At 44.0% G+C, this 57,671-nt stretch carries 46 protein-coding genes (2 of these 46 running past the window's edge); 14 read left to right on the top strand and 32 right to left on the bottom strand.

Annotated features, from left to right (window positions below):
- The 15 genes from DVG78_RS12500 to DVG78_RS12430 form a co-directional block, all read right to left on the bottom strand.
- On the bottom strand, positions 1 to 1,017 hold the 5' portion of the coding sequence (locus tag DVG78_RS12500) for a GH35 family beta-galactosidase (RefSeq protein WP_114461405.1). It extends 711 nt beyond the left edge of the window; the window shows 1,017 of its 1,728 coding nt (coding positions 1–1,017); the start codon lies at positions 1,015 to 1,017; the stop codon falls past the left edge of the window.
- 15 nt (positions 1,018 to 1,032) lie between these two features.
- Complete coding sequence (locus DVG78_RS12495; RefSeq protein ID WP_114461404.1) at positions 1,033 to 2,172, bottom strand: esterase; 1,140 nt, start codon at positions 2,170 to 2,172, stop codon at positions 1,033 to 1,035.
- Between the two features lie 204 nt (positions 2,173 to 2,376).
- A complete protein-coding gene (locus DVG78_RS12490; protein ID WP_114461403.1) occupies positions 2,377 to 5,223 on the bottom strand; it encodes a TonB-dependent receptor in 2,847 nt (948 codons plus the stop codon).
- A 206-nt stretch (positions 5,224 to 5,429) separates the two neighbouring features.
- Positions 5,430 to 6,332 carry a helix-turn-helix domain-containing protein gene (locus DVG78_RS12485; protein WP_114461402.1) on the bottom strand — a complete coding sequence of 301 codons (903 nt, stop codon included), beginning with the start codon at positions 6,330 to 6,332 and terminating at the stop codon, positions 5,430 to 5,432.
- 275 nt (positions 6,333 to 6,607) lie between these two features.
- A complete protein-coding gene (locus DVG78_RS12480; protein WP_199563242.1) occupies positions 6,608 to 8,905 on the bottom strand; it encodes a glycoside hydrolase family 3 protein in 2,298 nt (765 codons plus the stop codon).
- A 41-nt stretch (positions 8,906 to 8,946) separates the two neighbouring features.
- Positions 8,947 to 9,333, bottom strand: coding sequence for a hypothetical protein (locus DVG78_RS12475; RefSeq protein ID WP_114461400.1), 387 nt, complete (start codon positions 9,331 to 9,333; stop codon positions 8,947 to 8,949).
- Between the two features lie 51 nt (positions 9,334 to 9,384).
- Entirely contained in the window at positions 9,385 to 10,143 is a 759-nt protein-coding gene (locus tag DVG78_RS12470) for a cyclase family protein (RefSeq protein ID WP_114069185.1), read from the bottom strand.
- A gap of 99 nt (positions 10,144 to 10,242) precedes the next feature.
- Positions 10,243 to 10,548, bottom strand: coding sequence for an antibiotic biosynthesis monooxygenase family protein (locus tag DVG78_RS12465; protein WP_114461399.1), 306 nt, complete (start codon positions 10,546 to 10,548; stop codon positions 10,243 to 10,245).
- Positions 10,545 to 11,498 (bottom strand): fumarylacetoacetate hydrolase family protein, encoded by a 954-nt coding sequence (locus tag DVG78_RS12460; protein WP_114461398.1) that lies wholly within the window; start codon positions 11,496 to 11,498, stop codon positions 10,545 to 10,547. The genes DVG78_RS12465 and DVG78_RS12460 overlap by 4 nt, the downstream gene beginning before the upstream one ends.
- A 6-nt stretch (positions 11,499 to 11,504) precedes the next feature.
- The gene (locus DVG78_RS12455; protein WP_114461397.1) at positions 11,505 to 12,245 is read right to left on the bottom strand and encodes an SDR family NAD(P)-dependent oxidoreductase; all 741 of its coding nucleotides are present in this window, start codon (positions 12,243 to 12,245) and stop codon (positions 11,505 to 11,507) included.
- 37 nt (positions 12,246 to 12,282) lie between these two features.
- Positions 12,283 to 13,572, bottom strand: a complete 1,290-nt coding sequence (gene hisD, locus DVG78_RS12450; protein WP_114461396.1) for a histidinol dehydrogenase — start codon at positions 13,570 to 13,572, stop codon at positions 12,283 to 12,285.
- 34 nt (positions 13,573 to 13,606) lie between these two features.
- The gene (locus tag DVG78_RS12445; protein WP_199563240.1) at positions 13,607 to 14,374 is read right to left on the bottom strand and encodes an SDR family NAD(P)-dependent oxidoreductase; all 768 of its coding nucleotides are present in this window, start codon (positions 14,372 to 14,374) and stop codon (positions 13,607 to 13,609) included.
- An 8-nt stretch (positions 14,375 to 14,382) separates the two neighbouring features.
- Positions 14,383 to 15,420, bottom strand: coding sequence for an SMP-30/gluconolactonase/LRE family protein (locus DVG78_RS12440; RefSeq protein ID WP_114461394.1), 1,038 nt, complete (start codon positions 15,418 to 15,420; stop codon positions 14,383 to 14,385).
- Positions 15,421 to 15,422: 2 nt separating this feature from the next.
- Positions 15,423 to 16,559, bottom strand: a complete 1,137-nt coding sequence (locus DVG78_RS12435; RefSeq protein WP_114461393.1) for an FAD-dependent monooxygenase — start codon at positions 16,557 to 16,559, stop codon at positions 15,423 to 15,425.
- Positions 16,560 to 16,586: 27 nt separating this feature from the next.
- Positions 16,587 to 17,687 (bottom strand): alpha/beta hydrolase family protein, encoded by a 1,101-nt coding sequence (locus DVG78_RS12430; RefSeq protein ID WP_229598210.1) that lies wholly within the window; start codon positions 17,685 to 17,687, stop codon positions 16,587 to 16,589.
- 188 nt (positions 17,688 to 17,875) lie between these two features.
- Between DVG78_RS12430 and DVG78_RS12425 the strand changes: the two genes are divergently transcribed.
- Entirely contained in the window at positions 17,876 to 18,262 is a 387-nt protein-coding gene (locus DVG78_RS12425) for a four helix bundle protein (protein ID WP_114461391.1), read from the top strand.
- Between the two features lie 75 nt (positions 18,263 to 18,337).
- On the opposite strand, the gene DVG78_RS12420 is transcribed toward DVG78_RS12425, so the two are convergent.
- A complete protein-coding gene (locus tag DVG78_RS12420; protein WP_114070436.1) occupies positions 18,338 to 19,330 on the bottom strand; it encodes a VOC family protein in 993 nt (330 codons plus the stop codon).
- 268 nt (positions 19,331 to 19,598) lie between these two features.
- Positions 19,599 to 20,606 (bottom strand): LacI family DNA-binding transcriptional regulator, encoded by a 1,008-nt coding sequence (locus tag DVG78_RS12415; protein WP_114461390.1) that lies wholly within the window; start codon positions 20,604 to 20,606, stop codon positions 19,599 to 19,601.
- A gap of 174 nt (positions 20,607 to 20,780) precedes the next feature.
- Here DVG78_RS12415 and DVG78_RS12410 point away from each other — a divergent pair, with 174 nt between their 5' ends.
- The 4 genes from DVG78_RS12410 (at position 20,781) to DVG78_RS12395 (ending at position 24,439) form a co-directional block, all read left to right on the top strand.
- A complete protein-coding gene (locus tag DVG78_RS12410) occupies positions 20,781 to 21,248 on the top strand; it encodes a GlcG/HbpS family heme-binding protein (protein ID WP_114461389.1) in 468 nt (155 codons plus the stop codon).
- 74 nt (positions 21,249 to 21,322) lie between these two features.
- Positions 21,323 to 22,318 carry an L-glyceraldehyde 3-phosphate reductase gene (mgrA, locus tag DVG78_RS12405; RefSeq protein ID WP_114461388.1) on the top strand — a complete coding sequence of 332 codons (996 nt, stop codon included), beginning with the start codon at positions 21,323 to 21,325 and terminating at the stop codon, positions 22,316 to 22,318.
- Positions 22,319 to 22,371: 53 nt separating this feature from the next.
- Positions 22,372 to 23,232: a carbohydrate-binding protein gene (locus tag DVG78_RS12400; protein WP_114461387.1), complete on the top strand. Its 861-nt coding sequence runs from the start codon at positions 22,372 to 22,374 to the stop codon at positions 23,230 to 23,232.
- A 259-nt stretch (positions 23,233 to 23,491) separates the two neighbouring features.
- Complete coding sequence (locus DVG78_RS12395) at positions 23,492 to 24,439, top strand: RraA family protein (protein WP_114461386.1); 948 nt, start codon at positions 23,492 to 23,494, stop codon at positions 24,437 to 24,439.
- Positions 24,440 to 24,512: 73 nt separating this feature from the next.
- Here the strand turns inward: DVG78_RS12395 and DVG78_RS12390 are convergent, their stop codons facing one another.
- The 3 genes from DVG78_RS12390 to DVG78_RS12380 all read right to left on the bottom strand — a co-directional run bounded on the left by DVG78_RS12390 (position 24,513) and on the right by DVG78_RS12380 (position 28,163).
- A complete protein-coding gene (locus tag DVG78_RS12390) occupies positions 24,513 to 25,421 on the bottom strand; it encodes a helix-turn-helix domain-containing protein (protein ID WP_114461385.1) in 909 nt (302 codons plus the stop codon).
- 28 nt (positions 25,422 to 25,449) lie between these two features.
- Complete coding sequence (locus tag DVG78_RS12385; protein WP_114461430.1) at positions 25,450 to 27,015, bottom strand: GDSL-type esterase/lipase family protein; 1,566 nt, start codon at positions 27,013 to 27,015, stop codon at positions 25,450 to 25,452.
- 128 nt (positions 27,016 to 27,143) lie between these two features.
- Complete coding sequence (locus tag DVG78_RS12380; protein ID WP_114461384.1) at positions 27,144 to 28,163, bottom strand: LacI family DNA-binding transcriptional regulator; 1,020 nt, start codon at positions 28,161 to 28,163, stop codon at positions 27,144 to 27,146.
- Positions 28,164 to 28,451: 288 nt separating this feature from the next.
- Here DVG78_RS12380 and DVG78_RS12375 point away from each other — a divergent pair, with 288 nt between their 5' ends.
- The gene (locus tag DVG78_RS12375; protein ID WP_114461383.1) at positions 28,452 to 30,491 is read left to right on the top strand and encodes a glycoside hydrolase family 3 protein; all 2,040 of its coding nucleotides are present in this window, start codon (positions 28,452 to 28,454) and stop codon (positions 30,489 to 30,491) included.
- 23 nt (positions 30,492 to 30,514) lie between these two features.
- Here the strand turns inward: DVG78_RS12375 and DVG78_RS12370 are convergent, their stop codons facing one another.
- The gene (locus DVG78_RS12370; protein ID WP_114461429.1) at positions 30,515 to 31,192 is read right to left on the bottom strand and encodes a potassium channel family protein; all 678 of its coding nucleotides are present in this window, start codon (positions 31,190 to 31,192) and stop codon (positions 30,515 to 30,517) included.
- 195 nt (positions 31,193 to 31,387) lie between these two features.
- Here DVG78_RS12370 and DVG78_RS12365 point away from each other — a divergent pair, with 195 nt between their 5' ends.
- On the top strand, positions 31,388 to 31,954 hold the full coding sequence (locus DVG78_RS12365; RefSeq protein WP_114461382.1) for a Crp/Fnr family transcriptional regulator: 567 nt from the start codon (positions 31,388 to 31,390) through the stop codon (positions 31,952 to 31,954).
- Between the two features lie 86 nt (positions 31,955 to 32,040).
- Positions 32,041 to 33,237, top strand: a complete 1,197-nt coding sequence (locus tag DVG78_RS12360) for an MFS transporter (RefSeq protein ID WP_114461381.1) — start codon at positions 32,041 to 32,043, stop codon at positions 33,235 to 33,237.
- A gap of 1 nt (position 33,238) precedes the next feature.
- Here DVG78_RS12360 and DVG78_RS12355 read toward each other — a convergent pair whose 3' ends face one another.
- The 10 genes from DVG78_RS12355 to DVG78_RS12310 form a co-directional block, all read right to left on the bottom strand.
- Positions 33,239 to 33,544, bottom strand: a complete 306-nt coding sequence (locus DVG78_RS12355; RefSeq protein ID WP_114461380.1) for an AtuA-related protein — start codon at positions 33,542 to 33,544, stop codon at positions 33,239 to 33,241.
- A gap of 2 nt (positions 33,545 to 33,546) precedes the next feature.
- Positions 33,547 to 34,905 (bottom strand): acyclic terpene utilization AtuA family protein, encoded by a 1,359-nt coding sequence (locus DVG78_RS12350; RefSeq protein ID WP_114461379.1) that lies wholly within the window; start codon positions 34,903 to 34,905, stop codon positions 33,547 to 33,549.
- Between the two features lie 6 nt (positions 34,906 to 34,911).
- On the bottom strand, positions 34,912 to 35,235 hold the full coding sequence (locus DVG78_RS12345; RefSeq protein ID WP_229598209.1) for a transposase: 324 nt from the start codon (positions 35,233 to 35,235) through the stop codon (positions 34,912 to 34,914).
- 13 nt (positions 35,236 to 35,248) lie between these two features.
- Positions 35,249 to 36,544 (bottom strand): CitMHS family transporter, encoded by a 1,296-nt coding sequence (locus tag DVG78_RS12340; RefSeq protein WP_114461378.1) that lies wholly within the window; start codon positions 36,542 to 36,544, stop codon positions 35,249 to 35,251.
- Between the two features lie 18 nt (positions 36,545 to 36,562).
- Positions 36,563 to 38,209, bottom strand: coding sequence for a sulfatase family protein (locus DVG78_RS12335; protein ID WP_114461377.1), 1,647 nt, complete (start codon positions 38,207 to 38,209; stop codon positions 36,563 to 36,565).
- 12 nt (positions 38,210 to 38,221) lie between these two features.
- The gene (locus DVG78_RS12330) at positions 38,222 to 39,250 is read right to left on the bottom strand and encodes an alpha/beta hydrolase (protein WP_114461376.1); all 1,029 of its coding nucleotides are present in this window, start codon (positions 39,248 to 39,250) and stop codon (positions 38,222 to 38,224) included.
- Between the two features lie 81 nt (positions 39,251 to 39,331).
- Positions 39,332 to 40,330: a sugar phosphate isomerase/epimerase family protein gene (locus DVG78_RS12325; RefSeq protein WP_114461375.1), complete on the bottom strand. Its 999-nt coding sequence runs from the start codon at positions 40,328 to 40,330 to the stop codon at positions 39,332 to 39,334.
- Positions 40,331 to 40,417: 87 nt separating this feature from the next.
- Positions 40,418 to 41,611 carry an esterase gene (locus DVG78_RS12320; RefSeq protein ID WP_114461374.1) on the bottom strand — a complete coding sequence of 398 codons (1,194 nt, stop codon included), beginning with the start codon at positions 41,609 to 41,611 and terminating at the stop codon, positions 40,418 to 40,420.
- Between the two features lie 146 nt (positions 41,612 to 41,757).
- Positions 41,758 to 43,365, bottom strand: a complete 1,608-nt coding sequence (locus DVG78_RS12315) for a carboxylesterase/lipase family protein (protein WP_114461373.1) — start codon at positions 43,363 to 43,365, stop codon at positions 41,758 to 41,760.
- 41 nt (positions 43,366 to 43,406) lie between these two features.
- Complete coding sequence (locus tag DVG78_RS12310) at positions 43,407 to 45,041, bottom strand: carboxylesterase/lipase family protein (RefSeq protein ID WP_114461372.1); 1,635 nt, start codon at positions 45,039 to 45,041, stop codon at positions 43,407 to 43,409.
- A 128-nt stretch (positions 45,042 to 45,169) separates the two neighbouring features.
- On the opposite strand from DVG78_RS12310, the gene DVG78_RS12305 reads away from it, so the two are divergent.
- Complete coding sequence (locus tag DVG78_RS12305) at positions 45,170 to 45,862, top strand: NUDIX hydrolase (protein WP_114461428.1); 693 nt, start codon at positions 45,170 to 45,172, stop codon at positions 45,860 to 45,862.
- A gap of 81 nt (positions 45,863 to 45,943) precedes the next feature.
- On the opposite strand, the gene DVG78_RS12300 is transcribed toward DVG78_RS12305, so the two are convergent.
- Positions 45,944 to 47,452 carry a hypothetical protein gene (locus DVG78_RS12300; RefSeq protein WP_147277067.1) on the bottom strand — a complete coding sequence of 503 codons (1,509 nt, stop codon included), beginning with the start codon at positions 47,450 to 47,452 and terminating at the stop codon, positions 45,944 to 45,946.
- Between the two features lie 268 nt (positions 47,453 to 47,720).
- Between DVG78_RS12300 and DVG78_RS12295 the strand changes: the two genes are divergently transcribed.
- The 5 genes from DVG78_RS12295 to DVG78_RS12275 form a co-directional block, all read left to right on the top strand.
- A complete protein-coding gene (locus DVG78_RS12295; protein WP_114461370.1) occupies positions 47,721 to 49,601 on the top strand; it encodes an RICIN domain-containing protein in 1,881 nt (626 codons plus the stop codon).
- A 95-nt stretch (positions 49,602 to 49,696) separates the two neighbouring features.
- A complete protein-coding gene (locus tag DVG78_RS12290; RefSeq protein ID WP_114461369.1) occupies positions 49,697 to 51,157 on the top strand; it encodes a thioredoxin-like domain-containing protein in 1,461 nt (486 codons plus the stop codon).
- An 81-nt stretch (positions 51,158 to 51,238) separates the two neighbouring features.
- Positions 51,239 to 52,168: a hypothetical protein gene (locus DVG78_RS12285; RefSeq protein WP_114461368.1), complete on the top strand. Its 930-nt coding sequence runs from the start codon at positions 51,239 to 51,241 to the stop codon at positions 52,166 to 52,168.
- A 113-nt stretch (positions 52,169 to 52,281) separates the two neighbouring features.
- Entirely contained in the window at positions 52,282 to 55,233 is a 2,952-nt protein-coding gene (locus DVG78_RS12280; RefSeq protein ID WP_114461367.1) for a LamG-like jellyroll fold domain-containing protein, read from the top strand.
- A 328-nt stretch (positions 55,234 to 55,561) separates the two neighbouring features.
- A protein-coding gene (locus DVG78_RS12275; protein WP_158550017.1) for a LamG-like jellyroll fold domain-containing protein crosses the window boundary here: on the top strand, positions 55,562 to 57,671 show its 5' portion. Its footprint extends 254 nt past the window's final position; only the first 2,110 of its 2,364 coding nucleotides appear in the window; the start codon lies at positions 55,562 to 55,564; its stop codon lies beyond the right edge, outside the window.

Genomic DNA, 57,671 nt, shown 5'->3' with positions numbered 1-57,671 from the left:
AAGTTCGTCGTACTCAATAGTGTATACATTGGGTGAATAAAAATCCAGCGCCCTCCCTCCTGCCCGATACGCATCCAATACGTGAGGATTGATGGTGCCATGTGGATAAAAGCCTCTTTTGTTGTACAGCCAACCATTACAAAAAGCGGGTAAATCGTGTTGTTTTCTACCTTCGGCAGTGATATAATTGATGTATTTTGAATAGTGGTAAGCCATAAACAATTCTTCGGTGTAGTGCTTGTATTCACCCTGTTCGGTACTTTTTCCTAAGATTTCTTCCCACGTTCCTTTGGTTTTGTAACCGTTGTCGGCCCATGCTTTTTCCAGTGCTGGAAACAATTTCCCCTTGTTGGTTTTGAGGTAGTTTATCATATCATCAGGAATGGCGCTTTGCCATGCTTTTAAAGCCAGCGGAGACAAATCACGGTAGTTTTCAAAACAGCCCGGCTCATTTTCCACCTGCGTCATGATAACCGTGTGTTGCTTATCCACTTCTTTGAGGTGTTGCATTAAAGCGGTATATGCCTTTGCATCGGCATTCCTATTTTCTTCGCTAAATGGCGACAAGATTTCGAGGGTCTTGCCATTTTCGAGGGTGTATCTTTGAAAACGTTGGGGATTGGTTTTTACCCATTCTGGCGCGTAAGTGGATGCAGTACTTTTCCAACTTCCAAACCATACCAACACGATTTTTAAATTCTCTTTTTTAGCTCCTTCAATCGCCGCATCTACCAATTCAAAATTGTATTTGCCTTCCACAGGCTCCAGCAATTCCCAATACGCATAAGCCAAAACCGTATTGAGGTGCAAGTCTTTCATTTCTTTCCACACCCTTTGTAAAGCGGCATTGTCGGAGCCAGTAGAATTATGGAGTTCTCCCCCCAAAATGATGAAGGGTTTACCGTCCACCATCAGCTTGACAGCCCCATTTTCCTTTTTCAAATAGGGTAATTGCGCGGTAGAGGTGAATGAAATTACAGCAAATAGAAGTGTGAGGAAGCGAATCGTGATTTTCATAAAGTATCAGTTCTTTTATTTAAAAAGCAAGGGAGCAAATTCGGACAGATTCCTACGCCAAGCCAAAAAAGTATGGGCACCAGTGCCGTTTTGGTAGGTATATTTTATACCAAATCCATCAAACATTTTCATCATATTCAGGTTGTTTTTGTAGGCAATGTCCTGTTCACCTCCCATATAAATCGTAAAGTTTTTGAATTGATTGATTTCAGGATTGGTCATCACAGTCGCGTGCTTTTCCGTAATTTCTTTGATGGCATCAGGAAAATACCCCGTACTCATGGGAAACACATGACTGAAAAGCGTAGGGTTCCACAAAGCCAAGTTGATGGTTTGGATACCACCCATGGAAAGGCCCGCCACTGCCCGGTGCTCTCTTTTGGCAGAAACAGGGTAGTTTTTCTCAATAAACGGCACAATGTCTTGCACAAAATCACGGCAAAAAGGGTCCTGTTTGTCGCCGGCCCCCATGAAAAAGCCCTGAACGGGCGTATGACCTGCGGGCATCACCACAATCATCGGTTTGAGTTTACCTTCGGCATAGAGATTATCCAGAATCAAATTGGCACGACCAGCGGTTGTCCAAGAGGCATCGTTGTCGCCACCGCCGTGAAGTAGATACAATACAGGAAGTTTTTCTTTTTTGCTGATTTCGTCATAATGCGGTGGTAAATAAACGTGCAAACGACGGGTAATTCCACCTAAAGCCGAAGAAGTGTATAGTACTTTTTCCAATTTGCCGTGTGGCACATCTTTCAGACTTTGAAAATCATTTTCGGCTCCTTTCACTTCAAAAAGGTTGGAAAAACCCGAGTTTGATTCTTTGTATTGTGCATTTTTCGGGTCAAAAACCTTTAACCCATCCACCATAAAATCGTAGGTATAGACATTTGGTTTTACGACATAATCCGTGGTAAATGTCCATACCCCTACGGCATCTTTGGTGAGTTTATCCGCACCAAATTGAGGCGCATAATCGCCCATCACAGTCACTTCCGAAGCTTTGGGCGCATAAATACTGAATTTCACCTTACCGCCAGCTACGATTTGCATTGATTTCAGGGTATCGTTGGGCGTGGGGGTGCGTTGAGGAAATTGCGCAAATGCCGCATTGAAAAGAGCGAATGTCAACAGGACGAATAGGATGTTTTTCATTGTTTTGCCAGTCAATATTTTAGTATAGTTTCAATAAAAAATTGCACAAATTTAACCATAACAATGTCAAAAAGATGGGCATAAATCGCCAAAAAATAGGCAAAATCAATCAGATAAGACCATAATACTGCAACTCATGAACAACAAACATTAAAAACGGGACAGAGTAACCTCCATCCCGTTTTTAGGCTTTTCAACCTACCATTAAAACTTATAACTCAGCGTCAGAAAATAGGCTCTTGGCATGATAGGTAAAGTGGCATAAATGGCCTGTTTGTTGGATTCTAACATCTGTTTCGTAAAACCTTGGGTATCCAAAGCGGCAGGAAAACCTCCAGGCGCGGCCCAACCCATGATACCATACGTATTGAGAATGTTATTTACCGATGCATTGGCCTGAATATTTTTCGTGATTTTGTACGAGGCATTCAAATCAAAAGCGTTGAAAGACGGCAATTGGAAGGCATTTCCGACGTTTGCCCAGCGCTTGCCCATGTATTGCCAGTTGAGAGATGCCGTCAGCTTATCATTGCTGTAAGTGGGCGTCACGGTAAACATATTGGCGATATTATCGTTTTTACCACCATCATAAGTTACTTTCACATCATCAGCAGGGCCATTGGCATTGGCCAACCATACACCAAATTCTTTTGCCACCGAAGTTTGGATTGTTCCAACGGCACGAATACTAAGGTTTTTGCTGAAAACATAATTACCTTCTAATTCCAACCCTTTGGTTTCGATTTTTTGATATACACGAGCGGGGGCATAGTAGGTAGCATCTGCATTTTGGAAAATCTGGAAATTAGGAATATTGCTTGCCAAGGTATAGAATGGCGTAACGAAAAGGTTCAGGTTTTTGCTTTTATACTTCAACCCAAACTCCGCCATTTTGATGTCTTGTGCTTCAACAGAAATGCCCGAAGTAAGTTGTTGATTAGCAATGTCCATGAAATAACTCAAATCTGGGGTTTTACGTCCTTGTGAATAGCGACCATAGATGGCAAGTCCATCATTCACCCTATAATTGGCCCCAAATGAGTAGGAGATTACATCACTGAAAGAAAGGCTTTTATCAAAACTTTGCGTAGGATTGGCGGTAAATATACGATTATCGTAAAGCGTTGCGGCGTTGCCATCAGCGCCCGTTGGGCTATCAGGAGTTACGCGTTTGGGCGTAGTAAAGCTTGATTTGATGTTGAAGTTTTCGGCCCGGATACCCCAGTCAATATTCAGCTTCTCGGTTACGTCCCAATTATGGCCTAAAAACAGCGCAATTTGTTTGACCGTTGCTTCATTTTCATAGACGCCACTTCCGCCAAAATTTGTAATACCATTTGGGTTTGTTAATTCAAACTTTGCTCCGCCCAAATTTGTATAGCGAATGGCCACCGTTTTGGGTTGGTCTTCAATCGTCGCAAAACTTTGGCCCGATGGTATCATTGAGAAACGATTGGCCTTGGTTGATGAATAATACAAACCACCCGTGAAGGTCATCTTTTTGAATTTCTTTGAAAGAGTGGCCTGGTCAATTACGTCATTCAGACCTACTTCTCCGTAAGGATTGGGATTATAAAAAACGGCGTTTGGCAATACATCGCTTCCTGGAAGGGTTAGGTTATTGGGGATAAAACGAATGCCACCACCTGCCGGGGGCAATTGTTGCACTGTACCGTAGCTTTGTCCAGTAGCAGGGTTATAAAACTCATACGTCCCGAATCTCGCCACGTTGCCGCTCACCCCGTAAAAAACCACCTGATCAACCCTGAAAGGAAACACCACCGCCGTTGTTTGGCTGATGTTATCTTTGTTAGAAATCTTAAAATTATTGTTGAAAGTCCAACCTTCTCCGAAGTTCTGTTCCCAGTTTAGACCAATTGCTTTTTCAGTGTATGAACCCACTTTGCGGGTATCATATTCAATATCTTTTGACGCACCCGAAAGGTTTTTGGGTACGGTAAATTGCTGTGATTGAATCAAGGTCGAGCTGGTATTGGTAAAACTTCCCGCAGGTCTTGGGTTTTCAAAGTCAACGGAAGGCGTAAATTCAAAAGGGGCCGTATGGTCATCTAAAATCTTAGCGTACAGTTTCAAAGAGCCTGATTTATAATTCTTTACCACATTTGCCTTCACTTGTCCACCATAGCTCAATTTATAACCCGGATATTTAGGGCCATCGGCATTACGGTAAAAACCACCTACGTTGAAAGTCAATGACTTATCTTTTGAAAGTGGCCCACCTACGTTGAAATCGGCACGGTAATAAGGGCTTTGTCCGTTTCCTTCCAAACCAAATCTGGCGCGAACTTCACCCGCCAGCGTCTGGCCTCCCGTTTTTGAAACGTAATTGAATAAACCACCCGGTGCATTTGGCCCTAAAATAGAAGCCGTACCTCCTCTTACAGCCTCAATTCTGTTGAGCGTAGCGTCGGCCCGAAGATAGCCATCGGGCTGCACAAGACCCGAAATACCCATCACAGGCAGGCCGTCTTCCTGCATCGAAACGTAGAAAAAGCCGCCGTTGTAGTTCAATCCTCGGGTATAAATAGCGTTGCCGACTTCTCCCCGTGAAGTATTCACATAAACGCCCGGCAAGTTTTTGAGCAAGTCAGCCGAGCTATTTGGCACAACTCCCTCTATCTGTCTGGTATTCAAGGTAGAAATCGCTACCGAAGCATTCATTTTGGTTCGTTTGTCAAACACTCCCGTTACGACCACTTCATCCAACGCGGCGGCATCATCTTGAAGTGAAATCGACAAGCTCCCCGACTGTGGTACGGTAACGCTCACCTCTTTGCTTTGATAACCAATAAAAGAAGTAATAAGCGTGTACGAGCCATTTTCAACGTTTTCAATCCTAAACGCGCCCGTTTTATCGGCCGAAGAGCCTTTGGTCGTACCTTTGACGATCACCGAAGCTCCAACCAATGCTTCGCCCTTGGCATCCGTAATTTTTCCTGAAATGTTGCCTGATTGGGCAAACGTGGAAATACTGAATAGGATCAACACAAAAAGTGCGAGCATTCCTTTCGGAAGTACATTTTTTTTCATTGCTTTGAATGGGTTTTGTTAAATTCTCAGATGGCAAAACTTTCGGCTGATAGCGCTGGCAGGCGTTATCAGCTTTTTTTATGCAAACAGACTTCTCAATTTGCTTTGATTATTTGCACAAATTCTATGACAAAACTAAGACAAAAAAGACATGGGTTGTGAATCAAAAAAACGCCGATACTATTCAATATCAATCAAATTGAAATTTATTGGTATTCTTTTGGACTGATGCCCGTTTGGCTTTTGAAGAACCGGGCAAAATTGCTGGGTGTTTGATTGCAGAGCTTTACGGCAATTTCGGCAATTTGAAGATTAGAATATTTCAGCAGCGACTTCGCTTCCAAAATGAGCATTTCGTTAAGCAAGTCCTGCGCTGTTTTGCCGGTGGTAGTTTTTACGCACTTATTCAAATGATTGGGCGTAACATTCAATAAATCAGCATAATCTAACACATGTTGCTTCTGATAGATGTACTGCATCAATGCATTTTTGTATTGCTGCGTTACCAGAACTGCTGAATTTTTGGGGAGTTTTTTTTCGGTAGGGACAAATTTTTTCACTTCAATCAACAGCGCCAACAAATACGTAGCAATCAATCCAAAATCCCCTTTCTGGTCTTCCTGATAGAGTTCTTTCAGCCTTTCCAGAATATTCAAAATCGGTTTTTGAACTGCTTTCGGTATTTTAAGTAATGGATTGGCCAGAAACTGAAGAAACGAAAAATTTTCCAAGGGCATTTGTAAACCGCCCAAACGGAAGATTTGAACGTCGAAATGACAAAAAAAGCCACGAGCATCTTCGCTCATGGACTGATGGGTGGTGATTTGATTGGCGGGCAAAAAGAAGAAAGTATCCTCGCCAAATGTGTATTCGTTGAGTCCTTTGCTTCTTTTTGATTCACCTTTGGTCAAAAAAATAAAATCGTAAACCGTTTTGCGGTGAGGAGGCAGAGGAAATTTGATTTTGTCCCGAAAATCCTCCAATCGGTTTATGTGAAAAAGCTCGTGGTGCGCTTCTGCAAACAGGGGTTGCTGCCATTCGATGGTCTCGAAATGAAAACCCGGTGAAATTTCAGGTTTTAAAACAGGTATCTCATTTCCGCTTGCCATGTTTGATTTTCATTGCTTACCCTTCCTAATTTTTTAGTTTCCGATTCTCATTCAGGTTATTATAAATCAGCGAGTTATATATGTTAGCTATAGTAGAACACGGATGACACAGATCCCGAAAACGTTCGGGAACACGGATTTTCAGGATTTATTAAAAATCCTGAAAAAATCCGTGTTGGAACATCCGCGTCATCCGTGTTCTTTTTTTTAATTAACTGATAACCAACATATAGTAAGTCTATTTGAACAGCGACCGAAAGGTCTAAAAGTCTCCTTTACTTCCGATACATCGTTTTACGGGCATCGTTGATAACGCCTTTCCAGTTCATTCCAAATCCGAAATCGTAGCTGTTTCCTTCCGAATCTTTGTGGCAGGTCATGTCATAAGGCACATCTTCGGCTTGCTTTTCAACGGTTTTCATGTCGGCCGGCATTTGCATGGGCAACAGCGCCGAAGGCTCGGCTTTGCCCGAAACGATGTCCAAAATAGCTTGGTCTTGTACACCAAAACTCACCAAAATGGACGAGGCATCTTTCTCAATTTCGGCAAAAACCATGGGATTGGATGCATTGACGGAAACCACGACGGGCTTGCCTTTCATCTTTGCTTTGGTTTCGGTCACTAATTGCGCGTCGGTAACGTTGGCCGTTTTGGTCGATTTGTTTTTATAACCACGGTCAGTAAAATTCTCCAGTGGGTCGCCGCCGGCAATGCTTTTTTCACGGGCATCGGTAGCGGTGTAGTCACCATATTGTAAACTGATGGGAATATAACCGTTGCCGCCTTTTTTCAAATCTTCTTTGTCGTACCCAATGGTGGCCGTTGGATTTTGGATAAACACCAGCGCAAAATCAGCCTCATCGGCATTGTCAGTGACGTTGTAGTACTTTTGGACAATGTCAATATTTACGGGATATTCCGTTGTCGCGGGTGTTTCCACTCCGAGAAAATTACGGCCCGCCGGGGAAAAACGCTTCGGAACATACACGGTCTTTTTCGAAGTGACTGGCAATGCTTTCGCCTGATTTTTCAAAAGCACGACGGATTTCAACTGTGCTTCGTAGCCCGCCTTCATGTATTCGGGTTTCCCCACGATGGCTTTGGTTTCTTCGGGGTTTAGGTAAGGATTTTCAAAAACGCCAACTCTGAAAATATTGCGCAGCAAACGCACGGCTGATTGCTCCATTCTGGCCCTGATTTTTGCTTCGCCGTGTTCTTTTACCCCCAACTGATACGCTTCCAAAATTGGCTTCATATCATTTACGCCACCGTATTGGTCAACGCCCGCCATTAAGGCTTTGTAGTGAAGTTCCCCCAATGAAAGATTCTCTACTCCCCACGATTTACCGTCTAAAAACGAATCCATTGAAGTGTGCAATTTGGTTACGTTCCAGTCGGTACACACTACGCCGTCGTAGCCATATTTGTTACGGAGTAAGTCAGTAATGATGTATTTGTTGTAGTTATTTGCTACGTTTTCGTGGTATTTTTTATCCTGATTCCACGAAATTGTATAATAGGGCATCACCGCCGAAGCCATTTTGGTTTGTCCTTTCAGCTTAAAGGCTCCTTGCGTAAAAGGAATCAAATGAGCATCAAAATTATTGCCCGGATAAACAGCAAACTTACCATTGGCATAGTGTGCGTCACGCCCCGCTTCGCCCGAACCGCCGCCGGGCCAGTGTTTTACCATCGCATTGACACTTTTCGCTCCCCAAACACTCGATTGAAAACCATCGCAATAGGCTTGTCCCATGGCCGCCGAAAGCAACGGACTTTCGCCAAACGTACCATTGAAACGACCCCAACGCGGTTCGGTAGCAATGTCAACTTGGGGCGAAAGAGCCGTAGTAATACCCAAAGCGCGGTATTCGTCCGCCGCGATTTTACCAAATTTTTCAATCAACGTTGGGTCGAATGTGGCGGCCATTCCCAAGGGACTTGGCCACATGGAGATTTCACCGCCCGCAGCCGCGTCAAACTCCGCTTTGGCTCTGGTGCCGTGGCGCGGGTCCGAGCTATTGTTGGCGGGAATACCGAAACCTACACTTTCACAAAATGCCTGCAATTTGTTGTTCCATTGCGCCGCAATCTCGGGCGATTGCACCGTGGTGACCAACACATGACGCAGGTGATCTTTTTTCAAAAATTCCTTTTGCTGGTCGGTCAACTCCGTCGGGTCGGTTTCTCCGGTTTTGAAAGGTTTACCGTTGTACGTTCCGGCAAAATACCCTCCCGCGCGGGCAGGAATGGACTGATGCGACGAATACAGCATCAAACCGGCGATTTCTTCAATACTCAGTTTGGACGCCAAATCTTTGGAGCGTTGGTCATACGGCAAACGCCAGTCTTCAAACGCATCCAGTTTGCCGTTTTTGTTTAAATCTTTAAACGCCAATCCGTTGACGGTCAAAATTTTCACCCCTGACATGGGCGAATAACCTAACGTTTGTCCTCCCTGATTTTCGACCAAATTAAAACTTCCTTTTGGGGTTTCTTTCCATTTGGTTTGGGCATACATCGGCGAAAGCGCGAAGGTTAAAATCAGCAACAGTAAGGTGTACTTTTTCATCATTTACAACTTGGTTAGGTGAATAAAAGGGACGGCTTTGGTTATTTACTTTTCACTTTCGTGGCTTTGCACTCAAACATACCCATCATATTACCGTCAGCATGGTCTTCATCTTTCTTAATGAGATTCATGGTCACATCGTACCCAGCAATGGTAAAGGCTAAAATGACTTCCTGCCCTTTTATTTCTACTGATTTCATCATTACGGGCTCTTCTTTTTTACCGTCCACTTCTTTGACATAGCTCCCTGACAACTTTTCTTCCTTTGAATCAATGAGTGCATGCAAAACTACGTCACCCTCGGGAGTACCTTTTACCATAATATCCCATTTGCCCACAAAATAAGCGTTGGAATCCTGAGCCTTCAGGGCAGTTGAAGTAAGGAGAAAAAATAGGCTTAGAGCGCCGATTGATAAAATATTTTTCATTTGTATAATTGGTTTATATTCGATAATGAATGAATTATGGCCCACAGACCGTCAATCAATAATCGCCACGGCGCGTGTCCAGCCCGCACTTGCGGCTTTGATTTTGGCGGGGAAACAAGCCACTTTGAAGCCAAACGGCGGCAATTGGTCGAGGTTGGCCATTTTTTCGATTTGGCAATATTCTTTTTCGATACCCACGTAATGCGCCTGCCAGATGATACCCGGGCGCGGATTGGCCCGATAATCGGCCGCCTGAATATGCAGCGGAATGTCCCAGCCCCAACCATCGGTGCCCATCACTTTTATGCCTTGGTCAATGAGCCAATGCGTCGCTTTGGCCGAAGCACCAACATGAATTTTTACAAAATCGGGGTCGTGCAAACGCTTATCGGCATCGCAACGAATCAGCACGATGTCAAAGGGTTTGAGGGTATAATTGATGGCCGCCAGTTTTTCGATCAAATCTTCCGGCTCAAACATATAGCCGTCGGGCTTGTCGGTAAAATCCAGCACTACGCCATCGTGAAAGAACCAATCCAACGGCATTTCATCAATCGTACGTGAAGGTTTTCCCTCACTTGTCGGGAAATAATGATAGGGTGCATCCACGTGCGTTCCGCAGTGGCTCGTCACGGTCAGAAATTCCCCTGCGGGGCCGTTACCGTCAATAAACACATCGCCCGCGATGCCTTCAAAGAGTTTTCCCCCCATTTTTTTCGCCCCTTCTTTGTGGTCTTCATAGACGATTTTGGTGGGAAGTGGCTCTTTGATTTCCTCAGAAATCGTCACGGAAAGGTCAATGATTTTCATTTTTTATATCTTAAAAGATTTATATTACTAACAATGAATGACGACGTTTGTAATGACGAGTGACGAATTTTAATCAGTCAAGCAATTATTCGTACTTCGTCATTCAAAACTTGTCATTCCCAAGTCTTCATAATGCAGCACCACAGGCGGATTTTCAAAAAAAGGCCCGATCAATCCGCGCCATTCTTTGAATAATTCTGATTCCCGAAAACCGATAGTATGCGCTTCGAGGCTCTCCCAACGAATGAGCAACACGTAGCGATTTTGCTGTTCGATACACTTCTTAAAATCATGCCCCAAATACCCTTTTGATTGGCTAATCACGGCTTGGGCTTTTTCTAGGCTTTGCTCAAACTCAGCATTCGTGCCCGGTTTGATGTCGATGGTGGCAAGTTCTAAAATCATATTACTTTATTTCTTAAAATTCCGATTCCTTCTATTTCCAATTCCACCACATCCCCTGGTTCGAGTGGACGGTGAACGGTGAAGTTATTTTCAATCAAACTCCCCCAACCCACTGTTCCTGAGCCCAGTATATCGCCTGGCATCAGCGTAACGTTGTTTTCGGAAGCGCGTTCCATCATTTGTTCAAAGGTAAAATACACCGTTTGGTAGTTTCCTTCACAGACCGTTACGCCATTGATTCGTGACGTCATTTTGAGATTAAACCTATCCATTTGAACATTTGGCACCCGAATTGGCTCGGCAAAAACGCTTTCATCAAACGGCATCCGGTATTGCTCCATTTCGTCGGCCGTTACGATGCATGGCCCGATGGCGTTGGCAAAATCTTTGCCTTTGTGCGGTCCCAACGGAATTTCCATTTCCACTTTTTGGATGGCACGGGCGGTCCAATCGTTGAAAACGGTATAGCCAAAAATGTAAGGACGGGCGTCTTCGGCTTTGAGGTCTTTGCCTTTTTTGCCGATGATACAGGCCAGTTCCAACTCAATGTCCATTTTGGTTTCTTTGGTCGGCCGCTTGATTTCGTCGTCGGGCCCGTAAATGGCCTGATGATTGGTAAAATAAAAAATCGGCATATCGTACCACGCCGGTCCGATTTTGTGTCCAAACGACCGAGACGCATTTTGCATGTGCATCTCAAAGCCGATGTAATCCCGAAAACTGCGGGGGTTGGGCAAAGGCGCCAGCAATTGAATTTCCGACAATTGATAATGCGGCTGCACATCGCCTAATGCCTTGATAATAGGAAAATACGCTTCGTGATTATCAATAAAAGTCAACATATCAGTTGGCAGCTTTTCACTGGCCAAATTCATGTCAACGACCTTGTCGCCTGCGAGCCAGCCCGTGCGGGAATCACCCTGTGGATTTTTGAAGGTTACTAATTTCATCTTTTTTTATTTTAAAGGTCGGCCACCATCCACGGGGATAATGCAACCGGTGGTAAAGGTCAGGGTAGTTGCCAACGCCAACACGGTATTTGCGACATCGTCGGGCGTGGCGAATCTATTTAGAGGCGTGGCCTCTCGTTGTTTCTGCAAAAAAGCGGGGTCAAAATTTTTGGTATATTCTCCTTCCACAAACCCCGGCGACACAGAAACCACGCGAACGCTCGGAGCCAAGGCCCGACCCAACGAACGCGTCATACTGTCGATGGCAGCTTTGGACGCACAATAGGCCACGTTACTGCCGATGCCCGTCACCGCTGCAACCGATGAAATATTGACAACGAGCGAAGGCTTGTCGATTTGCGATTTTTCCAGAAGCGGTTTCATGGCCCGAATCATGGCGAAGGTACCGCGTACGTTTGTTTGAAAAATTCGGTCAATCCATTCGTCCGACAATCCGTCCAAATCTTCGTGCGCTACGGGCGTAGTGATGCCAGCGTTGTTGACCAACACATCTAGTTTTTCGTATTTTTCCGCAATAAACACCTTCAAATCAGCCAGTTTAGCGGCATCATTGACGGGTGCATGAAAAACGGAGTGATTGCCTTGAGGAAGTTCATCGCGAAACTTTTCGGCTTTTTCGGCGCTGCTGTTGTAGGTAATGACTACGTCATACCCTACCTCGGCAAATTTTCGACAAATCGCCGAGCCGATTCCTCCTGCTCCGCCGGTGATTAAGGCTACTTTCATTTGTTGCGTATTTTTAAAACCACAGAGATTAGGAGGGTCACAGAGAGGGAGCTTTTGAGTAGCGACGTACGCGCAAATCGGCTTGCTCTTTGTGGCCGGAGAAGTTTTCAATGGCGCATAATCTGGAGCAATATTCACCGATCATCGCGCTGGCTTCTGGAGTCCTAATTTCTTGGTACGTACAGGTTTTCAGGAATTTACCAACCCACAAACCTCCCGTATAACGGGCTGCTTCTCGGGTTGGAAGGGTATGGTTGGTACCGATTACTTTGTCGCCATAGGCCACGTTGGTTTTATCGCCAAGAAACAAGCCGCCAAAATTGGTCATTTTGTCAAGGAAATAACGCGGATTTTCGGTCATGACCTGCACGTGCTCGCTGGCGATGCGGTCAGCTTCTGAGACCAGCTCATCGATGGTATCCACCAAAATCACCTGCCCGTAGTCCCGCCACGCCACACTCGCCACATCGGCGGTGGGCAACACGGCCAATTGGTGCTGTATTTCGGCTTCGATGCCTTCGGCAATGGTTTTGCTGGTGGTCAACAAAATCGCGGGCGACGTAGGGCCGTGTTCGGCTTGGCCGAGCAAGTCCGTGGCACAGGTTTCTACATCGGTAGTATCATCGGCAATGACGAGCGTTTCCGTTGGGCCGGCAAACAGGTCAATTCCCACTTTTCCGTACAATTGACGTTTGGCTTCGGCCACGTAGGCATTTCCCGGGCCCACGAGCATATCTACGGGCTGAACGGTTTCAGTACCCAACGCCATCATGGCAATGGCCTGCACACCGCCCAACAAATAAATTTCATCGGCCCCTGCCATGTACATCGCCGCCACAGTTGCGGCAGGAATTTCGCCGTTGATGGGCGGCGTACAGGCAATAACACGCTTTACACCCGCCACTTTGGCCGTCAACACGCTCATGTGCGCCGAAGCCACCATCGGGTAGCGCCCGCCCGGCACATAACAGCCCACCGAATTGACGGGAATGTTTTTATGCCCCAAAATCACACCCGGCAAGGTTTCCACTTCTACGTCTTTGATGGATTCGCGCTGAATTTGGGCGAAATTGCGGATTTGGGTTTGGGCAAATTTGATGTCTTCAATCACTTGTTCGGGCAATCCAGCCATGATTTGCCGGATTTGTACCGCAGATAATCGAAAGCTTTCGGGCGACCATTTATCCAATTTTTCCGAATATTCTCTGACCGCTTTGTCGCCGTTGGCGGCCACGTTTTCCAGCATATTTTCTACCAAAGCCCGTACTTTTAAGTCGGCGTCTTTGCTTTCGGCGTAGGTAATGCCTTTTTTAATTTGTTGTATCATTTGCTTAATGGGAAAATTTAAAAATAGATTTTAGTTAGGCAAACGCCCCACCATCCACGGCCATGGCATGACCAGTGATAAAAGTGGATTCATCCGAACAGAGCCATAGAGCTACATCGGCCACTTCCTGCGGTTGGCCCATGCGTTTCATGCGTTGGAGGCTTTTGGCCTGTTCCAACGCTTCGGGATTATGGGCCAATTTCCGTCGTCCTTCCATCAACATCGGCGTTTCGATGGCGGTGGGACAAATGGCATTGACCCGAATATTTTGGGTAGCGTATTCGATGGCAGCCGTTTTAGTAATACCTACTACGCCATGCTTTGATGCCGCATAAGGTACATTGGTAGGCTGCCCTACCAAGCCAGCCGCCGAGGCAATGTTGACGATGTTCCCGCCGCCCTGAATGAGCATTTGAGTGAGTTCCGCTTTCACGCAATACCACGTACCCGTCAGGTTTATATTCATCATTTGCAACCAATTCTCTTCTGGGTATTCGTGCGTAGGCAACGAAATCGTTCCCGCAATGCCCGCGCTGTTGACGGCACAATCCAAACGCCCAAAGGTTTCAACGGTTGTTTTCACCGCATTCTCTACGTCCGTTCGCTTTGAAATATCCACTTTCAGCGCAATAGCTTCCGCTCCGTCAGCAATGAGTTCGGCTGCAACTGCCTGAGCTGCGGCCTCGTTAATATCCGTCACGACCACTTTTCCACCTTCCCGTCCAAAAGACAACGCGGTGGCCTTGCCGATGCCCGAACCAGCGCCCGTTACAAAGCACACTTTATCCCGAAATCTTTTCATGTTGTTCGCTATCGCCAATGAATCATTTTTTGCCCCGCAACTGGGCTTTTGAAATACGGAATTTTTGTTCCTCGCAAACTTCCGAGATAGACCGTTTTCATATCCGCGCCACCAAAGCTCAAACTTGCCATCCAAGGGCAAATTGTTCCTTGGGTAGCGGCTAAGATTTCGGGTGTAACACAACGGTTTTCGTAAGCATTAAATAATCTTTTTTTCGTTTCAGGATTGCTATCATCCAACAATGTGAGTACTTCCCCGTCAGGCGTAATAGCAATAAGTTCATCGGTAAAAATCAGGGTAACCCACAGATTTCCAAAAACATCAAAGGCAAAACCATCTGGAAAACCGCCCAACTTTGACGGGCCGTACACTTCTCGGTCGTACAGGTCACCATTGGATTTTACGCGCATTCTCGAAATTTTCCATGCGGTACTTTCCACCACATAAAGCCATTCTTCGTTGTCGTCAAAACGGATTTCGTTGGTCCCGCAAAATCCATCGGCCACAATTCTGACACCTTTTTCGTCCATTAAAGCTATATAGCCATCGGTCGTGCGGGTGTTGATTTGGTCCGACCACGGCTCGGTTTGGGTTGTGACCGTAAACCAAATTCTGCCTTTGGAGTCTCGCAACGGAAAGTTGGTCTTGCCCAAGGGTTTTCCTTCTATCTCCGTCAAAATGGTTATCAACTTCCCGTCGCGGGTCATTTTTTCGATGTGATTGGTTCCCCAATTGGCAATGATAAAATCTCCGTTTGAGTCAAAGCAAATGCCGTTGGGCAGCAAGCCTACGGCAGCAATATATCGCTGATTATCAGTGTCTTTATCAACAGTTTCAGGCAAAAAACCGCTCACTTTTTGTGGATTGATAATCTCTTGAGCTTTCTCATGGTTCAACTTTACCACACCCCCACGTGCATCTGCCGCCCAAACGGTTCCGTTCGACTCAGTCAGAATACATTCTGGTCTCTGCAAGTCGTAACCCAAGTATTGGATATTTTCACGGCTTACTTGCCAATTTTTTAGGGGATTTTGCAGGGTTGGCATCCTTAAATGGGAGCGGTTAAGGCCATTCCAGTTTTACCCATGAGCATCCCCATATTCGCACCTTCAGGAAGTGGTTGGTCGTTGTATTCCAGTAACTCCCAAGCGCCTAAAGTTTCGGAAACATCTACCACCATCATGCAGCGCTCATAGCGACGTTTCATGTATCTATCGAAAACTTCTTCCACTTCCCCTTCTTTTTGTAATTCTTCTATCAACACCACGGCATCCTCAATGGCTAAGGCAGCTCCCGAGCCTAATTGTGGAATGGTGGTGTGAGCCGCATCTCCCAAAACAACCACTCTGTTTTTATACCAAGGCGCTGGCATTTTGAGCGTTTCTAATGCTCGGTAATTGACCAATTTAGCATCGGTTACTTGCGGAATCAGCTCTTGAACGACGGGCACTGGATAAGCCGACATATAGCCTTTCAGTTTTTCAACCAATTGGTCTTCTGGAATCGTGGGGTTATCGCCTTCGGCAGAGTTTAAAAATATATAACACGACTCGGCCGTCATTGGAATAACCCCAATTTTGTGTTTTTTATTAAAGAAAATATAACCAGTATCTAAGCCAGCGGGGCGTTTGAAAGGATAACGCCATACGGATAAACCTACATAATTGGGTTTGAATTCGCCAAAAATGAGTTTTCGTACTTTTGAATGTACGCCATCGGCGGCAATCACAATGTCATAACTATCCGTTGTACCATCCGTAAAAGTGACATTGGCAATATCAAGCTGATTATCAATAGATTCCACCGTTACACCCATCCGATATTTTAACCCGATTTTCTGAGCTTCCTCAAATAAAACATCGTGGAGAATCCGTCGAGAAATACCGTTATGACTTGGAAATCTGCCAATGGGCGGGGTACCAGCTTCGCCGATTTGAACCCCGTGAGGTAAACACAATTTTACTTTTCCATAAGGTGAGCCTCTTCGCATCACCTCATCGGCCACCCCGATGGCATCCAACGCTCTGAGGGCGTTGGCTTGCTGAATGATACCGACACCATACACATTAAACTCCGAAAGAATTTCTACCACATCTACCGCAAAACCTACTTTTTTTAAACCAATTGCTACCGACTGACCGCCAATTCCTCCGCCAACGATCAGGATTTTCTTTATGTTGCTCATTTTATTTGTGGTTCAAAATTAAATGGGTTATGCTTTTATCTTTTCAGCAATCCAATCGTACATATTGAAAGTCTTGGTGAAATCATCTACGGAACAGTGCGCCGAGCCACTTTCTTCCTTTGGCACAATCTCCATGACGTGCTCGCAGGTAAGAACTTCGTTTACTTTATAGGCATTTTCTACAAAATTCTGACGGTCATCTTCCCCGTGTAGAATATAAGTAGGCATACTGATTTTTTCGGCGACGCCCTCCAGCGTAAAGTTCTTGAGTTTTTCACGTGCCTCTGTCATGTTTTCAGCGCCCACGATATGCTGCACAATTTCAGCCAAAGGGTGGTTGTCGGGACGATTTTTCCAAATATCATAATACGACCAAACGGCCCCGAAAATCATACAAACCTTGAAACGAGGCTCAAAAGCCGCACAACGTGCCGCCATGTAACCACCCATCGAAACGGCCCCGATACCGACCCGTTCGATGTCCACTTCGTCTTTTAGGTTTTCGATAATATAATCCAAAACCGCCGTTCCGGGTACGTTGTAATCATAACGGGTATGAATGTGATTGAGACGAAGAGCGGCTCCCTGCCCCGGGCCATCTACCGCCATCATCGCGATTCCGCGCTCGTTGAGGTGCTGGGCAATACCAAAATACAGTTCCTCCGCCAAGCTATCCAGTCCGCCAAACATGACCACTACGGGAGGGTTTTTCACACCCGTGGGTTTGAACAAATAAGCGGGCAAAAAAGACAGGTTCCCCTGCCCGGCCTCAAAGGGTATCTCCATTTGAAGAGGTTTTTCATCAAAAAGATGGATGGCTTTGATGAATGCATCACGGCATTTTAGATAATAAGGAATCTTGCGTTCATCACGGAGTGTCATAAAAAATTCGGCGGTACGCAGGTAATTGAAAGCTCTGAGATAGGTTCTTCTGGCCGAAATTTTATGACCCGCTTGGGCGTATTTTTCGGCAATTTCATACACTTTATCCCCCATTTTTACCCATGCCCGATTAAAGCTTTCTCTATCGGCAGGGTCAATTTCACTGGCTACTTCCAATATTTCTGCAAATTCGCCACCACCATAGTGCGCCTGCGTCAATGCTCTGTTTACTTGATATGAGGGCATGTATTGCCCGGGAAAATAATGCCACATAGGTTTGTTTAATTGGTTAATTGGTTACTGGTGGAATGGTTGATTAGAAATTGGTTTATTATTTAAATCAGTCACAATTTCTTATAACCAATCAACCAGTTACCAGATTCTAAAATTATTTGTAACTTGATTTCAATTCTCAAAACACCTATTTCCTACTAATGAAAAATCAAAACTTTACCGACCTTGAGGTTTATAAAGAATGTCGTCAGTTAAGGATTGAAATTGCTGTACTTACAAAAAATGATTTTCCATTAGATGAAAAATATAAACTCACCGACCAAATAATTCGAAGTTCAAGAAGTATTACAGCAAACATCGCAGAAGGCTACGGAAGGTATTACTTCAAAGAGAATATCAGATTTTGTAGAACTTCGAGGGCTTCTTTATTAGAAACTTTAGAACACCTAATTACTGCTTTTGATGAAAACTATATTTCTAAAAATCAACTAATTGAGCTTAAATCCAAAATTGACACCTGCGGTAGATTAATAAATGGCTATATCAATTTTTTAAAAAAACAACAAAAACCAAAAGATGAGGATTGATATTGGCTATGTGTCATTTGTAATTGAAAATTGGTTATTTTATGTCCCAATTACCAATCCACCAGTAACCAATCCCTAAATATCTACTGGCTTTACAACGCCGTCGGTTAGCCCGAGTTTTTTTCCTTTGCCCATTTCGGCAAAAGGATTGGCATTGCCCCACGCATCGTTTGGATTGTCTTTGAGGTAATGCAAGTCAGGCCCGTGGTCGGGGGCAAAAATCAATCTGGCTCCCGCATAAAATTCAAAAATGATGTTGCTACCAGGATCAATGATGTAGATAAAAAAACCTTCGTCGGCTTTGTGACGCGTAGGGGCGCCCATCACGCTTTTGAAGCCTTTTTCGGTAAAGTAATCAAGCGCCAGCAACACCTCTTCGCGGCTGTCGAAGTTGAATGCAATGTGGTTGAGGGTAGCTTCGCCAGGGCCAACATTGGGGTCTGTAAAAATGGCAATGTCGTGCGAAAGATTGGCCGTTGTCCAAAGACCTCCGATGGGTGGAATTTCGTCGTCAATTCTCACTTCGTCGGGATTCTTCAATCCCATTTTTTTCCAAAATTCTTTTTCTTTAGAATACTGAAACTTAGCCACCATGTACGTGACGTGGTCTATACGGCGCGGGTTAACACCAATACGGCGATTGCTGGCGTAACGGTCGGCGTATATGCTACCACGTTCGCCCGTTTCTTTCAGCCAAACCACATCCCAAAAAATTTCATGAATATGCCCTTCGGGAGATTGAAAACGATAGGCCTTGCCGTGCCCCAAGTCGCCCTCAACCCAACCCAATCCAGCGCCTATGCTTTCGAGGTACGCCACGCATTCTTCCAACGCCTCGGGGCTATCGGCGCGCCAGCCGATATGGCCTAGGCCGTTGGTTTCGCGCGAGGTGATTTTGAGGGTGTGATGAAAATAATCGCCCCAAGCCCGGAAGTAAACAGAGTCGCCCTCGCGGCCTGTTTCGTCCAATCCAACGATTTCTTTGAAGAAGTGAATTGATTTTTCAATATCGGGAGAATAAACCTCCACGTGCGCCAATTGCGAAAAGTAATGCGGATTCTTTGCCACCAACGTATGTTTTTAAGATTGAATACTGCTTTAAATAGTTCTATTTTTCAATGCAAAGTTTCAATAAATAAACACGTTAGCGTTAGTCTAAAAGACGCCATTAATCCGCAAAATCAATCCATTTTTTTATGTTTTACAAGAATAAAGGCTTTATTTTATAGTAAATGAGGCCAAATAGCTCAAGATCCCTATTTTTATTCTAACAAAAAAAGGGCTAACTGCTCTCTAAGTGGCAAATACTCTCTTTTTTCAGGCCTTCCTGACGCACTCATTCGCTTTTTGTAGAATTTCTGGCAATCAGTATGGAGTTTAGTACTATATTGTCAATAGGGGAAGCTGGCTTTTTTTTCTCAATCAACTTAAAAAGAACAGCGGCAGCTTCTCGGCCCATTTCATACGCAGGCTGGGTAACGGTGGTTAAAGAAGGATTCAAAAAAGCGGCGGTATATGAATTGGAAAACGTGACAATCTTCACATCTTTCGGAATATTCAATCGCAACTCTTCGCATATTTTATACGTCGAAACCGCCAGTTTTTCTACGGAGGCAAAGATGCCATCAGGCCTGTTTTCTCTTTTCAACAATTCTTGGATTCGTTCATTATTTTTGGCATCATCACTGTCGCAAGATACGATCAGGGCACTGTCGGGCTTTATATTATTCTTTTTTAACGCTTCCAGATACCCGTTCATTCGTTTGTTGCTAATCGAAAGGTGTTGGGATATAGACAGAAAAGCGATTTGTTTACATCCACTTTCAATGAGGTGCTCGGTGGCTTTGATACCACAATTGTAGTCGTCGGTCGTCACTTTCGGGGCGTCGGGCTGGTCAACGGTTCGGTCAAAAAATACGAGGGGTATCCCTTTTTCTTTCAAAGCCTCCAAGTGCGTTGTATCCGAGGTTTGCTCCGACAACGACATCATGATTCCATCCACGCGTCCATTTTGCAAAAGCTGCGTAATCGCCACCTCCTTTTGCATATCCTCGTGTGTTAGGTAAATCAGCACGTGATAGCTTTTTTCTTGCGCTATTGACTCAATGCCGTTAATGACCGGTCCAAAAAAATCGTTGACCACTTCAGGAATAACCACCGCAATGGTCCGGCTTTTCTGTTTGCGAAAACTGCTGGCCAATGGATTGACCTGGTAGTTCAATTCTTTGGCTTTGGCGAGTACCCGGTTTTTGGTATCGGTGCTTATTTCGTGACTGTCGCGCAAAGCTTTTGAAACCGTCGAAAATGACAGATTCAGCTCTTTGGCAAGTTGTTTAAGATTCATGTTAACTCATTTTTGGTTCCATTGGCCCTGGGTGAAACTTACCGCAAAGGTGATTACTATTCTGTTTTTTTTCCAAAAAGCTACGACAACGTTGTCGTAAATAAATACTTCTGAATCCGACAGTTGCATTATTTTTTCCTTGAATATTACAACAATTTTAGACAATTATAAGAAATGCAAACCCCAGAAATGTCGTTAATCATCCCCAAGATTTTCGATGCAATTGAAAAATTGATTCCGCTCTATATGGAGATTCCCGAAGAAAAATGCATCTCAAACGGCAATTTGGCGGTCTGCATCATTGATGAAAATGGGCTAGTCCACGGAAAAATGTTTGGCACCAATAAAGCAAGGCTACGACAATCGTACAAAATAGCGTGGACAAAGGCCAGTCAAGTATGGCTTACGGGCGTAAAAACTGGTGAATATGAACGAATGGTCTTCAATAAAGAAGTAGCTGAAAACGCCAACGGCATCGAAGCCCCTGACCTCATTGGCTGGGAAGGCGGACAGCCTCTTACGCTACAAAATGGAACAACCCTGGCGGTTGGTTTTAGCGGCTTTAGGGGTGTAGTAGACCTTGAAATAATGATAAAAGCACTGGCAGACGCCGAACGGCAAGGCCAAAATATGCTAGGTTAAAATCTTGACAACAAGCACTTTAAATCTTTGCACCTTTGCGTGATTAAACATATTTTAAATAACCCCATTTTTAAATGCAGTACTTACCTAATGAGCAACGGTATCAGTCAATGGAATACCGTCGATGTGGCAACAGCGGATTAAAACTACCCGCCATTTCGCTTGGTCTGTGGCACAACTTCGGCCATATTGATGTGTTGGACAACGCACGCAATATCTTGCGGGTAGCTTTCGACAATGGCATTACCCATTTTGATTTAGCCAATAATTACGGTCCACCAGCGGGCTCGGCCGAGGAGAATTTTGGCAAGATTTTCAAGGATGATTTTACCGCTTACCGCGACGAGCTGATTATTTCGACCAAGGCAGGCTGGGGGATGTGGCCCGGCCCTTACGGCGATTGGGGCTCAAAAAAATACTTAGTGGCCAGCCTTGACCAAAGTTTAAAACGGATGGGTCTTGACTATGTAGATATTTTTTATCACCACCGCCCCGACCCCGAAACGCCGCTGGAAGAAACCATGACCACCCTTGACCTGATGGTACGGCAAGGAAAAGCCCTCTATGTGGGCATATCGAGCTATCTACCAGAAGAGGCGGCCCAAGCCATCGAAATCCTGAAACAATTGGGCACACCCTGCCTCATTCATCAACCAAAATATTCCATGTTTGACCGCTGGGTGGAAGGCGGACTGTTGGATGTACTCGACCAAAATGGCGTCGGCTGTATTCCGTTTTCTCCCCTTGCCCAAGGGCTGTTGACCAACAAATACTTAAAGGGAATCCCCCAAGGTTCAAGAGCCTCAAGCAATCGCGGCAACGGTGCGATCGAGGAAGACCACGTATCTGACGAAAAAATAGATAAAGTACGTCAATTGAACGTATTGGCGGAACAGCGCGGACAAAATCTGGCCCAAATGGCGCTTGCATGGATATTGAAAGATAAACGTATCAGCTCGGTGCTGATTGGAGTGAGCAAGCCTAGTCAGGTACTAGATTCCATCCGTTGTCTCGAAAATTATTCATTTACAGAAGCTGAACTTACCCAAATTAATGAGATTTTGAAGTAGCAATCGCAGGCCCGTAGGAAGACAAAATTGGCAACCCTCTAAATCATTGGATTATGAAAACCATCCGTGTAAAATCAATCTTTACTCTCCTACCCGTGCTAACCGTACTAAATGCGTCGGGTCAACCACCCACAGCTGCGAAAAAATCACCTGCCAAGCACTTTAACCCATCAGTAGTGAGTGAAACCTACCCGTTTAATGCTCAAACGGGTGGGTTTACTCCCATCTTCAACCGCCCAAATTTAGGTAAGTGGGCAAGGAATGGCATAGACCAAAACCCAATAAAATCCTCTATTCCAGACATTTACAAAGGGCATCCTTTCGTAGATTCCACCCACAGGGCAGGCCCACAGGTAATTCCCGGAAAACTCGAATGTGCCTTCTATGACATGGGCGGTGAAGGCGTAGCCTATCATGACTTCGAAACCGAAAACCGGGGCAGCGATGGACTCAACTTGGCCACCAGCCACCAGCGCCCTCATGCTACGCCCTACGAATGGGCATTTCGGAAAAAAGAAGCGGTGGATGTGTCTTACACCAAAGACTTTGCCGATTTCAATCACCTCAACAACTATTACACCCCCAAAGTGAATCAATTGTATGTAGGCTGGACTGAAGATAACGAGTGGCTCAATTATACGGTGAATGTCAAGGTAGCAGGCAAATATAAAATCGATGCGCTATACGCCAACCACGACTCAAACATCTCATTTGATATAAATCAAAAGCCCGCTACTGCCTGCAAACTCCCATTGAATACTGGCAATTTTCACCATTGGAATAAGGGCGAAATCGGCACCATTTTTTTCTCTGAACCCGGGCTTCACCTGTTGACCTTTCATTACAACAAAGGCAACAACTTCGCCTATTTCGAATTTACGTTGGTTGACAAAAAGACTCAGGATCCGAAATAGCCACTGAACAATCCCATTTTGCTAATGCTGAAAATCAAACTAAGCCTACCAAAAATAGTAGAATACCAAGAAATATTTTCAATTTCAGCATCCGCAAAACAGTAAATTTAAGGCAATTGGGTATTACAATGTAAGTATCCAATAAAACACGCCTAGAAAAAGGTCAGACGACAGTCAGACCGTAGCGTGATGGTCTGGCTGTCGTCTGACCACTACTTAACCAAATATATCCAATCAAAAAACCTTTAAATCCATCACTATGCGACGCGTTCTTTCTGGTTTATTCATCTTTACCGCTCTTATCTGCAATGATGCCCATGCCCAATACAACAGGGTTGCGATGAATCGCGAATACATCATCTCGCTTACCCCACAATGGAAAGGAGAGCGACTGCCCGACGGAAGACCTTATGTATCAGACGATTTACTGGAAAGACTCAAAAAAGTGGTGTTGACTCACGCTTGGGGCGGCTTAAAAAAGCACAAATTTAATAACCAATACCAAGGGAATTGGATGATGGTCAACCCCGACAAAAATACCATCATGACCGGACGGGCGGTGACGGCTCAATACATGCCACAACGGCCCGATTTTGGGGATGTTATCCGAAAAGTGGGATTGGCCGAAGGGCACGGCGACAAGGCACTATCAAACGTATGGCCGATTGAGATGCTTAAAGATGGAGATGTGTACGTGGCCGATGGTTTTGCAAAAATGAATGAGGGAACATTGATTGGCGACCGCTTGGCCAATTCTATCTACTCAAAATCAAAACGGGGCGTGGTATTTTGGGGCAGCGTACGAAATTTGCAGGAAATCCAGAAAGTAGAAGGATTTAACGGATGGATATTGGGCAACCACCCTTCGGCCATCAATGAAGTGATGCTGACCTCAATCAATGCCCCCATCCGAATCGGCGATGCAACCGTTTTGCCCGGCGATGTGGTGTATGCCAGCCCGTATGGCACCCTTTTTCTACCCGCCTATTTGGTAGAAGGAATCGTACTGGAAGCAGAAATCAGCAACCTCCGTCACATTTACGGAATCATGCGCAATAAGGCCGGCGATTGGACCACCGGCCAGATAGACAGCGAGTATACCGCGCAGATGAACAAAGAATTTCATGATTATTTACGTAGCCTTCCCGACAACAAACTTCCTATGCCCCGCAAAGAACTGAACGCGTATTTGGAAGCTAAAAAATAAATGTATTGTTCGGATAGGGCTATTCTGAACCTCGTACAGCCCTATCCGAATTTTTCCAAATGCCCCCTTCTTTTCAGTCTTTCTTTCGGTATTCTCCCGGAGTAAATCCCGTTTTTTGTTTGAAGAAACGACCAAAATCACTCAGTTCTGTTTTCCCAATTCTGAAAGCGATTTCGGCAATAGAAAGCCCCGTCTGTTTGAGCATCACCTTGGCTTCCAGCAGGAGCATATCATCGAGTAAATCGTGGGCCGATTTGCCCGTTGTGGCCTTTACGCACTTGTTGAGGTGGTTGGGAGTCACCGAAAGAATATCGGCGTAATCCCTGATTTTTTGTTTTTGATAACTGTACTGCGCCAGCGCACTTTTGTATTTTTCCGTAATCTGCGAAGCGGCGTTGATTTTTACTTTTTGCTCGGTTTTCACAAACGGTTTGATTTCCGACATCAACGCGAGCAAATACCCCTGCACAATGCTAAAATCGGGTGAATCACTTTTTTTGTATTCTTTTTCGAGCCGGTGCAAAATAAACAAAATCGTTTGCGTGGTTTCTTCGTCGATGGTCACCAACGGATTACCAATAAATTGCAGAAACGAATAATCAGCAAACAGGTCTTTGGATTGAAAATTTTTGGTCAACACCTCGCTATCAAAGTGGCAGTAAAATCCTTTGGCATCTAGGCTCATGGATTTGTGCGCGGTAATCTGGTAGGCGGGCAAAAAGAAAAACGTATTGGCACCAAATTGATAACTGTCCAACCCTTTGCTCCTGACACTGGTTCCGCTTGTCAAAAACACAAAATCAAAGACCATTTTCCGGTGCGGCGGCAACGGAAACTTCATCATATCTTTGTATTCTTCAAGGCGATTGATGTGAAAAAAATGATGCGTCGACGTGAACAACGTTTGCCACGCCAACTGGGCGTCAAAATGGATTTGTCCCATTTCAAACGGATTCAGTATCGGAATCGTGCTGTTTTTCACGCATCAATTTGTTTAAATCTTGCCAATCCTATTTTTTCAACGCCTCCGCAATAGCCTTCTCGGCCAGCGGAGCCATGATTTGATACCCTGCCAAGGTAGGATGCACGCCATCGCCGGCTATTTCGGGGCTCATGCCATTGCGACCGTCTTTCATCGCCCCATGATAATCCAGATACACCAACCCGTTCTTTTGGGCATAGGCCTTCAATTGTTCGTTCAGTTGAATAATTTTATTGGGAACATCCGCAATTTCCTTCCGCCACGGAAACTCAAACGCGGGGTGCACCGACGCCAGTACGACTTTGATTTGGTTGGCCTTCGCAATTTCGACCATAGAAGCGATGTTTCCCAACGTAAATTCGGGGTTGTACGGGCCTGTATTTTCGGCAATATCATTGATGCCGATGTTGATAACCACCACTTTAGGCTTCAGTTCCACCACGTCGGGCCGAAACCGGAGCAAGGCTTGCGGCGAAGTCTGCCCGCTGATACCCCGACCGATGTAGTTGCCTTTGGCAAAAAACTCAGGCTGTTTGTTCACCCAACCTTCCGTGATGGAATTCCCCAGAAATACCACCCGATTTTCATCGGCTTTAGGGGAGGGCAACTTTTTATTGGCATCGGCATAGCGGCTCAAATACGCCCAGTCGTTGCGTTGAAAACTCGCAATTTGCTCTTCTGAATATTTCAAATCCAACGCGGAAGGACGCAGTTTTTTCAGATAACCCTGCAATTTCATCCAATCGCCAAAACGCTCATACCACGTATCGGTGGGGATTTTTTGTTTGTTCATGCCAAAACCATGTCCTCCTTTTTGGTAAATGTGTAATTCTGCGATTTTTTTGGCCGCAATCCACGCATCATACAAGGCCGTGGCGTGCGGAGCAAAGCCCAGTTGGTCGTCAGAAGCAGCACAAATCCACGCTGGCGGGGCATCAGCAGGCACTTTTATTTCCCCAAAAATATCCGTTTTGGGATAAATCGGCGCAATAAAATCTGGACGATTGGCAGGGGTGTAGCTCAATCCCACGCCCAACGTCAACGCTCCACCCGCCGAGAAGCCCATAATCCCGATTTGATTGGGTAAAATATCCAACTCTTTGGCGTGTGTTCTCACATATTCAATCGCTTTTTTGCCATCGGCTACGGCCATTTCTACCACGGGCGCGTTTTCTTCGTCGAGTTTCTTAAAATCTCGCATTTTGGGCATCAGTTCAGCCACGGGGTCGTCGGTGACGCTGCGCACCAGTCGATATTTAAGCACAAATGCCGCCACACCTTTGGAGTTTAACCACTTAGCCACTTCAATACCCTCGCTGTCAATCGAAAGAATGTGAAAAGCTCCGCCCGGAGCCACAATCACCGCCGTTCCTGTCGCGAGTTCGGGTTTTGGCAAATAAACAGTCAAAGTGGGTTGCGATACGTTATAAACCGTTCTGGTTTTAAAAGTATTATTCACGCTTTCTTTTTCTCCCCACGTCCAACTTTCAGAGCCGGGCGCTTTGCCGTTATACAATTGAATCACTTGTTGAGTATATCCCGTTGCTCCTGTCAGGGTTAGAAGGGCAATAAGCGCGTAGATAGCTGATTTCATTGGTAGTTTTAGGTGTTTTTTTTGTACAAAACTGCGGATAAATAAGCAAAAATTGTAGGGAAAAGCAATCAATTATCGACAAATTCAATCCATTTTGGGATATTCTGCCTGATATAAATCAACTTAGTTTATTGAATCCTCAAGGATGACTCTCTGACGACCAAACCCGTTCTCAAAACATTGGAAATCGAAACCCTGTCATCTTTGGGATTTTTGATCAGATTAATCAGCAGTTCAGCCGCCGAGCGCCCCATCTCAAACGCAGGCTGCGCTACGGTACTCAAGGGAGGATTGAGCAGCCCAGTAATGGGCAAATCCGAAAACCCAATCAGCGCAATATCGTGCGGCATGGACAATCCTGCTTCTGTAATGGCGGCATGAGAACCGATGGCGATATTGTCGCTGGAGGCAAAAATTCCGTCTACTTTGACCGAGCTACTCAGCAACCTACGCGTGATAGCGAGGGCTTCCTGCGAGTTGTATTCAGACGACATAATGATGTCCTCCACAATGGGTATTTTATAGTCAAGCAACGCCGACCGATAGCCGTGCAATCGACGGCGGCTGATGAGCAAATTGGGCGGCCCAGAGATATGCGCGATTGTTTTACAGCCCTGTTTTATCAAGTGCTCAGTAGCTTGATAGGCCCCTTCAAAATCATCTACCGATACTTTATGGGTATCTATTTCGTCACAAATACGGTCAAAAAACACAATGGGGAATCCTTGCTCGTGAAGGGCTTTAAAATGAGCATAATCTTGGGTTCCGGTAGCCAACGAAACCAACATCCCATCTTTACGGCGATTGGCAATATGCCTAACGTTCATCACCTCACGTTCGTAGTTGTCGTGACTTTGATAAATCACCACGTGGTAGCCTTGGGCAAAAGCCACATCTTCAATACCTGCAATCACTAAGGCAAAAAAAGGATTGGAAATGTCGGGTACAATCACCCCAATGTCGTTACTGTGGCTACTCAACAGGCTCAACGCTACGGGGTCGGGCGTATAGTCCAGCCGTTGTGCCAGTTCCAAGACCCGCTGTTTGGTCTCAGCTCCGATTTCATAGCTATCCCGCAACGCCCTCGAAACCGTTGAGGTCGAGACGTTGAGTTCGCGGGCAATATCTTTGATGGTTGTTTTTTTCATTTTGGGTACAATCTTAAAAAAGTCATATTCCCCTCCAAATCAGGCAAAAACTAAGTACAACAAGGCAGTTAGGTATTTTTACATTTTTTATTGAAATGTTCTGGTTAGTGCAATCGTTTTCGGGAACGTTTGCGTTAAGATTTTCAAAAATAAACGTATCTTTTCTTGTAAATACATTCTAATAGACATAAAATCAACAAAAAAAGTGGGATAAACTCACCAATCGATCGAACTGTACCTTGGTTTAATTATACTTAACTAAACCTTAACTTCAAAAACGCATAACCTATGAAATCTACTAAATTGCTTTCCACGCTATGGCTTCAGTTGAGCGCACTGCTGTTTGCTTCCAGCGCGGTTTGGGCGCAGGTCAAAACCCAGCCGTCTCTCGGATTCCGTTCAGCAAAGTTACTGACCGTTAACGGATTACAGTTCAAAGATTTAAACAAAAACGGTAACCTCGACAAATACGAAGACTGGCGATTGTCCAACGAGGTCAGAATCAACGACTTGATTTCTCAGATGACGATGGAGGAAAAAATCGGCTTTATGATTATCAGTACAACGCGTTTGAAAGGCGATCAGGCGTTTCAGGCCAATGCAACAAGGGGAGAAATTACGAGTGATTTCAATGAAGAAGATTTAGTACAACCGAATAATATGTTTACCCGCAAGCCTTTGCCAACGCCAATGATGTCGGCGGCGGGTACTACCAAAGGGATAATGAATTTCCACCTGCGTCATTTTATTTTACGGGCCAATACCTCTGCCAAAATCATGGCTGAGTGGGCCAATAATTTACAGGCGTTGTGCGAAACCTCCCGTTTGGGGATTCCTGCCATTGTTGCGTCAAACCCACGCAACCACATAACGATTGACGCCTCTGTCGGCTTGAGTGTGGGCACCACGGTATTTTCTAAATGGCCGGGTGAATTGGGCATGGCGGCCATGCGAGATTTGAAACTGACCCGTGAATTTGCCGAAATTGCCGCCCAAGAATGGTCGGCGGTGGGCTTGCGCAAAGGCTATATGTACATGGCTGATTTGGCCACCGAACCCCGCTGGCATCGCGTGGAAGGCACTTTTGGCGAAGATGCCGATTTGTCGGCCAACATGATTTGCGAAATTGTGCTGGGTTTTCAAGGCACCAAACTCGGCAAAAACTCGGTCGCTATGACCACAAAACACTTCCCCGGTGGCGGTCCACAGGTCGATGGACAGGACTCACACTTTGATTGGGGCAAATTTGCGCATTATCCGGGCGGGATGTTTGAATACCACTTGAAGCCTTTCAAAGCGGCCATAGAAGCAGGCACTTCTTCCATCATGCCGTACTATTCGGCCCCCAAAGACAAGAGTATGGAAGCCGTTGGGTTTTCGTACAACAAGGCCATTATCAATGACTTATTACGCAAAAAACTGGGTTTCAAAGGCATTATCAACTCCGATACCGGCCCCATTGATATGATGCCTTGGGGCGTAGAAAACCTCACGATTGTTGAACGCTACCAAAAAGCCATCGACGCAGGCGTTGATATTTTTTCGGGCGGCGCCGACCCCGCTATTTTGTTGGAAACGGTCAAAAAAGGCTTGGTAAAAGAAGAGCGAATCAACGAATCTATCAGCCGATTATTGAAAGAGAAATTTGAACTGGGCCTTTTTGAGAATCCGTACGTGGACACCAATGCCGCCCCTAAAATAGTAGGCAATGCCGAATTTCAGAAAAAAGGTGATTTGGCCTTGCGCAAATCCATCGTACTACTCCGCAACGACGCTAAACTGCTACCACTAAAAGCCCAAACCACGGCACGACGCACAAAAGTTTATTTTGAAACCTATTGCAACAACGGACGCACGCCCAACCCAGTAACGGTCTATAAACCCACCTCTACCCACCCCACGATTGAGTTTGTAGCCACCAAAGAAGAAGCCGATGCGGTACTGCTGTGGTTGATTCCAAGCGGCGGAAGTCTGTTCAGTTCCGCTGGCAAGCCGATTGAATTGAGCCTTTCCAAAAACAAAATCGACGTGGCGCACGTCAATGAATTGATCAAAAGCAAACCCACCATTGTGGCTATCAATTATACCAGTCCGTGGGTGGTTAATGAATTAGACATGGATAATACTAAGACCGTTTTGGCTACCTTCGGCACCACAACCGACGCCCTGATTGACATCATAAGCGGTGCTTTTAAGCCCACCGGCAAGATGCCGTTTTCGACGCCCATTTCTGAACAGGCCGTGGTCGAAAACAAGTCAGACGTACCGGGTCATCTCGAAAACAAGGGCTACGCACTCTTTAAATTTGGGGATGGGTTGAGCTATTAACTTGAAAAGTCTATTTTGCATAATTACTTCTCTTCCTCCTTATCCGTAGGATGAATGACAAACCATGATGCAACATAGGCCGTGAAAGTCCCAAAAAGGCCTACCCCACCCGTCATTAAAACCACGGCAATCAGCCGCCCCTCGGTCGTGACGGGGTATTTATCGCCGTAGCCTACGGTTGTGATGGTAACATACGCCCACCAAAGGGCATCTTCGGCGGTTTTGATGTTGCTGTTGGGGTCTTTTTCAACCTGCAAAATACCGATGGCCGAAAAAATAATCAGCAAAACCGCAAGAATGGAAACGGAAGTGAACGCCCCCTGCGCTTTGTTGTGAAAAAGGTGGTGAAGCAACTGATGAATAGACCGAAAAGCGCGAATGAGGCGCAGCAACCTGATGAGCCGCAGGAGCCTTCCAGCGCGTAAAAAATCAACCATCGGAATGCTGGAAATGAGGTCAATCCAGCCCCAACGCATAAACTTTCGTTTGTTTTCGGCCTGATAAAACCGAATGCAGAATTCCATAAAGAAAAAAACGCAAATGGTATTGTCGATGTAGTTTAGTAACAATGATGTTTCTTTTGGCAACACATAAACCGTATCAATGGTCAGTGCGCCTAAAACATAAATGGAAAGCACCAGCACCAGCAAATTTAAAAGTCCTAATCTGTTTTTAGGTCGGGGGGTATCTGCTTCTTTCATCGTGAAATAATGATAAATGTTCGAATTTCTTTCATTAAAAATAAAACACCAATCCACTCCATTATCTACTTTATCCCTCCGAAAAAGTGCTTATTTTTCTATTTTACGGTCCAATGAGTGCATCTTCAATGGTTATTCCAGTTCTGCAATTTCTTCTTTGTTCACACATTTGGCTCCTTCCATTATCTTTACAAAATGGAGACACTTTTTCGCTTTTTTGCTCAATTTCAACCCCTCTCGACCGATGCGCAAGACGCGATTCGGGAGATATGTTCGGTGGTTCACCTCAAAAAAAACGAAGAATTACAACCCATCGGGCATACCTGCCGCACCATTTACTTTGTAAAAAAGGGTATTGCACGTATTTATTATTACAAAGACGGCATCGACATCACGGAGTCATTCTCTTTTGAAAACAGCATTATTGCCCGCGTAGAGAGTCTTTTTACGACCAAACCGTCGCGTAAGGCCATCCAAATCATTGAAGATGCGGAGCTGATTGCTATCAATGCAACCCAACTTTTCAGACTCTACGATATTCACCCGTCCATTGAGCGCCTCTTTCGGAAAATCTTCGAAAAAGGCTACGTCGAAACCGTAAATCGCATGGAAAGTCTGCAATTTCATACCGCCGAAGAACGCTATTCAGCCCTGCTTCACGAAGCCCCCGACTTCCTACGACGCGTGCCGCTCAAATATATTGCGTCTTATCTGGGCATTACGCAAGTGAGCCTCAGTCGGATTCGCGCCACCCTCAAATAGCCTCATGGTCGTTTCGATTATTTAACAAATGTAAAAGGAATCCGTTTTTTAGGGGCTGACCTTTGTGGGGAAATTAACATCTCTGCATGGAAACCATTCAATTAGGACTCAAAGAAAATGGACGGCAGTTTGCCCTTTTGGTCATCATTAATGCCTTTGTGGGCGGCATGATTGGGCTGGAGCGCTCGATTTTGCCGCAACTCGCCGAACAAGAATTTGGCATCGCTTCCAAAACCGCGCTTTTATCATTCATCGTTACGTTTGGCATTACAAAAGCCATTGTTAACTATTTTACGGGTAAACTCGCCAACTCGTTGGGACGAAAAAGGCTATTGGTGATAGGGTGGCTGTTTGCCTTACCCGTGCCTTTTATTCTGATTTATGCGCCCAGTTGGTCATGGATTGTGCTTGGCAATATCCTGTTAGGTATAAATCAGGGGTTGAGTTGGAGTGCTGCGGTGATGATGAAAATTGACCTCGTCGGCGACAAAAATCGGGGACTGGCGGTCGGTATCAACGAGTTTGCGGGCTATCTTTCGGTAGGGCTGGTGGCCTTCCTGACGGGCTATATCGCTGAACGTTATGGAGTTAGGCCGTATCCTTTTTATTTGGGTATTGGGTTTGCCTCCGTGGGTTTAGTCCTGACTTTATTGTTTGTCAAAGATACGCGTCAGCATGTTTCTAAGGAAAACCAAAAAAGTAGTATCCCAACATTGAGAAGTCCGTTTTGGGATACTACTTTTCGTCATAAATCATTGAGTGCAATCACCCAAGCGGGTCTAATCAACAACCTCAACGACGGCATGATTTGGGGAATATTGCCGTTGCTTCTGCTAACCAAGCACTTCACCCCCGCCCAAATCGGCATTTTGACCGCCGTTTACCCCTCGGTTTGGGGGTTGAGTCAGTTGGTTACTGGCAAACTTTCTGACATTTACGCCAAGAAAATGCTCCTGTTTTGGGGAATGCTCCTCCAAGCGGCTGGTATCGTGGCGTTGATTTGGGCCAATAATTTTCTCCAATTCACCCTGATTGGAATATTTTTAGGCATGGGAACGGCACTGGTTTATCCCACTTTTCTGAACGCCATTTCAGATTATACCAGTCCCCTCCAACGTGCCGAAAGTCTGGGTACTTTTCGATTTTGGCGAGATTTAGGCTATGCCATCGGGGCTTTGCTCACGGGTATCATCGCCGATTCGTTGGGGATTGATGCATCCATCGTTGGCGTCGGTGGTTTGACCGCCCTTTCGGCTTTTGTGATTTTATTCAGGATGAAGTAAACTATGACTCAATCTCCATTTCTAACAACGCATAACTTAACGCTTTTCCGTGGGTATCTATTGATAATGAGGTCGTTACGCCTGTCAATAAGGCATCTTGACAAACAAACAACAACGACGAAATATTAGGCATTTCGTACCGTAAAATTTCACCAAAAACGATTTCTTTTAAATGTTCTTTCACTCTTGCTGCCGTTACTTTTTGGCACAAAAGTTCATAATCTTTTGCATCATACGGAATCAGCGAGAGGGTAGAGATATTGCCTTTATCTCCTGCGCGGCTGTGGGCGATGTGGTAGAGTTTCATATTCAAAATATTATCACTTCTGGAATCACTTTTTTTCTATCCACCAAAACCGATACAATGCCGACGAGTTCGGTGACGTATTTTCTGGCACCGCCGCCACCTGCCGGGCCATTGGTGTAAAGGGCTTCTACTTCTTCACCAATCAAGGCGGCTTTTTGAGCGGTATCGGCGTTGGCCGCTAGGCGTAATCTCACTTCATAAGGTTCAATTTGGTGCTCAAAATCGGTTCGATGAATGGCCGAAACACCGACATAATCCGTTCGCAAATCAGGAAAATCGGCTTTGAGTCTTTTTTCTAGCGTTTCCCCAGCCAATATTGCCCGAGCGAGTGCACAGTGGCCTGCGTATGAAATTTCGCCTTCACCCAGAAAACCTGCCTGATACCCCACGCTTACTTTGAGGGTTGGGGGTTTCTCTTGGCCTGTTCCACCCCATACTTTGACTTGGTTTTCGGCAATCTCTTCCAATTTAACCGTGGTAAAATTGGCCGAAACATCGGGAGTGAGATAGGCAAAAGGATTGACGACTTCGTACAATAATTGTTCTTTGACCGTAGCTAGATTAACGACTCCACCCGTACCTTCTACCTTGCTAATGATGGCCGAACCATCGGCAAAAACATCGGCAAAGGGGTGCCCCAAAGTGTCCATATCTGCCACAGGCTTTGTGATTGGGTCGGCAAAATAACCACCCGTTATTTGCCCCGCACATTCCAACAAATGCCCTACAACCGTTCCTTGTCCTAGCAGATTGTAATTGTCGGTAGCCCAACCAAACTCATGAATCATGGGAGCCAAAAACAACGATGGGTCAGCCACTCGTCCCGTAATAATGATATTTGCGTCTGATTGTAACGCTTCCAAAATCGCTTCTACACCCATGTACGCATTGGCAGAAATGAGCGGGGAGAGATGAGCGCTGGGGGATAAGTGTTTTTTTATTAGTTCAACAGCAAAGTTTTCGTTATTGAACTTAAAAATATCATCACTCATCTCTTTTAACTTATCACTCAACTCGTCGCCGATGACGGCCGCTACTTTTACAGGAATTCTTTGTTTATTAGCAATTTCGACAATTTTCTTTGCCCCTTCCATGGGGTTGGCGGCCCCCATGTTGGTAATGAGGCGAACGTTATTTTTAACCAAAATGGGCAATAACCCTTCGATACGACGTTCCAATAACGGGTCGTAGCCTTTGGTGGGGTCGGCAAGTTTTCGTTTTTGGGCAAGAGCAATCGTACGTTCGGCCAAACATTCCAACACCAAATAATCTAAATTTCCTCGTTCGGCCAAAATCATGGCAGGTTCTAATCTATCACCCGAAAAACCTGCCCCGCAACCTATTCTGATTTGATTTTTCATTTTTATTTATTGCCCGTTATGGACGACGCTACCATTGATAAACGATTCATTATCAGGTTTATCCAGAATTAAAATCCCATGGATATGAATTGACATAACCACAAATGCGCCTAATTCAACATTTTTTGCATGGTTTTTAATCTCGTGCCAAAATACGTCGGCCAGAACACCGATGGATGATAATTGCATTTTACTATCGACAATTTTACCAAAAAAGTGCTCGCGATTTTTAGTACAAATGGTAATAAAATAAGCGCCATTCCACCCATAATCCCACCACGATGCACGTGCCGATGCAATACGGTATTTATTTTGAAATTTTTCCCTCATTACGGCAATCATTTTACAGATGAATCGACCCCGTTAACAGCGCAATCAACGTCATCACAATCGTAGTGCCCCACGCCCAGAAAAACGTATGGCGTTGGTGTTCACCTAAATCCACCTCGGCAAGGCCAACCAGCAGAAACGTAGAAGCCGTGAGCGGACTGATGGGAAAGCCGACGGTCATTTGCCCTAGCAACGCTGCTCGCCCAATTTCTAGTGGGTCTAGCCCAAATTGGGTAGCGGTTTGGCTCAAAATAGGAACCACGCCAAAGTAATAGGCATCAGGTGTAAAAAGAATGCTTGCAGGCAAACTCGTGAGTGCGGTCAGGGTAGGCAGCCAACTAGCGTGTTGTTGAGGAATGAGCGCCACCAAAGAATTGGCCATGGCGTCAATCATTTTAGCCCCCGTCAAGATTCCTGAAAAGACGCCTGCGGCAAAAATCATGCTTGATACCAAAAATATATTGGTACCGTGGCTTTTGATAACCTTCTGTTGGTCAGTGAGTTTTGGGTAGTTGATAAGCAACGCAACCATGCTCGCTACCACAAACAGTACTGGGGCAGGAATCCACCCTTTGGTCAAAGCTACAATAAGCGCAATGGTAAGGATAGCGTTGATAATGAGCAACTTGGGACGGCGTAATTGGTGCTGTTCTGTGCTTAAATTGTCTTTGTGACTGTACTCAAACTCAATGATTCCGAGTCGTTTTCTTTCTTTTTGGCCAAATAAATAGGCAACAAAAAGCACCCAAATAATACCTGCTATAATGGCAGGAATGTTGGGGTTGAAAATGTGAACGGCATCGCTTTTGAGTGTAGAAATGGCGCGGGCAGACGTCCCCGACCACGGAACCAAATGCAACGGCCCAACGCTTAATGCAACGATGCTCGCCAAGATTTTTCGGTTGATTTTCAGTTGTTTGTAAATGGGCAAAAATGCCGACAACACAATCATAAACGTCGCCGTACCGTCGCCGTCGAGGTGAACAATCATGGTCAAAATAGCCGTCCCAACGATTACCTTTAAAGGGTCGCCTTTTACCGATTTAATGATGACCGCAATGACGGGGTCAAACAATCCCGCATCGAGCATGGTGGCAAAGTACAACACCGCAAACATCAGCAGTACCCCCGTTGGCGCTACTTGCTTGATACCCGCCAAGGCAAAATCGCCGAGTTCTTTGGGCTGAAAACCCGCCAACAGTCCAAAAACAATGGGTGTAATGACCAAAGCTGTCATCACCGACATTTTTTTGGTCATGATAAGCCCCAAAAAGACAAGAATAGTAGCAAAACCGAGGAGGGAAAGCATTTTCGTTTTGGTATGTAACTATCTAAAAATCTTCCCCTTCGCTTCCAACTCCTTGTACTTCTCAATATACATCTTATCCAGTGTTTCGGAGTCTTTATATTTTACCCTCAAAGCAGCCAGTTTTTGATGCAATTCTTTCTTTACACTGGCATACTTAGGGTCGTTATAGACGTTTTTCATTTCGTTCTTATCGTTTACTCGGTCATACAACTCCCATTCATCAACGTCATAATAAAAATGAACCAACTTGTATTTTTCCGTTATGATTCCATAATGGCGTTTCACCATGTGAACACTCGGATATTCGTAGTAATGATAATAAGCGGCATCCCTAAAATTTTTGCCTTTTCCTTTAAAAATCGGAATCAAGCTTTCGCCTTGCATATCCGATGGGGATTTGACGCCCGCTGCTTCAAGAAAAGTCTGGGCAAAATCAAGGTTTTGAACCATTTGTGAGTTTTTCGAGCCTGCTTTTATTACACCGGGCCATTTGACCAAAAGGGGTGTTTTGAAAGATTCATCAAAAATAAATCGCTTGTCAAACCAACCGTGTTCGCCCAAATAAAAACCTTGGTCGGAGGTATAAACCACTATGGTATTTTCGTCTAAATTGTTCTTTTTTAAGAAATCCAACACTTTACCTACCCCTTCATCAACCGACGCTATGCAGCCCAGATAATCTTGCATGTATCGCTGATACCGCCATTTCATTTTATCTTTTTCGGTCATCGAAGGGTAGTTTTTAATAAACTCCTCATTCATTTTGCCGTAGGTTTCATCCCAAGTTTTTCGTTGGTCAGGATTCATTCTTCCTACGGTATAGGTATAATTTCTTTTGTCGTACGCATGAGATTCTTTGATGCCCAGTTTGTCCATATTTTCGGGAAAAATCTTAGAATCACCTGCCCAATTCATGTGGGTAAGCAGGTTCATTTCTTGCTCTTTTGAAGCTCTTCCTCGGCCTTCGTAATTATCAAAAAGAGTCGCAGGTTCGGGGAATTTTTTACTGATAAATTCTTTGTAATGACGTTCGGCAGGTAACCATTCACGGTGCGGGGCTTTGTGCAGATACGCCAAAAAGAACGGTTTTTCTGGATCCCGCTCGTTTTGTAGCCAATTGAGCGTAATATCCGTGATAAGATCGGTTACGTAGCCCATCAGCTTCTTTTTACCGGCTTTTTTGGTAATAATATCAGGATTGTAATAATCGCCTTGGTCGGGCAGAATCTGAAACTCATCAAATCCTTTTGGGTTATTGCCAAAGTGAAGTTTACCAAACATAGCGGTCTGATAACCACTCTTTTGCAGCAATTGAGGAAAGGTAATATTGGTGGTATCAAACGGAAAATAATTGTCAATTTTACCGTTGAGATGGCTGTGTTTTCCCGTCAAAATCACCGCTCGTGAAGGGGCGCAAATAGAGTTTGTTACGCACGCATTCGTAAACAACATTCCTTCTTTTGCAATTCGGTCAATATTTGGCGTTTGCGTAAGCCTTGTATCATACGCCGAAATCGCCTGATATGCATGGTCGTCTGACATGATGAACACGATGTTCGGTCGACGTGCCGCATTGCCACGTTTTTTCTCATTAACTTGTTTGAACGAAAATATACCAATCGCAATGACCGCTACGGCAGCGATAGAAAGAGTTATCTTTTTCATAAATGACAATTGTTAAAATTTCAAATAATCATTAAAAAACGGCAACAAATCATTCAAAACCCGCCCATCGGTAGCCCAGATTTTATTGCCGTGGTCGCCGATGTATTCTTCAGCAAAATGATTGATGCCAAGATTCTCTAACCGCTGACTCAGCATCCCGATTTGGACAGGAAAACGGGGGGAATCGTTTCGTCCCCAATCGAGCTTAATGGCGGTCATTTTCCGTAAATTATCCGCGTATTTGTTGACCATATACACCGGCATATTGGCCTCCCATTTTTCCAAAACAGCCTGATTAACTATCATTTTGTCGCCTTCATAACTAAATGGAAAATCGCAATAAAACGGTGGCTTGTTTGGGTTTGGCGACCAAGCACGAGCAACGGCTACCAATACTTTTGGGTAATACGTTTTCTTTAAATCTTCGACTGTTTTTACGTTTTGTACTTCTTTGAAAGATGGGCTGTTGGGACCAAACTCTTTGACCATTGCCAATAACCCTGGACTCAACGCATAAATGCTGCTGAAAACTTCGGGATGCAACATGCCAATTTTGAAGGCGCCATAGCCTCCCATCGAATGCCCCGCAATGCCACGGCTTTCGCGAGTAGCAAGGGTTCGGAAGTTTTTGTCAATGTATTCGACGAGTTCTTTGGATTCGAACTCATCCCAATTTCCTGTCAATGAGGAATTTGAGTAGAAACTTCCTTCGTAAAGTGTGTAATGGTCGGCTTGCACAAAAATGAAGGGACGAATTTTGTTGCGTTTGAAGCCTTCGTCGAGGATAGCTTGCATTTGGGGAAAAATATTGTCTTTTCCCATGAAACCGTGTAAGTAGTAAATGACGGGATAACGTTGCGTAGATGCGTCGTAATTGGGTGGAAGATAGACTGATACCTTACGGTTAGGGTCTTCGCCACCTGTGTTTTGGAGGGCTCTGGAGTTGAGCACAAAACTGACAACTTTGCCAGTTTGGGCCAAAGCCCCCTGCACCCCGATGGAGGAGTTTAAGATTAGGAGTAAAAATAAAAGTTTTTTCATCGGGTTAGTTGGAAAAAATACCCTCCCGAAAGTTCAAAATTTTCGGGAGGGTTGGGTTGGTTGGCATGGCAAAAAAATGCCTTAACTCATTAAAATATTTTTTGCAAAAGCTACGCACTTTCCTACTTCTTTGACGGCATCGGAACCCTCTGGAATTTGGTACTCAAGTTCTACCGAAACGGGGAATTTGTATTTACGGTCGCGAATCATCAGTAGTATTTCACGAATAGGTGTATCGCCCGTTCCCCAAGCCAAGTTACCTGCGCCGTGCTCGGGCGTGGTACGGTCTTTCAAGTGCATGGTCGAAATACGGTCGTGTTTGTTTTCGATAAATTTCATGAGCGCTTCTTTGGTGTTTTTGCCACCCGCCGCAAGGTAGTGTCCGCAGTCAAAATTAATCGAATTATAAGGAGATTGGCTCAATGCGTTATCCCACAGGGTATCAGTGGCTTGAGTGTGGTTGTGGTAACCTACATACACCTTGTTTTTAGCCCCCAAATCACCCAAACGTTGCGTCTGTTTTGGATCGTTGGGTAGTTCTAGGGTCACAGAAGTTGCTCCCAAGACTTTGGCAACTTTCATACCGTATTCTACTTCGGCGTCGGTGTTGTTTACCCCAAAAGCATTAGGTTTGAAAGCATAGATAGAGATACCCGCCTTGTCGAATTTCTTACGCACCTCTTTAAATTTATCCATCGAAACCGTACTACGCCACTCGGCTACCTGCTTGCTATACTCTGCCAACTGAGCGCGTTGTTCGTCGGTCAGTTGCGGGCGTCCACCTCCTGCGGGCGGGGGACCCATCCGAACAGGCGATTTGGGTTTTCCAGCGTATTCTTCCACCGAATCTCCCATCAACTCGATGGCACTCAGGTTGGAATCAATGCAAAACTGAATTAATTTATCGACGTCGTGGGGCATACTGCGAAACGAATAAGTAATGGCCCCAATCTGAACTCCTTTGAATTTAGAGTTAGGTTTCTCGCCTAATGCCCATGCTTTATTGAAATTGATTAATCCGCCCATAGCGGTGAGCGAGGCCATTGCCATAAAATCGCGGCGGGATATTTGTGTATTCATTGGTGATTAGGGTTTAATAAATAATGACGGTTTTGAGAATTACTACTAAAAGAAAAACGCACCCGTTTTTTCCTGATTTATCATTCCTCATTCATTAAATAATTTTGGAACAAATTGGCTTAAATATACCCGCCAGTTTCTCCAAATATGCCCACCTTCTGATTCCACATATTCGTATTTCATACCCATACCATCTAATTTTTTACGGAAATCTACATTGGCTTGGTAAAGGAAATCGGTTTTGCCAATGGCTATCCAGTAGAGTTTGGTGCCGTTTTCTTTTTGCACTTTCAAGGTTTCATCAATATTGCTGTAAACCTTTGCGGTGGCATCTTCACGTGGCATAATGGCTGCGGAAAACAACCCCACATAGTCGAAAGTGTTTGGATAAAACCTTGAAATATGCATTGAATGAAAGCCGCCCATGGATAAACCCGCAATGGCTCTACTTTCTTTTTTAGCATTCACTCGGTAGTTTTTCTCCACAAATTTTACAATATCCATAAAAGCACCTTCATAAGAACCTTCCATGGTACGAGGTGCCATAAATTGCGGTTTGTAGAAGCCGGTGTTTCCTTCGCCAGGGGCGGCATCTTGCGAAGCATTCCCGTTGGGCATTACCACAATCATTGGTTTGGCTTTGCCTTGAGCTATAAGATTATCCATGATTTGTGCCGTGCGTCCGAGGGCTATCCAAGCCTCTTCATCGCCACCTGCGCCGTGTAATAAATAAAGTACTGGATAGGTAGCGTTGCTACTTTCATAACCTGGAGGTGTGTAAATGGTAACTCGGCGGTCGATGCCAAGGCCTGGTGAGTCGTACCAACGGCGGGTGACACTCCCGTGTGCAATATCATTCACTTTGTAATAGTCAGCCTGTGGCCCTCCCACGATAAAAATATTAGTAACAGTCGCCACATCACGATTTAAAAACGGGTTGTTGGGGTCGATGCTACGAAGCCCGTCCACCGTAAACGAATACGAATACAATTCAGGGGCGAGGGCGTCGGAAGTAAAAGTCCAGACACCCTTAGCGTCTTTCTGCATTAAAGCAGGTTTCGGCACATCAACCAAACCAAAACGCGATTTGATTTTCATCGTAGGCAGAAAATCACCTGTTATAAAAACAGAGTCTGCTTTTGGGGCAAAAAAGCGAAACGTAACCGTTTTGTCAGCATTGATTTCGGGCGACTTTAGGTCGGCGGCATTGAAAAGAGCTTCTTGCGCAAAAGCTAAGTGGCTCATTACTAAGCCAAAAAATAAAACAAACGATTTTTTCATGTTTTGAAAGGAAAGTTTAATTGAGTGGAATCTGCTTTTCTCTTGAATAAACAATATTGTTTTTAAAGTTAAATGACACCGCCAGAGAGTTTTATAACCCTCTGACGGTGAACGAGCAAATTGAACTTTGATAAGTTAAGAAAAGATTATTGTGGGGCAACGACTTTCATCAACTCTTCATCGTGGTGATAACGAATGTTGCACTTATTGTCGAAAAACATCGTCGTGCCTTTCGCGGCCGTATAAGGCTCCCATTTCGGAAGCCCTGCATGGTTTGGATTGCCTGTTTTGGCGAAATTAATCCACGATTGGCTCATTTTATCAGCCAACACATAGGCGTCTTTGCCACCGCCAGTCATCTCTTCGCAGCGCGCAATGTTGCTAAATACAAACGGAATTTCCATGCAATGAACAGCTTTGTATTTTCCATCCATCACAGGCGACTGCCAAGTAAACATGAACATATAAACGGGTGCCCCCCCTGCCAACGACGACTTTTGCTTGGCTTGCACCACTGCCCCAGGACGAAACATGACGTCAATGTCCAAAACAGCCGATGGCTTTGTATCTTCAGGAAAAGCTTTCTTTGCCGCTGCGATATACGCATCGGCTTTGTCACCATACGTTTTCTTTACCAATTCCAGTACTTGTTCTGGGGTACTGTTGGCTGGTGCAGCACGGAAGGCCGAAAATTCATTTTTAGTTGTTCCAATGAGTAAAGGAATGTTTTTTGATAACTCAAAAGCTTCATTTGAAAACAATTGATAAGGGAGAACCTCACCGTCTACGCTCGGCCCCCAGCTTAGCCCAAATCCAATCACAGGTTTGCCTTCAGCTTTCATTTTATCGGCGATGGTTTTGAGGGCTTTTTTGCCTGCGTCGCTCAGGGTTTGGAAAGGTATATTCTGAACATCGTCCACTTTGTCGACAGCAATGTTAAGTTCTTTCAGCACTTCTGCACCAATGGCTTGGGTTGTTTTTTTGTCGAGCATGGCCGCACGAAACGACCCACTTTGGTTGATGGCTTTGTGAAATAAACCTTTGGCCGATGGCATTGCCATCAGCGTGTTTACTTTGGCACCTCCACCCGACTGCCCGAAGATAGTTACGTTGTTGGGGTCGCCGCCAAAGTTTGAAATGTTTGTTTTTACCCATTCCAACGCAGCTTTCATATCCAATACGCTCAAATTGGCCGATTGTTTGTATTTATCACCGTAGGCTGACAAATCCAAATAACCTAAGATATTCAAGCGGTGGTTGATAGAAACCACGACAACGTCCCCTTTTTTGGCAAGATTCTCCCCATCATACGAAGGTAATTCTTGCGAAGAACCTGCCGTAAAACCTCCTCCGTGAATCCAGAACAAAACAGGGCGTTTTTTGCCGTCGTTGATGCCCGGCGACCAAACATTGATGCGCATACAGTCTTCGCTCGTAAAACCCCAATTATGGTTAAAAACAAACTCAGATTCGTCCATCACAGAGGTAGTTGGATCCATGAGCGGAGCCACGGGGCCGTAGGTCATTGAGCTGCGTACATTGCTCCAAGGCTTTGGCTTTTGGGGTGCTTCAAAACGCTTGGCTTCGGCATACGGTATACCTTTATACGTAAAGATTCCGTTGTGAATATAGCCTCTAACTTTACCCGCATCGGTGTTGGTAACGGCTACATTTTCGCCCGTTTGAAGTTGGGCCTGTATAGGTTGTGACACCCAAGTTACGGCCAGCAAAAGTGGAAAAATGAGTCTTTTCATTGTTTGGTATGTAGTAAAAACTGATAGGTTAAATTGATTCGTTATTTATTCCCGTAGGCTTTGTCTAAAAACAAATAACGAGCATCGTCTTTGGCACTTTCTGTACGAGACTCAACGTCCAAAATCATGACGGGTGGCGTACTTTCTCCTGCTTTCGCAGCTTTCCATTCAGGAAGTTTGTCGCCATTTGGATTGCCCGTCTTGACAAAATTGGTAAAGTAATTCAGCATCGTATCTGATACCTTAAAGTCATCGGCAGTCCAAGCGTATTCTTTCACAAGGTGAAGATTTCCCATGGCGTACTCGATTTCGCAGGCGTGCGGTGCACCTACAGCCTTGGGTGCTTTGGGTGCGGGGCCATCAGCTCTTACGGTTCCTCCCGCCAGTCCTGAAGTCAATGATTTATCCACCAACTCAGGACGGAGCTTGCTGTATAAATAGCGATACACGGGCTGGGGGCTGTTGTTACGGTGTAAATCAAACCATTTCCAAGTACTATAAGAAATAAAACGGTCGGCGGCCAATGCCGTGGCAGAGAGTTCGATTTCATTTTCAGAACCATGCGGATAGAGTTTAAGCACTTCTTCAAAATCGTTGGGGTATTCTTTTTTCACCCGCGCTACGTAGTTTTCATCTTTATAGGGCTGGCCTTGCATGAAAGCCATGCCCGGGATTTCGGCCGAGTTCCAGCCGACCAACAATGGTACTTGGGCTTGCTCTTTGGCGGCAAAAATTTGAGGCAATGACTTCGGCAAGAAGTAGTTGTCTATCACAATTGGAAACCCAAAACGACGTGATTCGTTGTAAATTTCGTAAATCTCACGCGTTGACATGGCTCTCAATTCTTTGATAGATTTAATACCCGTTTTTTGCAAAAATTCTACCCCTTGTTTTTCGCCTTCGGCCAACGGTACAGGTGCCATGGTTGGATTAATACCTGCCCCACTTTCACCAATAGCTCCTGCAATGAGGTTTCTAGATAATGGCGATGCCATCTGGCAACTTACCCCAATTGACCCGGCTGATTCGCCCGCGATGGTTACTTTTTTAGGATCACCACCAAAAGCCGCGATGTTTTTTTGAACCCATTTCAGCGCCGCCGACTGGTCAAGCATTCCGTAGTTACCTGAAGCTTTGTAGGGCGCTTCGGCTGAAAGTTCTGGGTGGGTTAAGAACCCGAAAATGTTTAAGCGATAGTTGCAAGTGACAACAACGACCCCTTTCTTGGCCATACTTTCACCGTCGTAGCGTGGCTCTGAGGCATCACCCGCTACGTTTCCACCACCATAAAAATAGACCAAAACGGGCAAATCTTTGGTGTTGCGTTTGGCAGGAGTCCACACATTGAGGTAGAGGCAATCTTCACTGACACCATTTGAGCGGGAATTCATATCGCCAAAAACGACCGTCTGCATTGGGCGCGGGCCAAATTTTTTGGTTTCCTTTACACCCTGCCAGTTATCGGCGGGCTGCGGTGCTTTCCAGCGCAGATTTCCTACGGGTGGCTTGGCAAACGGTACACCAAAGTAAGTTTGAATGCCCGTTTTGGTATCGTAATTTCCTTCAATGATGCCGTTTTCAACGGTTGCTTGTACCGCAAAAGAATTATTTCCTTGTGCTAGCACGGCCCCGCTCAAGAGGCAAAGCACTCCTAATAAATAGCCTTTTCTTTTCATTTTTTTGGGTTAATTTTATTTATTGTCTCAATTTGTGACAATAATAATTCACTTTTTGAAAATTCCCTATTTAATTTTGAAAAAATTGGTAGATTGCCACAAAAAATTGAACTTAACCATTGAAATTGGTGAACCAAAAAGACTTTTTAACGAATATTGCCTTCGACTCGGTGGTGTTTGGTTTTTCGGGAGGCTCGCTGAAAATCTTAATCATGGAGTACCATAATACTGGGTTCTTTGCGTTGCCAGGCGGCTTTGTCCAACGAAACGAAAACCTGAACGACGCCGTCCGGAGAGGATTGAAAGAGCGCACGGGGCTGGACAATATTTATTTGGAGCAGTTTTATACGTTCGGCGATACTGCTCGCTATAAACCCGAAATCATGCAAACGATTTTGGAATCTAGCAACTATTCTTTGGAGAAATACGAATGGCTGCTCGACCGATTCATTTCAGTGGCCTACTATGCTCTAATCAATTATAAAGAGGTAGTTCCCCAGCCCGACGCCCTATCGGATTCGTGCGAGTGGTACGACATTGATGCGCTGCCACCGCTCATATTCGACCACGCCGACATCGTAGCCAAAGCCTTGCAAACCCTGCGCGACAACCTAGACCGTAAATTGGTAGGTATAAATTTATTGCCCGCCCGATTTACCATGAACGACCTGCAAAAAGTGTACGAAGCCATTTTGGGAGAAAAAATCCGTCGGACTACATTTCAACGAAAAATGCTCAGTCTGGAAATTTTAAAACGCCACGAAAAGCAATATTTGGGCAAAGCCCATAAGGCACCGTATCTGTACAGTTTTGAAGATTAACCACTATTTAGCTCTTGCCTACGTTCACAAATACTGGCCTACTTCATTGTGGCCGAAAAACAGTACAAAATATCTTTTGCTTCAAAAATCGGTTTGATACACTACTTTTCCCGTATAAGAGTTGGATACTTTGACCCAATCTATTGAACCCGCACCTTTGAATGAAAACCGCAAATCTACCAACTCGGCACTGGAATCTTTGGTCTTAAAATAGCCTTGGTAGGCTTCTTTGTCATTGACAAAAACCCAAAACCTTTTTTCTAATATTTTGATTTTCAAAACATTCCACTCATTGTGATTGATTCCAAACCGGTCTAAGTCTACGTTTTTGCCTGTGTGCGGCGTTTGCCGCCTAAAAACACTTGCACCCACAGTCAATTGGGCAAAATCGGTACAGCCTTCCTGAACAATCCTCACGGCAAGTGCATTGAAATTTTTATCGAATGCGTTGAGTTCCATGTTATAACAACTTTCTCCACCTTCGCTTTCGGGGTTTTTGAGGCGGGCTTCGATGGTCAGGCTGTCAAAAGGAATCCCAAAATCTTGGGTGAGGGCATGGATTGATTGGCGATAGTCAAACTCCCCTTTGATTTCGTTGGGGAAAGCTTGCGGGTCAAAGTGCAGCACGCCGTTGCTGATGTAGTCTTTGGTGGTGCTGATGTTGGTAGCCCAGGCTTTTTCGTAAGCTACCCCGTAGCCCCAAGAAGACCAAGCAGATGGTTTTGAATAAACAACGTGGTGATATTTTTTAATGGCCTGCCCATTGACTTTAAGCACAAGCTGATAAATGCCCGGATAAAAATAGGTTTGCGCCACGGTATCAACCAATTGCTCAGAATCAGTAAAAAAGGCTTTTGCTTTTTGGGCATTAAAGACTTGCCCTACCCCCAGTCCTACCTCTACTTTTTGCACCCTCGGCAGGCTCGACACATCATAAAAAATTCGTACCGCCTGTGGGTACTGCCCCACCGTTTTGATGACTTTGAATTGGACCTCTTTGAGCTCTTCGGAAGAAAAAGGTCGGCTTTGCCACCAATCAAAACTAAAATAACAAAGAACCGATAAAGCAATCAGCAAAAAAAAACCAAAGACAAATCGAGAAACAGTAAACCTCGGTTTTACTGCCTGAAATGTTGTGTAGGGTTCATCCGAAAGCGGAATCGCCTGCATTTTACGAAGGGCAGGAAATAAAGATTCTTCGATGTTGACGTAGTTGATGTGGATGTTTTGACGGTCGAGGTCGTTGTTTTTTTGCCGAAAATCATCCCAATCGGTATAACCCAGATATACCGAAATGACGTTACGAAAACGGGTTTGGATACGAACTTCTTTGGTGCCGTATTCAAAAACAAAGCGGCGCAGAAAATCTTTGCTGAAGAGTTCATTTTTGGTTTCTCCATTGAGTTGTTGGTGCAAAACATCTTCAATATCGGCCAGCAGGGCTTCCAAAAACGCATTTTTACTTTTAAGTGCCTCAAAACTGCTGAACTCATCAAACTCTTTTTGCCATTTGGAAGGCCATTCATTTACAATCTGTTGCAGGAATTGTTCGCGAAGCTCGTGCAAATAAATTTTGTCTTTAAGCAGCATAAACGAATGAGTAATAGGGAAAAGCGCAATAAATATACCCTTTGCAAAATCTTTTGCAAAAATAAATCCTTTGCAAACCTGATTTTGCAAAGGAAATCTTCCCGTTTGGTTTTTACTTAATACCTTAAACCACTTTATTATCTTATCAAATGAACTATCTTTTCAATCTCGCTTCTCTTTTCGGTCGCACTTTTAAAGTTTTGGCCATTGCCTTGGTTAATGTCTTTGCCTCTCTTTCGAGTCATTTACCTTTTAACTTCTCAAAACAATGAAAAACAGAACACTTTATTCTAACGGCTTATTGAGTTTGCGCTCACTGTGGTTGGTACTTTTCACCGTTTCACTGGCTCAGGCGCAGCCCGTCAAACTGGTCAACCGGTGGAAAAATGAAACCATAGGCATTGCCAACGGCAAGCCCGTAAGCACGGCTACGGCCACCGATACATGGCTCATTGAAAAGACGGGGGAAGGCGATTTCGTCCGCCTCAAAAACACGACGACTGGCGCGTATCTGCACAATCAAAACGACCTGCTCGAAGCTGGAGCCATTCAACCGGGCTGGTGGAGTGCTCAATGGACAATGACGGCCGTGGACGGTCATTTTCAGATTGTTAACCGTTGGAAAGGCACGTATCTGCACAATCAGAACGGCCCGCTCGAATTGGGTGCTTTAGGTGACCCCGGCTGGTGGAGTGCGCAGTGGGCTATTAAAGAAGATAATTCGACCGCAAGTAAAAATATTGAAGAGCCCAATCTTCAGGCAGTTGCACTTGAAGATACTATTTATGAAGATATTCCGGATATGCCCCAAGCGGACATTACGAAAATAATGAATTGGTTAAAAGTAAAAGTTATCTCTGAAAAATTGCCGTTTTGTTGGAGACAAAGTTATGGTAGAGGCGCAGGGGAAATAGCAAGTGCATGCCCCCCCGGCACTGAAAAAGACGGGGCCTTATGTTATCCATTACCCCAAAAAGGGTATAAAGGAGTAGGTCCGGTATGTTGGCAAACATGTCCCAGTGGTTTTCGTGATGACGGTGCATTTTGTGCTAAACCAGCTGCTTATGGTAGAGGATCAGGATATGCTGCATGGAACGAAGAAAAATGTAAAAGTGAAAACCCTACTCTCGGATGTGAAAAAAACGGTGCCATGTGGTATCCAAAATGTCAACAAGGTTTTGTGGCTGTCGGATGTTGTATATGCTCACCTCAATGTCCCCCGGATTTTGGTACAGATATTGGCGTTTCGTGTACGAAGAAAACCTATACCAGAGGAGCCGGTACTATTTTAGAATGTCCCCCGGGGCTTGTTAGAGATGAAACCGGTGGTCCTGCCGGTTTATGTTATCCCAAATGCCGTCCTGGATTTCATGGAGTGGGTCCTGTTTGTTGGCAAGATTGCGACCCAAATTGGGTTGATTGTGCGGCTGCCTGTTCAAAAACTGCAACAGATTGTGGCTTTGCTGCTTTTGAGCAAGTGCTTTCTGTTGCCACAGTTGCCGCAAATATTGCCATTTTGGTTTTAACTGGACCTGGTGGTGCACAAGCAGCAACTTTATTAGAAAAAGGAGGCACAGAATTGGTTAGAGTAGGAGTTACATCAGCCAAAGCAGGTACTTCAGTAGCTGCTGGTGGTTCCGGATATTTAGTAACTGCCAAGGCTGCGGGAATATTGGCTAAGGCAAAAATTGGTGAAGCATTTATGAAAGCAGTCAATCTGTTACAAAATGTAAAACCTTCAAATTTGGAAAAAGGAGCTTCTGTGGTTAGGAGAATATATCAGGCAAGAACCGGCACTAAGTTATCTCAATCTATCACCACATTCAAGGTGACGAAGGCCAGCTACACCGCCTTGACGGATTATAGAAAAGCGTTTGCCGATAATTTTATAGAGCAAACAAGTATTGCCATCAATAAAGAAATGGATGACAATTTCACTCCCAAAACGGCAAGGTACTTAAAAGAATATTGGGCTACTATTCAAATAAAAGAAGTGGCAGAAGCCAATAACTGGCAAATAGCCCAAGTAACGATGGCAGTAGCTTCTATTATTGATATTACCGGTGTAACGGGTTTAATAGCTGCTTTTGCCAAGCCAATTTGCCAAGACGTAGTTGCTTTTCCCAAATTATCACAATCGTATAAATAAGCAAAAAAGCAAGGGCTATGGATCGGGAAACCGTTTCTTAGCCCTTGCTTTTTTACCACGAATTACTACAATCAATCACTTCATTCAATCAATCTATGAAATTAGTATTTTTACTCTCGTCATTTTTTGTGTGTAGTTTTTTACATTTTGCCAAGGGGGCAGATGCCAAATTTTCAGTTGATGGCTATCAAATTAAGATCAAAATAGTATCCAAACAGCCTACAAAAATTTATTTTGGTCGCTATAAGGGCAATAATGTTGAGTTTTTAGATACTTTATCAACAAATGAAAATAGTGAAGCTATATTTTATGGCGAGACAAAACTGGCAGCCGGTATTTATTTTATAGGGTATCAACCGCTTCAGGAAAATTTAGATTTCTTGATTGATAAAGAACAACACTTTGAAATGATTATCAATGATAGTAATCCAAACTATGTAGTTACAGAATTTAAGAATAGCTCAGAAAATAATTTGTACAACTACTATAAAGGCTATATTTCTGAGCAATCGTTTCTTATTGAATCACTTCGACTTAAACTATCCGACCCAAATTACAGCAAAGATTCCAGCGAATTGATTAAAGAATTAAAAAATATTGATAAAAAAATACAAGACAAACGAAATGAGATAATTGCCAACAATAAGACAAGTTTTTTAAGCAAATTACTATTGACTTTAAAAGACGTTGAGCTACCCAAAGACCTGCAAAAACCAAGCAATAAGGCTGATTCGTTAAAAACATTAAAATATCTATCCAATCACTTTTTGGACAATGTTGATTTGTCCGATGGTAGATTAATTTATACGCCTTTTTTTGAATCAAAAGTAGATACTTACTTTTTAGAGTACATGGATTTGAATGCCGATAGTGTGATTGTTACTTTAAAAAAAATGCTTAATAAAGCGGTTATTGATAAAACCATGACCGAATGGCTGCTTTCTAAACTATTGAATGGCAGTATTAGCCATTATTATAAATGGGATGAATCTGTCTATATATTTTTATTTCAAAATTACATATCGGATAATAAATATGACTGGCTAAATGACAGAAGCCGTGAGTTTTACACCGAAAAAGCGTTGTTTTACATGTCGATCAGTAAAGGAAAAAAAGCAACAGAAATCCTTTTGCCGAGCATTACAGATAACGAAATCTCATTACTAAATACTAAGGCTAAATATACCATACTAAGTTTTTGGGATATAACCTGCCATCACTGCTTAGAAACTTTACCCAAATTAGATTCAATTTATCAGGCAAATTGGAAGCAAAATGGCATAAAAATATTTTCAGTTTGTGTAAGCGACCAGGAGTTTAAGGGCGAATGGAGAAATTATATAAATAAGTCCCAATTACAAACCTGGAACAATGTATTTAATTCGATTGACCTCAACGATAACTCAGCAGGTTTAAGCCGAAACTTGGTTTTGCAAAACTACAATGTATGGTATTACCCTACTTTTTTCTTATTAGATGAAAACAAACACCTAATGGCTAAAAAACTAAGTTATGTTCAGATTGTTAAATTGTTGGATAGCGTCCTAAAAAAATAGACGTTTTCCCATGATTCATCTATTAATCCTCACAAAGAAAATATGTAAATCAAATACCAAATTTTTAAACAATCAATCTCCATGAAAAAAACGACTATTTCCTACCTTCTTATTCTATCTTCAGTCACTTTTATGACTTTTGGGCAGAGTATTACGGTATCTCCAAGTATTTTGAGTCTTCAAAGTACAGGAGTGGGCGATGTTGGTATCAGTGCTTACCGTGCAAACAATGGAGAATTACCCGTCACGAGCGGAAGAGTTTTGTTCTTTATTCATGCAAGAGGAGAAGCAGGAGCTACGCCAAATATACCCAACGCAAGGATTATTATTGCTGCAGAAGAAAACTTTACCGCAACATCAAGAGCTACTGGCATATCTTTCGATATCACAAAACCTAATACAAACATATTTCAACGGGCCATGAGATTATCCTCCAAAGGCTTTCTTGCCATTGGTAATCTTACGCCCAACGCTCCTTTGCAATTTGAAAATTCCATTTCGAACCGTAAAATTGTGATGGTCGAACAAGCCGACAACGACCATGAGTTTACGGGGTTTGGCGTGGGTGGAGGCATTCGTTACCAAATACCTAATACTGCGGAGGCTCATGTATTTTATGCAGGTGCAAGTGCCAGTAACTCCAACGAACTCATGCGGATACAGGGCAATGGCAACGTAGGCATCGGAACGATGAGTCCGACTGATGCAAAATTGCATATTGCATCAGTCGACAATGCCCTGCACGTAGAAGGTGGTATAAAAGTATCGGGCAGTAGCCCTGCGGCACTTCGGTTAGAGGCAAATACCAATGTGTTTTCTATGCCTATACCCACCACATCGGCAAATGCCCAAACCGATTTGATATTTGTTACCCGTGCCACAGGTATTGCTGGAGGAACGAGTACTAGTTATTATGCCCAATGGACTGGCTCTGATTGGGAAATCAGACGGGAAGACAATGGCACTATAACGGGTGGTACAAATATTAATGTGTTGGTAATAAAGCAGTGAAACGACTCATTCCAAATCCCAAAAGTACATTTTAAACTTCAATTCGCTAAACTGCATAAATAAACCAATAAATTCCTTAATTCCCCCTTTGGGGGTTAGGGGGCTTTTAACCCATGAAGAAACCTTTCCTTTTCCTACTTTTCTCCCTAAGTATATTGTCGGCATCAGCCAGAATATTGAGCGTTAGGGCTACTTTAAATGGGGCGAATATGGTGCCTGCTAATAACTCTACCGGTACGGGTACTTTAATAGGCACTTATGATGATGTTGCTAAAGTATTGAGCTTTACCATTACCTATTCGGGCTTGTCAAGTAATGTGTTTAATGGGTGTATTGGCGTAGGAGCTGTTAATGAAATTGGTATTTTTATAGGTTGCAAAAATGTACTTACAAGTCCTACTACAACCACGATTGGGCCATTCTCAGATGCCCATTCCACGGCTATTTTATCAGGTAACGCATTCGTAGTGTTAGAGACTCAATCTTTGAATGCACCCGAAATCAGAGGGAAATTAAACATTGGTGTAGATGTTTTTGACAACGCCGCTGAAAATGCTTTTTATGGAATCGGCGGCTATTCCTTTTCGCAATATACATTTCCCGCTGGCTTACAACCTACGCCTTATGTGCATTCAGGGCCTTCGCCTCAAAACGATTTTACTTATGTAATCACTACCAATGGCGGTGCAATTATAAATTCAGCTGGGGTTATCTCTACCACCAACACCAATGCCAATATCAATATTGAATTAAAAGGCAATAATGTCCGAAAATTTGCCTGCAAGGTTTATGCTTATATAACAGATGCTACAAGTTCAAGCAGTAATATTATCAACGTAACTGCCACTACTAATTTGGGAAATATATTTACACAAACAGCCAATATTTCTGGTACATTCGTAGGCTTTAATGTGAATGGCAACGAGAACGAATACCTAATTTCGGTTGTAGCCCAATTTCAATCTACCCCAAGTCCTGCGGCTAAGATAGCCTTATTCAATATTATGGCTGGTGACAACAGCCCCCAAAATGTTGCTCTCAATTTCGATGGCGATAATGATTATGTATCAATACCGAGTAATGCAGGCAATAATACGGGCAATTATGCCAGCTTTACGGTAACTTGTTGGATAAAACCCGATGCTACCCAACCCAGTTCTGCTATTAATGCTGACGAAAACGATATTCTCAGCAAATGGGCAGGGCTTGATGCTGGTGCTAACAATAATTACCCTTTTGTAGCCAGGTATTTGAACACTACGCAAGCCGATGTGAATAAACGTGGCAAAATTTTGGTAGGAATATGGGATGGTACCCATTTCCCAACTATCGTTTCTACCACTGCTGTCAATGATGGGAAATGGCATCATGTAGCCTTTGTAAAAACGAATACTACGAATACCTTAACGCTTTACATTGATGGGGTGTTTAATGGCAGTATTACCAATACTATCACAAATACCACTATCAATACAACCCCTTTGCAGATTGGCAGACGTGGTAATGGTCAAAACTATTTTAGAGGTGATATTGACGAAGTACGCATCTGGAGTTCAAACAAATCTCAAGCTACTATTCAAGCCGAGATGTTTTGCAAAAACCCTAATACCACTGCCCTGCAAGCAGCCTATAATTTTAGCAATGGTGTACCGCATGGCAATAACTCGCTGATCACCCAAGTGCAAGATGCCAGTACAAGTGCCAATCATGGCACATTACACAACTTTGCCAAAACAGGCGATGCCTCCAATTTTATGACAGGGCAAGTGAAGTATGTGTCTGGTTCTTTCAGCGGTGCCGACAATGGAAGTTCGTGGGCAAATGGTTTTGATAACCTGCAATCTGCCCTCTCCAATAATACTTGCAACGACCTTTTTGAAGTTTATGTTGCCAAAGGCTTTATGGATTATAAGCCATCAACCATTGGCAATATCAGCGAATCTTTCAATATCCCATCAGGTATGAGGATTTACGGGGGCTTTGCGGGAACGGAAAAAAGCATCAACGAACGCAATTTGGCGTTAATTCATAGCACACATCAAACTACACTTTCTGGAGATTTATTTGGTAATGATAACGCTTTTAATTTTTCTGCTAATCGAAATGATAATTCGATTCTTCCTGTAAAAATTATAGGAGATAATGTTGTATTTGATGGCTTTACAGTAAAAGGGAGTAGCTCAATTGGAGTTGGCATTTATATTACGGGTGCAAACGCCACCATTAAGAACAGTAGAATCATTGACAATGCATTTATTGGTTTGAATACTATTGGAGAAAACACTACAATTTCACATTGCTCATCTACTGGAAATAATACGGTTGGTATTTTTATTGAAAATTCAACAGCAATTATTAAAGAAAGCTTGATTGCAAATAATGGATCAGATGGGATTGAAATTTATGTAAGTAATGGAACTCGACGGACAAGCATTACAAATAGTACCATAGCCTTCAATGCAGATAATGGAATTAAGGTTAATTCAAATGGTGGTACATCAACGAACACCCTAAAAAATAGCCTAATTTATGGCAATGCTTCTGGCGGAATATTGAATGTTTTTACTGATGGTCCATTAAGCAATACTATCAATTATAGCTTGGTGCAGGGCTTAACCACTGGTCCTGGCAATTTGAATGGCAATACGGTTAATCCACAGTTTGTGAGTCCTTTGGCAAATAGTGTGCGGAGTGATGCAGGAGATTATCGCCTGAAATGGTGCAGTAAAGCCATCGGGGCAGGCACAAACACCGGCATCAGCCCCTTAGATTTAGACCGAAATCCAAGAAATTTCAACGGTACCGCTGATATGGGGGCATACGAGTTTTTGGGCAATACGCCTTCACAAGTCAATAACAGCAACATCACAGGCACCATAGACGCACCCACCTACACAGGCGGAGCCATCCAAACCATCACCTCCACGGCCAAAATCTTAGCCCCAGCGGGTAAGATAGATTTTAAAGCACCGAATGCCATCCTTTTATCACCAGGCTTCGAGGCACGGGGCATGGGTAAGTATTTTGAGGCAAAAATCGGGGCCAATGTGGCGTGCAGTAATTAAAAAAATCCGTGTATTATCCTCCGTGTTCTAAAATAGCACACGGATAACACGGACGGTTGGCCGCTGCCATTTTCAAGCACGGATTTTAAAAATATTGCCTAAATTTCATTAAAATAACAGGCTAAAACCCATGAAAATCTCATTCCTTTTCCTACTCATCACTTGCTCGTGGGCAGCACAGGCACAAATTGTGGCCTTCAACTTTGCTCAGAGAAACACTTTTTATGGCATTGGTGGCTATTCTTTTACGCAACAAACCTTCCTTAATGGCGTACAGGCAAACCCTTACGTAGTTTCAGGACCTTCTCCTCAAAATGATTTTAGCTACGTGGTATCTGCCACGGGTGGAATAAAAAATATCTTAAACGCTATTTCTACCAATACCACCAATACCTCTATTTCTATAAAGTTTAATGGAAATAATGTAAGGAAATTTTCCTGCCAACCGGTGGCACTTAATGCAGGTGGTATCAATGTTACGCTTGATGACATACAACTAACAGCCACCACAAATTTGGGAAACACTGCTACTCAAACGGGGGGCTTTAATAGTGGTGCTTTTGTAGGGTTTAATGTTACCGGCAACGAAAACGAATACATTGTTTCGATCACCGCTGCTTTTCCAACTGCTCCAAGCCCTGCCGCCTTAGTTTCACTTGCGGGAATTATGGCAGGCGACAATACACCCCAAAACGTAGCCCTCCATTTGGATGGCGTTAATGATTATGTTTCGATACCAAATAATGTTGGCAACTTTGCCGCCAATCAAGAATTTACCGTAACTTGTTGGGTAAAGCCTGACGCTACGCAAACAGATATTGGGCAGCAAGACAATGACTTTCTTGAAAAATGGGATGGAACCGGTGGCTATCCGTTTGTTATGCGTTATTTGAATCAAACCGCAGGAGCTAACAACGGAAAAGTACAAATTGCCAGATACGATGGCACAAATGGCCCTAATATTATGTCAACTGCCAAAATAAATGATGGCCAATGGCATCATGTAGCCATGACAGTAGCCTCCGGCAGCCCTAAAACCATGAGTTTGTATATAGATGGCATTTTGCAAGGCAGTACAACTGATAATACAAATGCAACTACCACTAACAATTCACCCTTATACATTGGGGTGAGGGGTGTGCAAGGGAGGTATTTCAAAGGTGAAATAGACGAAGTACGCATTTGGAATGTTGCCAAAACCGCCACACAAATAGCCGACGAACGCTTTTGCAAAACCCCCAATTCTACCAATTTACAAGCTGCTTATAATTTCAGCAATGGCGTACCGCATGGCACAAATACCCTCATTAGCCAAATAAACGAAGCCTCAAACAGTGCCAATAACGGTACATTAAACAACTTTGCTAAAACAGGTGATGCTTCCAATTTTGTAACGGGGCAGGTGAAATATGTGAATAATACACCTAATATTGGCAACAAAAATGGTAGCTCTTGGGCAAATGCCTTTTCCAGCCTACAATCTGCCCTAACAGCTAATACCTGCAACGATCTTTTTGAAATTTATGTAGCCAAAGGTACCTCAGCTTACAAATCTTCTACCACAAACGATATCAATGATAATTTCAATATCCTATCGGGGATGAGAATTTACGGTGGTTTTGCGGGAACTGAAAAAAGCATCAACGAACGCAATTTGGCATTGATAAATAGCACTAATGAAACTACCCTTTCAGGCGATTTAGGAAGCAATGACACCCCTTTTGTTTCTACCTCAAATCGAAATGATAATTCTTTTTTCGTTGTAAATATTGGCAATGACGTTGTTTTTGATGGATTTAAAGTCATTGGGGGGCGTCATGCTGGTATATATAGCAACTCCGTAACCTGCAAAATAAATAATTGCAGAATAGCAGATAATGAAGTGGGCTTAAATTTTAGAGATTCAAGAAAAATAGTCGCAAATTGCATAATAACAGGAAACAATGGCCATGGAATATATGACGATTTAGGTGAGACTTCAAATTATCAAAATTGCTTGATTGCTAATAATGGGCATCACGGAATTTCTTTTATAAATTACTATTCGGATTTAAATATTATCAATTGCACTATCGCTTCAAATGGTAGTAATGGAATATCCATTACTGCCGATTTTAGTCCTACCCCTTTTGTTAATAAAATAAAGAACACTATCATAAAAGACAATGCTAATGGTGGAATTTCAAATACCATGCAAGCGGCTACAACTAATACTTTCACCAACAGCTTAATACAAGGCGAAACCGGCACTGCCAATGGCAATTTGGTGGGTACTACCAATCCACAGTTTGTAAGTCCGGTAGCAAATACGGTGAAGAGTGATGCAGGAAATTATCGCCTCAAATGGTGCAGCAAAGCCATCGGTGCAGGAGATAATGCAGGCATCAATCCCTTAGATTTAGACCGTAATCCAAGAAATTTCAATGGCACAGCAGATA

It is taken from the genome of Runella aurantiaca, from assembly GCF_003339505.1.
Taxonomy (GTDB): domain Bacteria; phylum Bacteroidota; class Bacteroidia; order Cytophagales; family Spirosomataceae; genus Runella; species Runella aurantiaca.
Note: the sequence above shows the minus strand (reverse complement) of the source record. Positions and strands in the feature narration are given on the sequence as shown.

Bases quoted from the DNA above. Each gene is read 5' to 3' on its own strand.
- DVG78_RS12495 (WP_114461404.1), bottom strand. From the start codon at position 2,172: ATGAAAAACATCCTATTCGTCCTGTTGACATTCGCTCTTTTCAATGCG.
- DVG78_RS12490 (WP_114461403.1), bottom strand. From the start codon at position 5,223: ATGAAAAAAAATGTACTTCCGAAAGGAATGCTCGCACTTTTTGTGTTG.
- DVG78_RS12485 (WP_114461402.1), bottom strand. From the start codon at position 6,332: ATGGCAAGCGGAAATGAGATACCTGTTTTAAAACCTGAAATTTCACCG.
- DVG78_RS12480 (WP_199563242.1), bottom strand. From the start codon at position 8,905: ATGAAAAAGTACACCTTACTGTTGCTGATTTTAACCTTCGCGCTTTCG.
- DVG78_RS12475 (WP_114461400.1), bottom strand. From the start codon at position 9,333: ATGAAAAATATTTTATCAATCGGCGCTCTAAGCCTATTTTTTCTCCTT.
- DVG78_RS12470 (WP_114069185.1), bottom strand. From the start codon at position 10,143: ATGAAAATCATTGACCTTTCCGTGACGATTTCTGAGGAAATCAAAGAG.
- DVG78_RS12465 (WP_114461399.1), bottom strand. From the start codon at position 10,548: ATGATTTTAGAACTTGCCACCATCGACATCAAACCGGGCACGAATGCT.
- DVG78_RS12460 (WP_114461398.1), bottom strand. From the start codon at position 11,498: ATGAAATTAGTAACCTTCAAAAATCCACAGGGTGATTCCCGCACGGGC.
- DVG78_RS12455 (WP_114461397.1), bottom strand. From the start codon at position 12,245: ATGAAAGTAGCCTTAATCACCGGCGGAGCAGGAGGAATCGGCTCGGCG.
- hisD (WP_114461396.1), bottom strand. From the start codon at position 13,572: ATGATACAACAAATTAAAAAAGGCATTACCTACGCCGAAAGCAAAGAC.
- DVG78_RS12445 (WP_199563240.1), bottom strand. From the start codon at position 14,374: ATGAAAAGATTTCGGGATAAAGTGTGCTTTGTAACGGGCGCTGGTTCG.
- DVG78_RS12440 (WP_114461394.1), bottom strand. From the start codon at position 15,420: ATGCCAACCCTGCAAAATCCCCTAAAAAATTGGCAAGTAAGCCGTGAA.
- DVG78_RS12435 (WP_114461393.1), bottom strand. From the start codon at position 16,559: ATGAGCAACATAAAGAAAATCCTGATCGTTGGCGGAGGAATTGGCGGT.
- DVG78_RS12430 (WP_229598210.1), bottom strand. From the start codon at position 17,687: ATGCCCTCATATCAAGTAAACAGAGCATTGACGCAGGCGCACTATGGT.
- DVG78_RS12425 (WP_114461391.1), top strand. From the start codon at position 17,876: ATGAAAAATCAAAACTTTACCGACCTTGAGGTTTATAAAGAATGTCGT.
- DVG78_RS12415 (WP_114461390.1), bottom strand. From the start codon at position 20,606: ATGAATCTTAAACAACTTGCCAAAGAGCTGAATCTGTCATTTTCGACG.
- DVG78_RS12410 (WP_114461389.1), top strand. From the start codon at position 20,781: ATGCAAACCCCAGAAATGTCGTTAATCATCCCCAAGATTTTCGATGCA.
- mgrA (WP_114461388.1), top strand. From the start codon at position 21,323: ATGCAGTACTTACCTAATGAGCAACGGTATCAGTCAATGGAATACCGT.
- DVG78_RS12400 (WP_114461387.1), top strand. From the start codon at position 22,372: ATGAAAACCATCCGTGTAAAATCAATCTTTACTCTCCTACCCGTGCTA.
- DVG78_RS12395 (WP_114461386.1), top strand. From the start codon at position 23,492: ATGCGACGCGTTCTTTCTGGTTTATTCATCTTTACCGCTCTTATCTGC.
- DVG78_RS12385 (WP_114461430.1), bottom strand. From the start codon at position 27,015: ATGAAATCAGCTATCTACGCGCTTATTGCCCTTCTAACCCTGACAGGA.
- DVG78_RS12380 (WP_114461384.1), bottom strand. From the start codon at position 28,163: ATGAAAAAAACAACCATCAAAGATATTGCCCGCGAACTCAACGTCTCG.
- DVG78_RS12375 (WP_114461383.1), top strand. From the start codon at position 28,452: ATGAAATCTACTAAATTGCTTTCCACGCTATGGCTTCAGTTGAGCGCA.
- DVG78_RS12370 (WP_114461429.1), bottom strand. From the start codon at position 31,192: ATGAAAGAAGCAGATACCCCCCGACCTAAAAACAGATTAGGACTTTTA.
- DVG78_RS12365 (WP_114461382.1), top strand. From the start codon at position 31,388: ATGGAGACACTTTTTCGCTTTTTTGCTCAATTTCAACCCCTCTCGACC.
- DVG78_RS12360 (WP_114461381.1), top strand. From the start codon at position 32,041: ATGGAAACCATTCAATTAGGACTCAAAGAAAATGGACGGCAGTTTGCC.
- DVG78_RS12355 (WP_114461380.1), bottom strand. From the start codon at position 33,544: ATGAAACTCTACCACATCGCCCACAGCCGCGCAGGAGATAAAGGCAAT.
- DVG78_RS12350 (WP_114461379.1), bottom strand. From the start codon at position 34,905: ATGAAAAATCAAATCAGAATAGGTTGCGGGGCAGGTTTTTCGGGTGAT.
- DVG78_RS12345 (WP_229598209.1), bottom strand. From the start codon at position 35,235: ATGAGGGAAAAATTTCAAAATAAATACCGTATTGCATCGGCACGTGCA.
- DVG78_RS12340 (WP_114461378.1), bottom strand. From the start codon at position 36,544: ATGCTTTCCCTCCTCGGTTTTGCTACTATTCTTGTCTTTTTGGGGCTT.
- DVG78_RS12335 (WP_114461377.1), bottom strand. From the start codon at position 38,209: ATGAAAAAGATAACTCTTTCTATCGCTGCCGTAGCGGTCATTGCGATT.
- DVG78_RS12330 (WP_114461376.1), bottom strand. From the start codon at position 39,250: ATGAAAAAACTTTTATTTTTACTCCTAATCTTAAACTCCTCCATCGGG.
- DVG78_RS12325 (WP_114461375.1), bottom strand. From the start codon at position 40,330: ATGAATACACAAATATCCCGCCGCGATTTTATGGCAATGGCCTCGCTC.
- DVG78_RS12320 (WP_114461374.1), bottom strand. From the start codon at position 41,611: ATGAAAAAATCGTTTGTTTTATTTTTTGGCTTAGTAATGAGCCACTTA.
- DVG78_RS12315 (WP_114461373.1), bottom strand. From the start codon at position 43,365: ATGAAAAGACTCATTTTTCCACTTTTGCTGGCCGTAACTTGGGTGTCA.
- DVG78_RS12310 (WP_114461372.1), bottom strand. From the start codon at position 45,041: ATGAAAAGAAAAGGCTATTTATTAGGAGTGCTTTGCCTCTTGAGCGGG.
- DVG78_RS12300 (WP_147277067.1), bottom strand. From the start codon at position 47,452: ATGCTGCTTAAAGACAAAATTTATTTGCACGAGCTTCGCGAACAATTC.
- DVG78_RS12295 (WP_114461370.1), top strand. From the start codon at position 47,721: ATGAAAAACAGAACACTTTATTCTAACGGCTTATTGAGTTTGCGCTCA.
- DVG78_RS12290 (WP_114461369.1), top strand. From the start codon at position 49,697: ATGAAATTAGTATTTTTACTCTCGTCATTTTTTGTGTGTAGTTTTTTA.
- DVG78_RS12285 (WP_114461368.1), top strand. From the start codon at position 51,239: ATGAAAAAAACGACTATTTCCTACCTTCTTATTCTATCTTCAGTCACT.
- DVG78_RS12280 (WP_114461367.1), top strand. From the start codon at position 52,282: ATGAAGAAACCTTTCCTTTTCCTACTTTTCTCCCTAAGTATATTGTCG.